Origin of the sequence: Oligosphaera ethanolica (assembly GCF_030814695.1) — a bacterium.
GTDB lineage: Bacteria > Verrucomicrobiota > Lentisphaeria > Oligosphaerales > Oligosphaeraceae > Oligosphaera > Oligosphaera ethanolica.
On record NZ_JAUSVL010000001.1, the window covers coordinates 4,324,290 to 4,379,549 of the forward strand.

Below are 55,260 nucleotides of genomic sequence, written 5' to 3' on the forward strand. Positions count from 1 at the left end.
CCGTCCAGGTCACGCCGCCATTCATAGAGTCGCGGTAGTATATGTCGTCGGCCATCTGCGTCGTATGCCAGCCTGTGTCATTGGCGTCGGGCACGGTGTTGTAACCCCGGATTACGTTGTAGCCGTTGCGACCGTTGGCGACGATCAACTGCCAGCTATCGGAGGTAGCCGGCGGCACGGGGGGCGCGGCGTTGTTGTTGTCGACGAGCGACAAAAACCAGCCATAGGCCGTCGTCACCATATCATGCAAGTCGTAGGGCGAGTTGCCCGCCGACCACGCGCCCTGCGGTGTAACACCGAAGCCGTCGATACCGTCGGTACCCAGGTACTTGACCCATGTCGCGCCGCCGAAGTCAGCGAGCACAGGCGTCAGGTCGAGGTTGCTGCTGATGAACTCGGCGCGGTACGGCTTGTCGGCGCCGGGGGTAAGGCTGAAACCGCTGCCGTCGACGGCCGTGGCGTAGGCCACATAGAGCTTGCTCGATGCGCCAGCGGCGCCGGGTACGATGTAGCGAACAAAGACCGCGTTGGCGGTGATAAAGTCATCAATGTCGGGCTCGGAGATTAGCGTGCTTGACACGAACTCGGCGCGGTACTCCAGCTCGCCACTTGGCGTGAGGCTGAAGTCGGTGCCGTCGGCGTCGCTCGCGTAGGCGACATAGGTGTAGCTGGGCGTGCCGGGATCGCCCCGCAGGGCGGCGGCGGCGACCTCGGCGGCAATGATGGCGCGCACCCCAGGCAGCCAAGCGGGGTCGTCCGGATCGGGCGTGTCCGGCGAGTCGCCGGGAATGTATCGGCGGTTCCGCAGCCCGAGGTTGAATTGAATCACAAACACGGTTGCGTTGGAGTCATCCACGCCGCCGAGCTCGCACCCGAACGATATGCTGGCGCCCTTGTTGAGGGCCGTGTGGAGTGCTGCAATGTTGGTATTGGGCACCACGAACTCGACCTGCGTAGCGCCCGCTTCCGTCGTTGATACCGAGATGTCAGATGTGCGTATCAGCTTTGGGATGGTCCCCTGGTCATAGTCTGAGTCCATCGCAAAATAGAGCCCGGTACTGGCCAGCTGCGCGATTGGGTATGCTGGCAACACGGCATCCACGCTGGAGGAAACCGAGCGATCAAGGGGTTGGCGGATGTCCAGCACGATCTTGGTACTCACCGCGATGGTAAGCGCCGGATCGGCGGCTGAGTTACCGAACTGATCAACCCAGCTGGCGACGCCGTCCTTGAGTAGCAGGATGCCACGGATTATTTGCATGGTTTTGACCCTTCGATTAAAAACAAGAGCCGACCCCAGTCAGGGGCGACATTCTCCAGCTGCAGCAGCCTGCGCGCAACCACAAGCTCATCATGCGCCTCTCCAGCCACACGAGCCGCTGCGGACCCCAGGTGCCATACGGCTTCGCAGCGCGCACGCAAGCCAGGCTGTGTCAACGCCTGCTTGGCCAGGGCAATGTGTTCCCCGGCGCAGCGTCGGCACGGCTGCATGCGCCGCTCTTGGCACTTCTGCTGTTGTTGGCATGTGGTACATGTGGACATATTTCACCTGCTATTTATACGCTCGTGGCCTATTCGCCCCAGCCCGGGATGTTCGTATGGAGAGCGTCGGGCGTGCCTGTAGAGTCGATGATGTCGCGGCTGTTGTGATAGGCCCGGACGCGCCAGCCATAGCGGCGTGGGTGGGTGGCTTGGGCGGCGCAGATCATGTCTGCCGCATAAATCATCGTCGTGGAATTTCTTACACCTATGGCGGACGCTTCGGACATGCCACCGACCGTGCCTTTGCTGGTCGTGCCGGTCTTGTGATTCGTGCGGTGTGGCTCGTTTTTGAACTCCACATTGGCGGATGCTGCTGTGTCGCCGATAGCACCGACGATACTGGAGTCAGTTAGCCCCAGCAACGTGTCGGCCTGAGCTTCGACCTGTAACGCGTAATTGCGCACGCCGGACTCAATAAGCACGTCATCCTCGTAAACTTCGTACGTGTCGCCGCCGCCAACAGCCAGGCCGTCTACATCGACGTGACCGATGAAGGCGTCCATAATGGCCCGGCGGGCGTTCTGGATGTTTCGCCCTAGCAGCCGGATGCCGCCCGTTGCGCGTACGTTCGCCGTGATGGTCGATGCAGCCGAGGTGAAGTCGCCACGGTTGCAGCCGTAGAAGCCGACCATGAGCAACTGCACGTTGTAGCCGCCCAGCCACCAGGGGGCGTCTCCTTCATCGTCATCCCTTGGGAACTCGTATTCATCCCATTCGCCGCCTCCACCGCCTCCACCGCCCCCACTGCCGCCGCCGCCTCCACCGCCTCCACCGCCTCCACCGCCCCCACTGCCGTAGCCCCATCCGGGGCCACCCTCGCCATCTTCCATGTCGTCGGCCTGCGTGTAGTACTTCCACACCTTGGTTTCGGGGTCCACAACCACGTCCATGACGACGTTGACGTCCGCTTTCGAGCCTGGGAAGCGCGAACCTGTGACGCCATCGACGCAGACCATACGGCCGAGGATGCGGATGTCTGGCTGCACGTCGTCATCTTCGGAGTCGTCTTCGGCGTCCTCTGGCTTCTCATAGTGCGCCGAGACGCTGATAGCGAGATCAGCATCCTGCAGGATAATCCCGCGCACGTTGCCGACTATGACCAGGTCGGTGCGGGCGGTGAAGTCGTCATCAATGGTCAAGTCCACAGCGATCTTGGCTGATATTCTGCCGCCGTCATCCCACGGGCGGATGCGTAGGCGTCCCGCGTAATCGCGACCCTTGCCGTCGACGGCCAGCATGGATTCCGGCAGCTTGTCCAAGGTTTCGCCGATGGCTCCCTTGACGCGAACTACGATTTCGTCGCAGCATAGCGCGCGACAGGTGCACTCGACCTCGTCGTCATCAAAGACCGCATCGAGCGAATCGAGAGGCTTTCCTCGTGTGCCGTCGCCATTCTCTGCGGCGTCATAATCGACCCATATCACCCTGTTACGGTAGAGCTGCCTGCGGTTGCCGTGGATGGCGTTGTTAGGCGCCGCCATGATCGGCAATAGCCACTGATTGACCTTTCGCGTCAGCAGCGACATCTAATCTTTCTCCAGGCATGGGCCGAACCAGTCAATGTATGCGTTGCCGGGCTCATGGTCCTGAGCGATGGTGGCGGCCTCGCCCTCAACGCGGACGCGTCCAAGGAGATACCACACGACGGCCGGCGTCGTCGTCTGCGTGGCGGACTGCACGGATATTTCACAGGTCGCCGGCGTGTCATCGGCGCCTTCCTCGGAGGCCTCGACGGGCGCCGTAAACTTGATGTATATGTAACATGTCGCGGCGGGCAAAGTGAACTCGGATCGCGCCACGGTGAATGGCTGGTTATTGACGTGGCAGACGCCGCAGAATTCGTCATCGGGGAAATTGCCGTCAACGACCTTGAAGAGCCGTGCGGGTGGCTGCGGATTGTCGCCCTCGGCCGGCTCTGCGGGCGTGGTCATGCCTGCCTGCATGATCTGGAACATGCCGCGCCTGGCGCCCGCGGAGTCGCTCAGTAGGAGCACAGCCCACTTGTCCGCGCCGACGCCCTGTCGCCAGAGGATGCGCGCAGGGCCGGCGTTGACGCTCTCAAGACTGCCACTGACCACGTCGGCATAGTCGTCATCCGCGCTGTGGATGGTGATCTGCGCCCGCGCCAGGCCGGTGAGCGTCACCAGGCCGGACTCGCCGGATGGTATGGCCGTCATCGCCACGCCCCACACGTCGGCGGGAGGCGCCGCGACAAAAGCGACGGCGCCCTGCAGGCTGAGCTCGTCATCGAATGACCCGGCCGGGAAGAGCGCGTCGCCAAGGCCAACCGCCTGGCCAGCCGCAATGTCCGCGCCAGAGTTGACAACAGGGACGACGACGCCGCCCGAGGCGCCGGAGGAGATTACGCCGCTCTTGCCATTGACGCCCATGCCGCGCACGCGCTCGGTGGCGCTGAGGATGTCATTCCACACGTCGGCGCGCATGTGTCGCGCTACATTCTCGCCCCGTTGCACGCGTTGGTAGGTCATAGCAGGTTAACCCCCAGTGCGTTGAGGTCGACATACTCGTACACTTGCTCCACGTAGACCGCGACTATTTTCTTGCCAGTGGCAGCGCCGTCTTTCTGATCGGCGTAGCGACACCATAGGTAGTCCCAGCCTCGTTTGTTGACGCGGAAGTTGTCGCCTACCAACATGTCAAAGGCATTGACGCTGATTCCGAAGTGATAGGTAAGCGTCCAGCGATCGGACCGCTTCATCCCGTCTCCCTCGCCCTCGACGCCCTTGAAGAGCACCTCGCCGGGCATAAAGCCCGAGAATGGCTGGGAATTGACCTTGTTGGTCATCTCGGCGATGTCCTTCCAGAAGCGAGCGTTGATTTTTCGCGGCTGGATTGACTTTGTGACGGTGAGCGTGATCGAGTCGGTAGACACCTCGACGCCGTTCACGTTGCCTGCGTTGTCGACGTTAATCAACCCGTTGTAGCTCGGGGCTGTTTCAGGGTAACGATTTTTGGTCTGAATGCTCTGGTAGCGAGTAGCTGACGATTGGCCAACGCTTACGCGAACAGTCTGCTTGTCGCGGTTGTAGATCGTCATCGATCCAGACGACCCGTCGAACTTGTAGTGCGCGGTGACGCGGTAGGTTGTTTCGTTCAGCTTCTCGGCGATTTCGCAGAAAGGCCTGTCGGCGCGCGCCAGGTCGTTAACCCGTGCTGGCGCGTTGGCACTGACGTGCTCCAATGCCGTTTTTTCGGGATCGTCGCCTGTCACGTTAAGCACGATATACGGAACGTCGATCTGATTAAAGGCGCCGGTCGAGTCCAGCGACACGCCGCGCTGACTGTACGCCTCGATCATCGTGAGTTGAGTTAGAACAGCCATGATAACCCTTCATCCAAAAGACAGTAAATTGTTGCGCAGAAGCTCGTTCGTTTGCGCGAGCTTGCGGTTGGTTTCCTCGACGCCCTTGGCCGTGCGTTCGGCCGCGTTGCCGCCTGTGCCAAGGAGCGACGCCGCCGATGCGCTGAAAGCGCCGGAGGGGCCCACGGCGCGCATCTTCTCGATGTTATCCACCGTGGAGTCTCCCATGTCGATCATGTTGTCAAAAGTCTCCGGTGGCGGCTGAAACTCCGGCACCGTAACCTGCGCCACTGCTTCGGCGATAGCCTTGCCGACGTCCGGCACACCACGCGCGGCCAAGGCGGACTGAGCATCGACGACCGTCTGCGAGTTGTCCGCGCCGGTTGTTTCGCGTAGCATCTTGCGCAGGACGCGGACACGATTGGCCTCCGCTTCCAACTCAGCGGAGTTCTTTTCAAGTTCGGCGTTGCGGTCACGGTGAGCGGTGAGTGGGTTGAAACGCTTGCGGTTCATGATCACCTCGCCCTGTTCGCGCAACGAATCGCGACGGGATTCGGAGGTGTGTAGCGCAGCGATAATTGCGTTCTTCTTGTCCGCGCCTGTTTTCCAGCGCACGCTGTTGAATGCCGTGTCGCTTGCCACCAGGGCTGCGTCGGCGTCATTCTGCGCGGCCGCGTCCTGCGCGGCAGACTGTTTCGCTTGCTGTACCGACCACGCGATAGCTGCCACCGCGCCGACGATTGGCAGCAATGAAATCATTGATGCGGTCAATGCCGGGCCCAGCAAAGCCGCTAGCTTGAGGATGGCCCCGAGGGCGCTAGACAGCTTGCCGATGACAATTAACGCCCCGCCGAGCGCAGCGAACTTCAGAGCCATCTCGCCAATAGTTGTGATTAGCTCCTGGTTGCGCTGAATAAAACTTGTGACGACACCCGCGATATCGGTCAGCTTGATCTGATACTCGGTCATCTTGCCGCTTATCGCTTCCCCAAGCGCGATATTGACGCCCTCAATGGCGCTCTTCATAATGCGCCAAGCGCCGCCCTGGCCGGACTCCATGAAGTTGTAAGTCCGTTGCGCCTCGCCAGCAGCCTGTTGCAGGCGGGAAAGAAACGCGTCTATGCCGCCCGCGCCCATGGACAGCGCGCCGCCGCCAAGCGAGCCACGAATATCAAAAATCTTGATGATAGCCTGAACACGCTCTGCAGTCGGCAGCCCCTCGACCGCTCGCCCAACCTCAGTAAAAATATCCAGCATGTTGCGCAAGTTGCCGCTGCCGTCCGTGGTCATGATTCCAAACGTATCCTTGAGATACTTCTGCACGCCCGGATCGGCCATCTGCTGAAAACTGCGGGAGATGGCCGTGCCGGCCTGCTCGCCACGGATGCCCATGTTGGCCAGGAGCCCAAGCTGCGCCAACAAGTCCTGGAAGCCAACGCCGGCCGTGACCGCGCGTGGGCCAGCGGTCTTTAGCGCCTCGCCCAGGTCGTGCAACGTCTGCGCACTCCCGTTGGCCGTGGCGGTGAGCAGGTCCGCGATGCTGGTCATGTCGGATGCCTGCATCCCGAAGACCACCATATTGTTGCCTGCAATCTTGGCCGCTTCGGCAAGTTCCGTGCCGGTGGCTCTTGACAGATGCAGCATGGGCTCAATGCTATTGATGATCGAATCAGGAGAGAAACCCATGCGCGACATGGACAGCATGCCATTGGCAACCTCCTCGGCGGTGAACGATGTCGTGCGGCCGAGCTCCTTTGCCGTGTTGGTAAGCCGCTGAAAATCGTCGCCGCTGGCGCGGGACGTCGCCGCGACCATGCGCATGGCGTCATCAAAGCCCATAAACACCCGAGCAGCGTTGCCATAGGCAAGCAGGGCCGGCGTGGCGGCCTGGACCATGCCGGTGCCGGCCGCCGTCATCGTCGCCCCAAACTGCTGCAGGCGTGCCGCAGCAAGCCGCAGGCCCTTCTGCAACTCGCTGGCGTCAGTCGTCAGGTAGACGACGGCCTTGCCCGCTAATACGCTGCCGACTGTCGCCATGTTAGTTCCGCCTCCGGTATGCTGGATTGTCGTTGAAAATCGATGTCATCACCCTATCCAGCTCCTCGCCATGCAATTCAATCTCTGGCGGCTTCTGCACTCGCCTGGTGAAAGGGTTGAACTCCGCTGCCGTGAACGGCTTTTTGCGCAGCTTCGGATCGCGATTGACCTCCGCGATCACTGCGATTACCGACGCCGTGCGCACCCAGTTTTCTTCCACGCGGGCACGCCACATCGCCATTAGGTCGCCGTAGGTGTATCCATCGGGGTTGACGCCGAGGACGCCGGCAGCTTGGACAACAGATATCCACAGCTCTGCTGCACTAGCGCGTCGATGTCCAGATTGTCCAGCGCTTCGCGCAGTTGGCTGTCCACCCTCTGCATCGCCTCCAGCGTCTTCCGCGCTGCTACCCGACGCGCACCCGGAAAAAAATCAGCCAGCTCCTCCAGGAACACCGTGGTCGCGCGCTCGATGACCTCGCCCGACAGGCCGCGCCCAAAGTCCTCGTCTGATAGTTGGCGCTTGTCAGCCTGGGGCTTGCAGATCACATAGAGCGCGTCACACAGGAGGATGGGATCGGCGGCCAACTGTTGGACGGCGCCACCCTGGCTGATGTCCATCAGATCAAGGCCCACCAGGCTCCGTACGCGCTTGGCGGCGGCGATGTCAATCGTCACCTGCCAAGCGCGTCCTTCAGTATCTTTGAACTCTCGCATGAGCACCTCCCTTACTGCCACTTCGGCGGACGCGTGTCGTCGTAGAGCGTAGGCACAGCCTTGCACTCATACCACACCACGTCATCGAGGTCTTGGGTTTCGTCCATTGACTCGATGTGAAAATCAGCGTCCAACCCCTTCGCCCCGGCTTCCTTGCTCGGCTTAGCGTAAAACGCTAGCGGAGTGCCTGCCATAATCGCGCCCATAAGCGTGTCGTAGTCGTCGCTGCCACCCTTGACAGTAAAAGACAACTCGCCCTCCTTGAGCCCTGGGGAGCTAGTTTTCCAGCCTCCCGACGCGCGCGTGGTCGAGTCGATCATCGTCGTTTTGATGCCGACCTTGACGTCCTTGATGTGCTTGAGTTCGGTCGATGCCTGCGTGCCTGCCGCGCCCTGGTAGAGCACTGCGTCTTTGCCGAGGAATACGGTTACAACTGACATGCTGATTTCTCCTTTACGCTCTGATTTTGAAGTTCTTATATTGGCGGGACATGACATCAACAAAGGCTGGCGCCATGAATGGGCGCTGCGGGTAGACATTCCCTTTGGCCTCGCGGCCAACGTTGAGCATGGTGTATTCATCGAGCGCCCGTTGCGAAGCTACCATCTCCTTGCGCGTTCTAATCTTGCGCCAAATGATCGCGCCATCGCTATTGAAAACCGGCCCAGGCTTACCCACGCGCAGCTTCCTTGGCGCGGATGGCTTACGAGCCTGTGATCCTCCAAATTCATGGTAATGACCAGTTAGCCCGGTGCCGCCGTGGGCTGGACCGACAACTGCCTCTTCCTTAGTCGTGGTCAAGGAGTACACGATGGACTTTTTCAGGCTGTGACGACCGCCGAGAGTCGTTGGTGGACGGCCAGGCAACGACCGCGCGCCTGATATGGAGCGTTTCTTTATGGACGCCTTGGCGGCGCGCGCGATCGACGAAGCTGCCTGACGCATCGGGTCGCGCATGGCCTCACGTATCCTTTGCGCTACCTCGGGGTTCATCTTGGTTTTGACGCGTACTACAGCCATGGATTCTCCACGTCCTTACTTGCTTTGATCTCGATTTCAGCGTAAAAAACGCCCGAGCTTCTAAGCTTCTCCATGTCCATGCCAAGAAATTTCGGACGGATGTTGAAGTAGTCTGGCAATGTCGCCGCAACGGCCTCCATAAGTTCGTTGAGCGTCGCCATGTGACCGCTCACGTCCACATCGTTGGCCTCGCGTACATACACCAGTACGACCGTCGCTGTGTAACGCACGCTGGCCCTGTCAACAACCACGAAGCTGTACTCACCAGGCACCACTTCGACCATAGCCACGCGCCCTGCTAACTCACTGCCTGTAGCCGATGGCGCCCAGCTTACCCGAGGAGGTGTGTCGGTTGGCAAGATGCCAGCGGCGATTTCTGCCACAGCACTTGCGAGTTGCTCCGATTCGGATGACATTTTCCCGCGCGTCATGGTTTCGGCCCTAGGTATTGCGTGTAGATGGAAATTTCCTTGTAGTCACCACCGTGAAAAGACCATGGCTCGCCGTCTGGATTGCCGACGCGGAAGCGCAGGTCACCGAGGATGATTTCGTCTTTCTGCTTCGGCACCACACCGCCAAGGTCTTCACGCTTGACGATGAATCGCTGGGCGTGGACGTACACTGGGAATTCGCCGTCGTACTTTTTGAATCGCTTGACGGCGACCTTGGCTTCGATGTTTTCAGCGACAGTGACGCCCCCTGACATGTAGGTGATCTTCTCTGTGCTCACCCCGTACATGTCACGCAGCATCTGCCGCCCATCCGAGAAAAAGCCCATCGTTATGCCTCCGGTATGGCGATCTTCTCGCCAAGGATGCGCAGCTCGAACGTAGTGCCGTCCGCACTGCTCAGAGTGATCTCGTTGTTGGCCGCGTCGGTGATGTCCAAGCCTGCTGGCTCGGAGAGCATGAGCGCACCGCCGCCAGCAAGGACGATGCCGGCGGATACGCCGAAGAACGAGCCCGATGCAATGAGGTCGTTTTCGCCCTTGTTGAGCAGGAACAGCCCCTTGACTTTCGCAAAGCCCTCGAGGGCGCCGGACGCCTCGTCTTCAACCGCAGTGAGGTCGATCGTCATGGGTGAACTCGACGCGTCGGCTTTTTCAGCATACGACAGATCGTATTTGCCGGCGCCTGTGCCGGCAGCGAGTGTCAAGCCTAGCGACACCGCGCCTTGGCCGGCAATCTGCCCCGACACCAAGCCGGAAAGCTGCTCAGTAAAGCTGTTTTGGAACTCAAAAAGTAATCGTGCCATAGTGGACTCCTATTCACCTGGCGCCACTTGACATGCCATGCCACACCAGGTATGTGCTAGGTTGAAAAAGGCGCGGTGGTGGTGGAGGGAGAACACCACCACCGCGCCGGCGGAATGGCCGGAACCGGGTAAAAGGTAGGAGGGAAACCCCCGGTCCCGGCCAGCGGGGGGCTTACTCGAAGATGCCGGCGGTCTTCAACTTCGCAACGATGGCGGCAATGTCATCGTTGATCTTGTTGAGGTTGGTCGCCAGGGCGCCGATGTCAGTCTTGGCCGCGCCTGCCCAGGTAAGGATGGCGGCGACGTCCGCCCGGTTGGCGTTGATGGCGGCTTCAAGGGCGTCATCGTCATCGGCGTAGGTGCCGGTCACGGTAACGTCGGCGGCATTGGTGGCGGTTGGGGCGTTGCCCACGGTCGGGGTGACGTCAGCAGCGGAAGGAGCGGGCTCGGCCTGGGCTTCAGGCGCCGAAACGGTGCCGATATTGCTGGCGTTGAGAGCAAGCAGCACGTCTGCGTCATCGTCGCCAGCAGCGGCGGCCGCACGGCCGATGTACGCGTTGTCGATGGGCGTGGTCTGCGCCTGTTTGGTCAAGGCGTTCCAGTACAACAGCGCGCCGAAAGCGATCGCTCCGGCCGGCTTCCCAACCTTGAAAACACCGGCCACGGCCAGGCAGCCGAGGGCATTGGCTGCAATGTCCAGCTTCGCGACGCCCCAGTAGTTGTTCTGGAGAGCGATGACGTCACCGGCGCCAACGGCCGAGGTCGGCGTGTAATCCAGCGAGTTCCCCTGTTGATAGTAGATTGCGTCCATAGTTTTATCCTTCTGATGTTGGTTTTGGAGTTGGTTTTTTGACTATTGCCGGGCTGGCTGATACCAGTCCCGGCAACATGGTCTCACTTAGACTTTGCCCTTGTTGAACACAATGCCCCGGTGATCCTGCTCACGGACGCCGAAGTCGAAGTACACCCGGAAGCTCATGCCCAGGGTGTTGAAGTTGGTCTCGCCGAGCTCAACAGTCGGGGACTTCTTGCCACGGAAGTAGCCGATTTCGAAGGTGTCAACCTGGTTGGGATCGCCCCACAGGTACCAGCCGGTATCGCTGAAGCCGGTGTACGTGGCGTTGGTCAGATACGGACTCGCGATCGGAGTCAGCCCGTATTTGGCGATGACGTTGCCGGCTGGCACCACTGCGTCGCCACCAATCAGCAGCGTGCTCATGGTCAGGCGCTGAGCGACCGGGAACAGCACAGTCGGGACAAGCAGGAACTTCGGTTCGACCGAGATCGGCTGGCCATCACTGTCCACCTGGTCCATGAACTTGGTGATAGCCTTTTCCAGCGACTCAACGCCGAGGGCGCTTGTCAACCCGCCAGTGTAGTTCTTGTGGTCGGTAGAGAACAGCGCTTTACCGTCAGCCTGCACCGGATTGCTGAGCAGGCGACTGAAAAACACCTGGTCAATCTTGCGCTTGCCACGGCTGCCGAACCCGGTTGGAATCTTCAGAAACTCGCCAAGATCATCGTCGTAGATCATCTTCCGCGTCAGGGTGAACACCTTGCCGTAGGTGCTGAGTTTGTTGGTTGCCCGGTCTTCCGAGACCGTACTGTCCTTCAGCTCGCCATCAGCGCCGACCAGCTCAAGGTCACCGACATCAACAAGGCGAACCCGTTCAGCCTCTTTGAAGTCATTCAGGTCGCCAACCGAGCACAGCTTCGAGGCGATGCTGTCGATGGCGTTGTACGCCTGCAAGGCCTTCTTGTTGGCGACGTTGCTCAGGATGCCTGGCAAACTGACAGTGGAGAACGCCGCCTTGATGGTGTCGTTGTTGAACGCCACGCCAACGTTTTTGCCCTCCAGGCGGCACGCTTCGACCATGACGTCTTTCAGGCCCATGCCCCGGAGATGCTTGTCCGCAATGTCCATGGCTTTCTCGCCACATGTCGCCTTGATGATGTCCTCTTTGATGCCGCACTGGAAACTGAGGGACGCCTCAAGCGCCGACGCGTCAACACTCGGCCCGTTGCGAACGATGATGTTGCCGGTAGCGCCGGGAAGTTTCGACGCGTACGCCTTGAGCACTTCGACCGCCTGTTCGGTCTGGATCTTGCTCCACCCGGCAGAAATGGCTTTCTCCCGAATGTCGGGGTATTCAGCTGTGATTTTGTTGATGTCGGTGATGCGAGTGGTTTCTTGGGTTCGAGCGGCCTCCAGGGCCTTTTCGACCGTCTTGCCGACGACATTTTCAAGGTTGAGTGCCCCTGCGGTGAGCGTGGGCGTGTCAACCGTGGGCGTGGCAGTGTTGTGCAAAGTCTCGCCAGCACTGCTGCCATGAGCGGCCGCCTTCAGCATGTCGGCCTTTTCAGCCTCCACGTTACTGCCGACCGTGGTCAGGTGCGCCTTGATGGCGGTTTCGTCCCAGTCGGGACCGAGGGAATACTTGGCACGGATGAAGTCTTGCAGAATTTTGTCCATTTGATGCTGTTCCTTCTGGGTTTGGGGGTGGGGCTGGTTGGATGCAAGAGTGATCATGTTGAAACTGGCGGCAATTTTTAAATGAGTCGAAATGTCAGCGCCGACCGCGACTATCGAAACCTCACGCAACAGCGCTTTGGTCACATGGACGATTGGCCCTTGAAATTTTTGCCCGTTGATCGTCCTCTCTTCACCTTCTGGGATGCGTTCGCTCGCCATGACGTCGGCGCCAATCGACAGCTGCCAGTCAATTTTTTTGCCCGCTTCGGCGATGTACTTTCCCTTCTCATTCGATGTGTCAATGCCACCGGAAACAAGAAGCTGATTGCTTGCCTTCTTTGCCGTCACAACACCAAGGCGAGCGCCGGGGTCGTTCCAGTGAGCAAGGAGCAGCGGGATTTGTGGGGCCATTTCCATGCTGGCAATATCCACAACAACCCGATCTCGCCAGCCCAAATTCATCATGCCGCCGGAATAGGCAACGCCAGAAACCTTCGTCAAGTCGCGATATGTTTGGCCGGTCGCCTCGACGTACTGAATGGAATCAGCGCATTCGCCGCCAGTGGCCATGATAAAAGGTTTACTCATCGTCTTCGTCCTCGTTTCGAGTTGTGGCTGATTCGCTTCCGGGTTGTTCTGGTGTTGGTATCCCTAGTTTTATACGCATGCGATTTTCTCGGGCGACCTGTCTCAAGACTCGACTCCAGTCCTTGCCATCCTTGGCACATTCGTCGGCCAGTGTTGTGGTCCCTGACGCCAAGCGTATCTTCTGGGCGTTGGCCTCCTTGACGGGGTCAACGTGATCAAATCCGTCCCACATCCACTCATGCTCAGTTTCGATGGAATCATCATAATCTTCCGGGAAGAACACCCTGTCGATGGCCTCGAAGTCATGAAGGAGGTCATCCAGGATAACCTCGCCAATGTCTGCGCGTTCGTTTCTGATGGCCCTGAAGTACGTTTGATGATCCAGCCGGCCTGATGCGTAGTTGTATCCGGAGGAATCCCCCATGGCGACGTTCATGGCCATAGAGAGGGGCCTGGCTGCCTCACGGATTTTGGTTTTCACAAAGTCCGAGTGTGTCGACGTGGGCTGTTCGGCCTTCATTTGGCTCGCTGTCCAGCCGGCCGGAAGTGCTATCCCTGCGTTGCGACACAGGTCGATCACCGTTCCAGGAGTTAGGGGAACGGGATTTTTCACGTCTTCGTCGTCAACCGGGGCGTTGCTCGACAAAATGAAGCTGATCTCTGCTGCCACCTCGGCGGCAGCAAGAACGGCAGTCGTGAACCGGCGTAGATCGTTGAACCCGGGCAGCGTACTCGCGATTTCGGAGATGCCACGGTGCTGCCCTGGCCGCCATATGTTGGCATAATGGATGACGTTCTCAGCCTTCACCATATAAGAGTCGGCCGTCGTCACGCTTCCAACGCTGGAAGAACCGGGGTGAATGCGCCAGAAACGGTATGCAATCGGGTTTCCGTGCTGGTCGTATTCAATTCCGTCAAATTCCTTCGGAACTCCGGTGCTGTGGAAGTCGGTCAGTGTTGAATGAAAAGCGGAACCGACCTGTTCGGCCTCGAAAGTGTCAATGCCGATTTTTACATGACTTCGAATCCTTGGGTTGTTGTTTTTCATCAAAAACACCTCGCCGTCAAGGGCTTTCGACCGCCGAGCCATTTTCAGGGTTTTCGCAAGGTGTACTGCCTTCGCCCACTTCCGCCAGCGTGCTTCGCGCCGGTTGAGTCGGGTTTCCCATTCGAGCACAATGTCGTCTTCCTCGTTTTCGCACAGCGACAACTGGAGTCGCGGGCCCGTGCCGATGACGTCGTCTGCCAGGGTCTTGAGAATTCCCTCACAGTAGCCATTGTTCGCGGCTTCATACCTGGCCCTGGAAATGATGATATGCCTGATAGAAGGCGCCATCGCGGCATCTGCCGACAAGAAGTCTGCTCCCTGCCAGTGCCGGCTTGATTCGGCTTCTCTGCTGGCAGCGTCGAATTTGCCACGCACCGGAAAAATGAAGTCACCGCGTCCTGGCGTAACCGGGCCGGTCGACTTCACAACGGCCTTCGATTTTGGCTTGCTCTTCACTGTCATCGTTCTGGGCCTTGGGTGGATATCCTGGCAATTTTCATTCCTGCCCATGGATTTCTGGATGCGCGCTTCTTGGATAGATGTTCATCCAGCTTGATCATGTCCGGGATTGGGCGGCTGCGGACCTTTTCGCCGTCGATTTCGTATTCTTCAGGCTGGACAGCCTTCTCAAGAATTTTCTTTTCAAGGTCTGATGCGTCTGTGCTCATTTTTCCTCCAAAGGTTTACTGATTATACGCTGAGGAAAAAAAATCAGCGCAGCGGCGTTATCCTGGTACTTGATGGGGAAATGCGCCCAGACGGTGAAATGCGTCCAGTCACGGCCGACACTATGTCGTGGGCGTGAAGTTGTGGCCGCCCCGCGTTGGGCTTGCCCTCGTTACCACCGCCGAGCTTGCAGCCTACGATGCTTGCCGCCACCATGCACCCCACCACGCAGTCCAGCCAGTGGTTTTCGCGACCCGGCAACGTTTCCCATATTTCCACCCGGCGTCCACGTCCGGCGGTCGCTACGCTGTACTCGCTGGACAAATGCTGAGAAAAAAGAAAATGGGACTCCGGGCTGCTTCCCCATATCGATAGGCTGCCGATGTCGCCCATAGTCGTCAGCAGGCGCTCGCGGAAGAATGTTTTCCAGAAGTTCGCATCGTACAGGACGTACCGTCCAGTCCTTTTCCGAGGCGCGCGCACGATGTACCAGTTCAGCCCGTGCTTCTCGCCCGGACGCCGTTGATATTCAGTCATCGGCTTCATGGACGCGGTGATACCGACGCCCTTACTCGGAAGCAATCGAGCCGAGTGGATTGATTCCTTGCACACTTTGTAGACGGTATCGGTCGACAACCCCCAGCCAGAATCGACCATACACCTGTCGAGGTGCATATCGGCGCCATCTTCACGCTGCCAGGTCCTGGACAGCAACGAATCTGTTATTTCCTTGGTTGCCGAGTAAATAGCGCCTTCAAGCCCGGCACCCGCATATAGGTCAGGGTAGGTTTTGATGACGTCGTCCAAGCTGAAGGTTTTTCTTCCCTGTTCTGGAAATGTTCCATAATCAACAACCCAGCCAGTGAAGTCGCTTGAGAAAGCGCAGACCGTGTAAAAGAGGACCTTCTTCTGCACGTCAACAAAAGCGACAAGGTTTTCTGCCGCCACGGGGATGGTGTACCTGGGACGGTTGTTGAGCCGGTCGAACACGTGTTGCTCTGTGATGCGCTCGGCGTCGCCGTAGTCTGGGGGCAGGGGCTCGTTCTGGCACTCCGCGTAGAAGGAGTCCTTGTCTTCCAGAAACTTGGTCATAGCATGCTGAATTGCCGACGCTTCGTCGTCCTCGTAGTTGCCTTCCCACGACACGACGGCTCCTTCGTCCATGGCTTCCCGATTGGCCAGATAGAATTCGGTCGCGTCGCGGCGTTCTCGGCCAGCGCGCTGGGATTCCCTGAGTGTGTCCGAAAACTTGAGCCACAGGTCCATGTTTTTGGGGAACTGGAGCACCATCTTCATTCGCTCGCCATTCCAGCGAGGATGCTTGTCTCGATCAAGAATTTGGTCTGCCATATCTCCTGGTTTTATGACTGTGCAGGGCATTACTCCTGATAGCTTCACGCCTGGGCCGGGCAAGCCGAGGATTGCCTTGCTGAGAATCTCCAGTCTCTTGTTATTCTGGTCCATGCTTGCGGCTGACTCGTCTGTCTGCGGGTCGTCGATGAGGACATATTGCGGACGGACGCTGGTACCATCGCCAAGCGATGCCTTGCGGCCGCGAATCCGGCCGGTGATGCCAACCACCTGAATGGCGATGCCAGACGCTGGTGAATCCTGAATGCAGGGCAGGGATATCTCCGCGTCTTTCCACTTGATCCTGGTTCGTTCGCCTCGGCAGGTCTGGCCGGATGACCGATTGACAATGCCGTCCAAGCGTCGAACCGGGTAACACACTTCCGGGAAGTCCTCGTGCAGGAGGTCGTTGCTTTCGATCTCGAACTTGATTTCGGACAGCGATTTGGTCGCAGCGTCTTCCGTCGCTCCGATCAGCAGGATGTATTTGCGGTGCCCATACAGGGCTGCCCAAATGGCCGACATCTCGCAGATCGTTGTTTTCCCCGACGCCCGTGGCATCGCCAAGGCGAACAGGCCACCATGAAGAAGTGATCTCTCTATTTTTTCAATCACCCGCAGGTGGTCCGGGCCCCAGCCGCGATTGAATTTGGCCGGGAAGTAAGTCTCAAAAAACAGTTTGAGGTTGAGTCTGCAATTCTCTTTTCGTTGCGAGTCAACAACTTGCGGTATTGGCCCAATGTCACGCCCTGACTGCGACGCGACCGCGCTGCGCTCTCGGGCCGCTTCTTTGATTTCATCGTAGGTCCGGGGCGATGTGTTTTTTCGTTGTTCTTCTTTTGCCGCTCGTTCATCCGCCAGCCAGGCGACGTACCTCAGCATGCTTACGGTTTTCCCGGCCGGGTCGCCTGCGATGCGGTACCCTGCGCGCTGCAGGTGGCGACTCACCTGACGCTCGCCCATCACTTGACCAAGAGGGGTTGAATTCAGAATCCTGGTCGCTGCGGCTGGCGTCATCTTGTTCAGGTTAATCACTCATCGTTCTCCCGTATTAGCCATGCAGCATAGTGAATCAGGTTGATGGTGCCATCATCGTTCACAGGAGCCCCTTTGGAAATGTCAGACTCCAGCGTGTCCCTCGATATTGTCGATGAGCCCACCTTAACCAGCAGTTCTACCAACTGTTCCTTTGTTAGTGCTACAAGATTTATACGCTTCAACGCCATTCCTCCTTGTCGAAAGAGACGATCCCGTTGTAAAACTCGAAGTAAAAGTCGGCCAGACGCCTATCTATCGTGACGACCGTTTGTTCCGTCCGTGGGTTCGTGTTGATGTTCGCGCTCGACTCAATCGCAAATGCGAATTTCTCCCCGTAGCCAGCCATGACCTTGCTGTGATTGCGAAACACGGCGACGCGGCCGCCAGTGTCCTTGCACACCTCGCAGATTTCAGCGTATTCGTCAGGGTACGATCCAGGGAAAATTTCGCCAACGTAAAAGCTCAGCTCGCCAATTCGGCCGAGCATGATCTGCCGGTGAAACTCTTGGACATCTAGCTTTGCCATGCACCAGGTCGAACACAGCAGCTTCTTGACGCGTTGCATGCGGAGAATCCACATCAGGAAGCTGAAGCTGTCGACGTCGCCGCCGCTGATGAAGTGGTAGCTCGCCCCCAGTTCAATCTCCCTGGGCATGATTTCCTCGAGCATCCGTTCGCTGGTCAGCCGGTGGAACAGATGTCGGTTGTGAATCTTGATTACCTGGGATTCGATCTTCTGGTCTGAGTCCTCGATCTGGTTAATCAATTCTGGGAGGGTGAACTCCGCCTGGAATTCGTCAGTCATGCTTGCTGTCCTCCGCCGGCGTGAGCTTCTCCCAGGCGCAGCCTACGCCGTGAATAAACTCCGCGTATCGTTTCCAGATTACATCAGCGTAGCGTTCGTCTAGCTCCATCAGGAAAGCCTTCCGGCCGGTCTGCTCGGCCGCTATCAAGGTCGAGCCGCTTCCGCCGAAGGTGTCCATTATGATGTCGCCGCGCTGGCACGAGTGCTTGAGCAGCCGAATCAGCAGCTCGACCGGCTTCATGGTTGGGTGGACGTCATTTCGAATTGGGCGAGGGTGCTCGATGACCGTTGTGGGCTCTTCCTCGCACACCGCGTCGGCCGGAATGCTGTAAATGTGATTCCTGACCTTCAGTTGCCAGCGACCGTCGTCGCGCTTCACGAAGGGCTGATCTGGGACGTCTACGACCGTTGACTGCTTGCGGTCGCTGAACCAGCTATGCGACGCACCGTCCTTCCACCCATAGATGATCGGCTCATGCGCGTAGTGATAGTCTTGGCGGCTCATCACAAAGCCGTTTTTCACCCAGACAAGAATCTGCCGCATGGCCATCCCGGTTGCAGCCAGCGAGGTGAGAAATGAAACCGAGGTGCTCGTCGAATGAAAAATGTAAAAACTCGCTCCCGGCTTGAGAATGAGTGCCACCAGGCCGAATGCGCGCCGGAGGAAGTCGTCAAACTCGGACGTCTTCATGTTATCGTTTTTGATCTTCAGACCGTGCTCGCCCTCGTAGGCCACGTTGTAGGGCGGGTCGGTCAACCACAGATCCGCTTCTTGCCCGTTCATAAGCTTGATGAGGTCGTCCTTCTCCGTTGCGTCCCCACACATGAGTCGGTGGCGTCCGAGGATGTACACCTCGCCTCGCTTGCTGACCGGCTCCTGCGGCGTCTCGGGGATGTCATCAGGATTAGTCTTCCCTTGTTTGACAGGGTCCTTCTCGCCGAAGATTTGATTAAGCTCTAGCTCGCTGAAGCCGAACTCCTCAATTGAAAAATTCAGCTGTTCGAGGTCCTCAACTTCCAAGCCCAGGAGCTCAAGGTCCCAACGCGACAGCTCGCTGGTCCTGTTGTCGGCCAGGCGAAGGGCTTTGACCTGCTCCGGGGAGAGGTCCGCCGCCACATGGACCGGGACCATTGCCAGTCCGAGTTTCTGGGCCGCCTTCAGCCGCGTGTGACCGCAGATGATTACGTTGTCCTTGTCCACTACGATTGGCGACCGAAAGCCAAACTCTGAAATGCTTTTGGCCACCGGGCCAATCGCGTCGTCATTGACTCGCGGGTTTTTGTCATAGGGGCGAAGGTTGCCGATTGGCATCTGGATTATTTTCAGTCCCTGGGCCCTGTCGTCATCGCTTGTTGTTAATATTTCGATTGTCGAATTTTTCATGATATGAACCTTCTAAAATAAAAACCGTCCGCAAAAAGAAAGTGTGTGGACCCTCAGCGCTCCTCCGCGTGCCCAAGGCGCGCCCCGGCCCCGCCGGGAGGACCCAAACCCCCCCCCTAGACGACCCCCTTGGGCCACGTCCAAGAGGCTATCCGAGCCCCCAAACGGCCCCGCATTCGCGTTTTATGGCGATTAGCCGGGCAGCTTGCAGCTTTCGATAGAAGATGGCTACAATCGCTTGTTTTCGGCCGCTGTGAACGCCCCGCGCTGAGCTGCAGGCGACCGGCCGCCGACGAGCTGAGAAGGCCCAGGGGCAGGCGGGCCTCTCTCTATTTATACTCCGACGCTTTTTTAGCCTGGGGCAGGCACGATCGCTGCTCTGAACGTGGCGTTGACGGCGTGCCGGCCTGGAGTGAAAGAGAAGGAAAGAATCGTTTGGCGCTGGCGTTTTTGCCCATTTTTTTGACCAAATAAAAAAGTGGTCACGCAACTTGTTTATATTTGGTCAGTTATGGCTCGGATTCGTTTTTGCCCAGAAGATTTTCCCTTTAAAGGGTAGACGCATATTTAGAAAATTAGAGGGCTAGGCATGAGATAGTAATAATTACTAATAAAAATGGGCATGTACTTTCTAGGACTATATACTATGCTTAATGTATTTGGGCAGTATAGTTAAGTTGTTTATATTGAGGTTTTTATGTGCCCGATTTTTTGCCCATTTTTTAATCTTACTTTGTTAAGTGCTACCAGTTTCTATTTTCATAAGCTACTTGTAATTATGGCTATATCGCATGCTTTTTCCGCCCAACTTAGTTTAGATTAATTCTGGTTGCGTTTCTGGGCGTGTAACTAGCTGACAAATGGTTGTTTGTAGACCAGCCGTATGAAAATGAAGAAGAAAGCAAGTTTCAGGCGCGAAAAGCCGCTAAGAGCTTCCGTTTTCGTTTAATGTGATTGCATTCAATGCAACTCTTGCATAGCGTCCGTCCAATTTTTCTACTCATTTTTCTATAACTTTTTTCTTTTTTTATCGTTAATAAATACTTGTAAACGACACTAAAAGCTGTAATGTATAGGTGTTGGCGGAAAAGCCCAGGCCGCCAGCCCCGGGGACCGATCGGTCGAGGGTTTCAGCAGGGCAAGGCTCCGCGAGTAAATAGGGGACGTTCCCATGTCAGTTCTGGAAAGCATTCAGTCCATCACCTTCGGCACCGAGCTTGAATACACCGGTATCACGCGGCGTGCGGCCGCCATAGCCATCTTCAACGTCCTTGGCGGCAATGTGCGCCACGTTGGCGGCGCCTACGATACTTGGACGGTGTTCGCTCCGGACGGCCGCGAATGGAATGTGGTCAGCGATGCCAGCCTGGGCGATCGTGGCAACAGCGCCGAAGTCGTCACGCCGATTCTCCGGTATGCTGACATGGCGACCCTGCAGAACGTCGTGCGCGCGCTCCGCAAGGCTGGCGCGCAGACCCCGGCGTGCACCAGCCAGCACGTGCACATCGGCGTCGTCGACTGGGCACCCCGGCAGATAGCCAATCTCGCGCGCATTTATTACAAGCAGGAGGCGCTCATCCTTCGGGCGGTCGGCACCCTGCAGGAGCGCTTGGAACGCTACACGAGGCCGGTCGACCGCGAGTTTATCGCCCGTCTCGAGGCCATGAAACCCACCACGCGTGAGGAGCTTAACGTCGCCTGGTTCGGCTACGCGAATCCGTCGCCGACGCACTACGACAGCCATCGCTACCGTGGGCTCAATCTGAACAACGTGTGGCGGACCGGCACCGTAGAATTCCGCGTGTTCAATGGCACGAGCCACGCGGGCGTCGTCAGAACGAACATTCTGTTCTGCTTGACTCTGGCCGCCATGGCTCTTTCGGCCAAGTGCGCCAGCTCGAAGGCACCGCGCGAATACTCGGCCGCCAGCGCGCGCTACGACATGCGCGTGTTCCTGCTCCGCCTCGGGTGGATCGGTGCGGAATTTAAAAACCCCAGAATGCACCTTCTGGGGAATCTTCCGGGTAGCGCGGCCTGGAAAAACGGCCGGCGGGACGCGGTACCTGGCCAGGTGGGCTAAATTATCGCACGAGAGGCGGGAGTCGAACCCGCCTCTTATAGTGGGGGCGGGATTTGAACCCGCCTCGAGCACCATGTGGGTTGCGTGTTCTTTTGCTGCAAAAACTGAATTTTACATGGTTGTTTACGGCGTGCAATAGCATTTATCTGAAAGGCGGTGCTAGATGGTTATTCGTGTGCATGAAGCTGATTCAAATGGTCCTATAGCTGGTTCCGGCGAGGTGTTTCGCGGTGGTGCTCTGGACGTCGTTCAGGGCATGAAGCTTAACCCCTTCAATGCCAGCCTGGGACCGGTCGAGTATATGCGGAAAACGCTCAAGGCGATCGGGCAGGACGCCGTGGTGCTGCCGGAGGATGCCAATGCGGCATCGGCCGTGTTTATCGGCGTGCTGATCAAATCTGGCTATGCAACGCTGGTTGACTGAGACTGTCGGGGGTCTGGTGATGCTGGCGAGGCAATGTATGGCGCCGTGATGCGCAGGAGGTTATGCTATGAGCGATGAGGCGATAGACATCAGTAAACTTGCGGCGGCTCTTGGACGCCGTGGCGGGAAGGCGAAAACCGAGAAGAAGGTCGCGTCGTCCCGGGAAAACGTCAAGAAGGCCAGGGAGGCTAAAACGCCCGGAAAGCAGTCCAAGGTGGCGGCTGCGGTCAACGCGAAACGCTGGGCAATTGTGATCACCGAGGACCGCGAGCGCGGGCGGCTGCTGTGGGGGGAGGCGGCTTTGCCTGGTGACGCGGTTATCGTTGGCACGGTTGAGCGTGACCGTAAATGCGGCGCGCTTCTGAAGCTACCTGGCGATCAGTGGGCAATGGGAACGGCCGGCGTGATTAAGCGACTGCCGGCTGAGAAGGTCGCTGCGGTTTTCCGTAGAAGCATATAATGTTAGGAAGGGGCTTGTCCTGGACGTGATCGTAACAGCGGCGTCCCTGCAACAACCCTCCATCGGCCGCCAAGCGCACAGAATTTCTCTTGGCCAATATCCGCATAAAACCCTCGAAAACGCACGTGTTCAGGGCGTTGCCTCGCTAATCACAAGTGTTGTTTGAATTTGGCGAATGATGACCGTACGCCCATTTCCACCCATGCCATGATTCAACCTGGTTCATCACGCCAGGTCGAAGTTTGCCAAGGGCGAACGACGCCAGAGGGCCTGGGTTATGCCGGCCGGAAAGCTGCAGTTCTTCTGCGGTGAAAAGTCCAGGGTGTTGCCTGATAAAATGCCGCAAGTTTCTGAATTGGTATAAGGTTCCGTCTGGGGCGAGCAGGGACCAGTCTCGGGCGTTAACATGCCGTTCGTCTGGCTGAAGCAAGGGTGACGCCGCGATGCCGCGCATCATGGCTTCATAATCTGGATTTGCTGACTTCCTGTGAGCCCACGTGGTGCATTCTTTGCGTCGGCAGGTCACTCTTTTGTTGCTGGGCGAGTCTGCAAACTCGCGGCCACAGCACACGCACCTTTTGGTATTCTTTGGGCGCAGCGCCAGCGCTTGCAGGCGGAACTTCTCTGAATGGCATTCTGGAGAGCAGGTTACCGTATTGTCACTGGGTGGGCATTGGAACTCGCGGCCACAGATATCGCAGGTCTTCATGTTCCGCCGGTTTACCCAGCGCGCGGTCATGACCTGGCTTTTCCTGATCATTTTGCAGGCTTCTGCCCCGCAGGTCACGCAGTGATTCCTGGGGGTGAACTCCTTGCCACAGATGATGCACGTGCTTGTTGGCATGTCAGTCTATGCTCATGTGTGCACTACTCTTCGCCGAGTTGCAGTCGCAGGAACTTCTCCACCTCTTCTTGGGTGGTCTGCTCCCCCTCGTATATTTCCCGCGACAGTACGAAGTCGAAAACGTGCTCGGCGGCCTCGTTGAAGTGCCGTTCGGCACTCTCCATGCTTTCCCGCTTGTCTGCGAAAATACCTTCTGACCATCGATAATACCACAGGTTCTTGACGATGGTCGGCTTGGCCTTGGCGATCATTTCTCTGACTTGGTCGTCATCCATTACCCTCTTCCTAGTTGACCCTCTTTCCATCAATGTAGATCAGCGTCTGTTTCGACACCTTGTTGTTGGTGACCTTGCGTATAGTTATTGGGAGTCAGGATGCGGAAGCCAACGAAAAACGGAGAAAAGTCATGGTGCCGAACGCGAAATATGAAAAATTGGTCAGTGTCCTCAGGGAAGAGCTCTATTGTAGAGGGCACTGGTGGCAAAAGGATATGTATCAGGCAATGAAAGCGGGACGGTCGCTTGGTGATTCATATATCGTTGCAGCTGAGTCTTGTAGGCTGTATGATATTATCAAATCTGCAGGCTGCGATGACCTTAATAAATTTAAGCCGCCAGTCTGGGATCACTTTAAGGAATGTTTAGAAAAGCTACTTGCTGATTCAGAAAATCGTTTTTGGAGCATTGAAAAAGAATATCAGCGGCGTTACCCGGAAGACGGCATTGCACCAATTGCCTTCGCTTCAATCTATAAAGGGTGCCGCCTCTAAAACTTGCTCCAGAAGCGTTCCCTGGCTTCCTCCCATTCTCTCGATTTCGGGTAGCCTTGGCAACCATAGAGTGTGCGTAGGATTGGAATGAATTCGGTGGTAAGCGGAGTGTTAGTTGCTTCTGTGAATGCCGCGACGGCATATTTGATCTTCTTGTGTTTGGAGACAGCCTTTAGTGCCTCGCTCCATTGAGTGTAGCTTCTCTTAAACCCCCAATACCGTTCCAGCGGTTCGCGCTCACTGTCGGGAAAGCGGCGAGACTTGTTCTTTTTCATGATAGCCTGTGCGTTTTCAAACGCACCGATGGCTTGATTATCCATTTCGGAAAGCAACTTGCTGGCCTTGTCGATAATGTCGACGAGGCCGTTTCTGTTTATCCCGTCTAAGGCATCTTGAATCTGGAATTGGTCCATTGCGTCCTCCCTTTCCTCACGTCTTCTCGTCCAGGTAGCGTTCCCAGAAGTGGTGCTTGCCGTTGGCGTGCATGGTTTCGCGGAGTTTAATCTCGTCGCGGATGCTGGTGACAACCAGATAGATGCCGCGCACGGCGAAGTGGTCCGATTTTTTGAATTCGAGCTTGCAGCCGTTGTCTTCGTTGATGGAGAGCAGGAGGAAGGTGTCCTTGCGCTCGACGTAGGTCTTGAAGACGACTGATCCGTCGGCCAGGATGGCAATGACGCCGTCACCATTGCGCAGGCGTGCGCCGGGCCGGACAAGGACAATGGTCCCGGCAGGGTACCATGGTTCCATCGAATCGCCGACGACGCGAATGGCAACGTCTCCGGGGCGGCCATTATGGACTGACACGCGCTCCTCGGAGTTGGCGTCGGCGTAATCGGCCATGGGTATGATAGCGGTGTTGCACTCGGCTGCGGCAGCCAAGCTGATGACGGGGTAGGTGGGCAGGGGCTCGGTGACGAACTCCGCGTTGGATTCGCACCGGGTAGGATGTGTCGGTGGATTGTGGGTCATGTAAGGACGCAGTACAGGCTCAAGGCTTTCCCAGTTCGAAGGCCTAATGAACGTTGCAATGCCTGACTTCCACCCTCTGACGGCTGTGTGACTCATTTTCACTGCGCGAGCGAGCTCGCTCATTGAATGCTTCTCAAGGTACTTGTTGATGGCGGCTCTGATTTCAGGTGTAATGTCCATGTCCCACCTCCTTTCTAGATTTTTATTTTATGCGTAGCTACAAGAAGTTACACGAAAAAAAGGCAGTTTCAATTTTTTTTCGTGTTTTTTGATTTGCATGTTAAACATTCAAGGTTTAACTTTCATCTCAGCTTCTCAAAAAGCAGAAAGGAGGAAGCTAGGTGATGCAAAAACAGAAGGAAAGTAGAAAGACGGTCAGTGTCACAATCCCTGCTGAAGTTCACCGTAAACTGGTAGAGGAAAAAAAGAGGACTGGTAAAGCTATTTGGTTCTTAATCAAGGAGGCGGTCGACAAGGTGTTTATCTAATTTTTTTTGCTTTTGATTGAATGTTACGGAATGTTAAACAGCGAGGAGTGGCGTATGTCTAGTGAAATCGAGAAAATTGAGTTTTGCGGGCGCGGGTTGGTTGCGGTGAAAGAAAATGAAACAGTTCTTGTTGCTTTGAAACCGATCTGCGATGCTTTGGAATTGCATTGGTCAACGCAACGGGAAACCATCAAAAACGACCCCGTTCTTGATTCAGTTGTGCGCGAAATCCGCACAACTGGCGCCGACGGGAAGCAGTACGTGATGCTCTGCCTCCCCCTTGACTACCTCAACGGGTGGTTGTTCAAGATCAGCGCGAAGCGCTACACCGGCGCGCGCCGGGACGCCATCGTCCGCTACCAGAAGGAATGTTACCGCGTCCTCGCGGAGCACTTCTCGTCACAATCGCTCAGCAGCGACAAGCCCTCCAAGGCGACGATCCGCCTGCAGACGCCCGAAGAGGTTGCCCGCGAGGTGACCCAAACCGCTAACAGCATCCAACAAGAACTTCAGCGCCGCGCGTGGGAAGAGACCGGCGAGCTTCGCTGTCAGCTGTACTTCTTCGCGATCCAGCGGGGAATTGAAGACGCCGATGAACTCGCCGATCTGGCCCGCACGGCCATGTCGCATCCGGATCGGATGGATTTGTTCAAGGGCGTCACCATGCCGCCGGATTTTCGCCTTTGGCGGTACAGCCACTACCACCCTGCGACGTTCGCCCGGGTGCTGAAGCGGTTCTGCAACAGCCGCGTCCATGGTTCTGGGGCTGAGTCCCTCGGGTGAGGTTAGGCCTGTTGGAGAAGGAGTAGGTCATGTCGCTGTCGCTAGAAGATAACATGTGCTCCCGTTGCGGTTGGCCGGTCGGTCCAGGCGCCTATGTCATCGAGCATGGCGATGATGACGACGGCAGCCGCGCCTGTGAGTTTGTGTGCCGTAAGTGCGCGCTGAAGGATGACAAGCTGAAGGAGATCGCTATGAAGGACCAGAAAAAACTTGATGCGGACAAAAAGAACGCTCTCGACAATCTGATCTATCTGTTCGCAGGCTTGAGCCTGGTGGGCATCGTCGCCTTGATTGTCAAGGGCCTCCGCGCTCTTGGCGACATCGCCATGGTGGCCGTCCTGGCGGCCGTTGGCATCGGCGGCGCGTGCGCGTGGCTCGCGGCGGGTGCCGCATGCCTCAAGTGGGCGATTTTGGGCTGAGGGAAACAACAAAAGGAGAAGAAGACAATGATAAGAATCACCCCGCAACCATTACCGACCGGAACAAACGACGTATTCGTCGTAACAGAGGAGGTCACGCGGAAACGCGCCGAGATGATGCTGGCGTCGTCGCCTGGAAATCGCAAATGCACCCGCGTGGACGTGTATGTAAAACAGATGAGGGAAGGCAAGTGGAAGCTCGTTCCCGATTGTATTGGCATCGACGAAGAAGGTCGATTGCTCAATGGCCATAACCGCCTTGAGGCCGTTATCAAGGCCGATGCCACCGTGAAGATGCTTGTTGCTTACAACATCAAACGCGCAGACATGGCGATGATCGACATAGGGAAAATGCGCACCCCGGGCGACATCCTCGCATTCGCCTTCGACAATATCGACAACTACAACAACATCGCGGCTACTGTTCGGCTTCTCGTTCCGTACTATCGCAACAACTGCGAAGGGTTGTCAGCTCGCGATACGCGCCTGGTGACGGGCGCTGACATCGCCGATTTTGTCGCCGCAAATCAAGACGAAATCGTTGCCCTGAGATTTCCGCATCGGATTCCTTTCTCGCCTTCCGCAATCATGGCCGCGTGCTTTGTTTTTAACCGCATTGACGTCTTTGATTCAGGACAGTTTATGGAATGCCTGAAAAACAGCTACAACCCTTACGATGGTTTCCCGATAAAGACGCTGGAAAAAGCACTTGTTAACCTTGGCGCGCGTAATGACAACAACCGCATCGCCGCGTTCGCCAAGGCCATCAAGGCTTGGAACTTCTGGCGGCAGAACAAGGCATGCAAACAGCTTAAATGGCTGGATTCGGAGCCATTTCCCAAGCCAATTTGATTTTCGGGAGGTGCGTAATGCGGGAATGTCCTGATTACATCGTCGAGGGTATCTCGGTCCTTGTCGGGCCGCACATCGGCCGCCGTCCCGAGGAAAGCGAAGTCCGGCGCCTGTTGGACCAGCTCCGCAGCGGCAAGCCGGCAACGCTCAGCACATGGGCGAACCGGTACGGAATCAAGACCGGTACTCTGCGCGCCCGGCTGCGTAAGGCCAGCATCGAGCCCTGCGGCATGGAGGCCAATCGTGAGCTCTACTCGGCGGCTCAAATTGCCGAGGTGTGTCCGTCGGTGTCTTGAATCAAAGAGTAGGAGGCTTGTTCAATGAATTTTTTCGATGAGGACTTGATTGCCCCGTTGGCGGCTGGGATTGAAAAGCGCGTTGGCGGCGCCGTCGCCAAAAATGTGCCGTGGATTTTGCGTGACCTTGAGAAAAACATCGAGGATACCAAGGCCGAGGAAATGGATCTGCCTGTCACTGTGAAACTGCGCGTGGTCGGTGTCAGCGCCAATCGCGTGAAGGTCATCATCGACCAGATTCAATGGGTGCGGAAAATTCAGCGTGTTGAGAAGGGCTTCCAGTCGCTGGACGTCGATCTTGACCAGCCATTGCTTCCTGGCCTTGACGACGAAAGCCAGAGCGCACCGACGGTTGTCTACGATGAAGATCACGATGACATGAAGTCCATCCTTCGCTTCGCCGAGAAGTACAGCAAAAAATTGATGCGCCTGGCCGATCCCACCGACGTCAATTGTCGGGTTCTGCAGGTCTGGAAGGGTGACAGCGGCTGGGAGAACTACCCCGTCGAGACCGTCGAAGAAGTTTACTCAATCATGAATGAACTCGTTGCGGCCGAGGGCGGTTTGGCCTTCGCGAGCGAGGGCGTGTTGCTTCTCGCGGCCTGGGACGTCATTGAGGACGCCGGGCACGTCTTGTATGGGAGGAGCGAAAAGGGCGCGATTTACAATCCCCGTTCAGCTGGGCCGGTTACTCTCGACCAGGATTGCGTCTGCGTGAAGATGCCGTATCACTGCGAGAAGGTTACGCAGCCCGTGGTTGATGCCGAGATTGACCCTCTGGACGAGTTGGAGGTTGGGCCAGATGCTGCCGACATTGCCGAGGTTGATGCCGCCGCTTCTGCCAACGCCGACGCCGCCGATGCGCCCGCTGACCCCGTCGTTGATGCCACCGGGAATTCTGAATCCGTCAACACCGTCGAAAAGCCGAAAGACGAAAAATGGGAAGCGTTGCTGGCTGAAGCGCAAAACGTGATACAGGACTTCCCAACGGTGTCGGAAGACCTGTTGCAGCGATGCATGAACCAAAGTTTCGCGACAGCTGGTAATCTTTTGGATGACCTTCAGGCTCGCGGCGTCGTTGGGGCGCCACTGCCGCCGTTCGGTCATCGCAATGTTCTCAAACCTGCCGGCGACGCCCAAGTCGCTGCCAATGAAGCCGCCGAAGCGCCTGATGAATCCGATGTGCTCGACGTCCCTGAAACCCTCAGTGACTCTGATGATGAGTGGTGGCGGGCGCGCACAGCCAATGCCAAGAAGCTGCTCGCGGCCGGAATTCCGTCTTGCTGCGTTCTGCCTTCTGGTACAGCCGCTGCAATGTCAGCGACGCTTCTCGATGACTTCATGTGGGAGATACGTAAGTTCCCCACCAAGACCGCCGCAAAGGCCCATGTCGTGAACTTGCGCGTGACTGCTGGCTATGTGGACCCGTCGATTACGTCCAACGATTACGACACCATTAAAGCGGCTGCCTTCGCCATCATCCGCAAGGGGCTTGTGTATTCCGACAAGACGCCTTTCTACACCATCCGCGCCCAGGAGGGCAAGGGGTGGAGTGTCCAGGCGAAGTACCCAACCGAGGCTGAGCGCGACACGGCCTTCGAGAAGTTGCTGAAGGATCAGAATGTGCTCGAAGGATGACATGCGCACACGCAAGGCGTCATCTCTCGATGCTCTCGCCAGCCTGGTGAAAATCGGACTGGCGTCTTCCGAAAGCCAGACCCGTCTGGCGAGTGAGACCATGCGGTGCGCTCGGATCGCGGCGATCATGGCTGTGAAGAGTGGTTTGGTAACGTGGGACGATGTCGACGACATCACCCAGTCAATAACCCTAAAATCCTGGCGGTACCTGCAACGCTGGGAGTCATCAAAAGGAGGATGGTCGACCTATGTGGGAAAGATCGCGCAGTCCGTGATTGGCGATTATGGCCGGCGCAATGGGCGCAGGCAGGATGCGGAGAACGCCTATCGTGACATGAACAGTAGTGAATTAGGAGCTGATGATGAGTGACGAAAACAAAACAACGAGTCTCGAGCGTGTCGTCCCGGCCCAGTCGCCGTGTCGCCAACTGCCCGTGAACTCAATGCAGGACATCGCGGTGGCCGGCGAGCTGATCGCCCGCAGTGGCATGCTCGGTGCGAAGAATCCGGCCGAGGGCTTTTTGATTGCCGCTACCTGCCTGCAGGAGGGGATGAGCTTTCTGAAATTCGGCGAAAAGTATAACGTGATCGCTGGCCGAATAGCGATCAAGGCCGAGGCAATGCTCGCAAAGCTGCTGGAGTTGGGCGGTGACTACAAGGTTCTCGACCGGTCGGCCGACAAGGCCAGCCTGAAGCTGCGGTTCCGTGAGGCTGAGTTTGTCTCCACCATGACTTGGGAAGAGGCGCAGATCGAAAGTTACACACGCGCGAAGGACGGGAAAAGTCTCAAGGACAACTGGAGCACACCCCGGCGCCGCGCTCAGATGCTTTGGGCTCGGGCGGTCAGCGACGGCGTGCGCGTTGTCTGTCCGCTGGCGACCCAGGGCACTTACACGCCTGAAGAGGTCATGGATTTTGACGATCCGCGCCCCGTCAGCCAAGTAGGTGAGGTGATTGATCTGCCTGCGGTCGCTCCGACTCCAGTAGCGGCCTCTGCCGCAGCTCCCGCGCCGCAGCCTGAGTCTGCGCCCGCAACGATGGCGGCGACGCCACGCCAATCGCAGCCATCGGCGGCAACCAAGGCCGCATCCATGCAGATGCCGTCCGTCACCGCTGGCACGCCCTTTGACATTCCGCCGGCGCAGCCTGACGTGGATTACAGCATCTGTCGGGCGCCTGGCATCTTCCAGGGCAAACCCTGGCGGGACGTCCCGACCGATCAGCTCAAGCTGGCGCTGAACGTCACAACGCCGAACCTCACGCAGGGCGACCACGCAGTAATCAAACAAATCATCGAGGAAAGGGGCTGATCATGGGCCAGGAGATCATCATCAAAAACATCAACCTCGCGGCGCAGGACTGGATCGAGCTCCGTAACGAGCTGCTGAACCGCTCTGAGGCGATTCGTGTCGTCGTCGATGACCACGATTTTCAAGAGGCGACTGGCTTGGTTTCTCGCCTGAGCAAACAGCGCCGCGAGCTCGAAGAACAGCGCAAGTCCGTAACCTCGCGCATCGATGCCATCAAAAAAGACATCATGGCGCAAGAGAAGGAGCTTGGCGGCGGCATTGAGCAGGAATATTCCCGCCTGCGTGAACTCTGCAGCGCCTACGCCACGCGCCTGGCCGAAGAGCGCGAGGCGGCTGAGCGTGCGCGTCGCGAAGCCGAGGCCGAGCAGGAAATGGCGCAGGAGGCTGCGCAGGCCGCGTTCGGTGCGGATGCCGTGGCTGTCGCGTCGCCCTTCATTCCTCCAGCACCGGATCGTCTCAAGGCGGCCGGTGGCGTGCGGCAGGTCACGCAGTATGTGTTTGAGGTTACCGACCCGACGCTGCTTGATCGGAAGTTCCTGTCTCCCGACGAGAAGAAAATCCGTGCCTTTGTGCAGTATGTGAAAACTCAGGGCATCGCGCCCGAGGCCGTCAATGAACCCGGCTTGAAGATTACGAAAAAAGTCGGGATTAACTGAGTCCAGAATCCGTAAATCGAACGAAGGAAAGGTGTACCATCATGCAGATCAATGAAATCCGTACCGACAAAAACTGGGTTGATTTTGCCATCGCAAACGGCCAGAAGACCATGCAGTTGCTCTCCCAGGCAGAGGGCGCCGAGCAGCGTATGAAAAACGGCGTCAGCCATCTTCCCCGTTTTTCTGCGGAAGGGAATGAAACCGCTCGCGTCATCTATGTCGGCGCCGAGCCGAGCCGCTTCAACGAGGGCGAGGTCGTTTTGTGCATGTATCTCTGGAATGAGGCGTTGAGCCAGGGCGACTGGTGGCGCGGGAGCTTGTCCAGCGACTACATGACCGGCAACAACGCAGGCAAGACGTACATGCAGGGCACGATTGAGTCCCTGGGCAAGGTCGGCTATGATGCCTATGCCGCCGGCGGCTTTGGTGGCCTGCCGCAGCTCATCGGGCAGGAAATCCCGATCTGGGTCAAGCGCACGGAAAAAAATGGCAAGGTTTACTTCAACATTGGCGCCATCGGCAGCAACTTCGAGGTTGCCCCGAGCTTGTCGCTGAACAACATCGGCCTTGGCGCTCCGGGGGCGGCAGCAGCTCCGGCGTTCGGCCAGCCAGCCGCGCCAGCTGCGTCGCAGTCCCAGCCGCAGTTTGCGCAGCCGGCACCCCAGCAGCCCCAGCAGCAGTACCGTCCGGCGCAGCAACCCCAGCAACAGCCTGGTTACGCGCAGCCAGCCGCGCCGCAGCCGGCTTTCGGTCAGCAGCCCGGCCAGCACCAAGCCGCGCAGTCTGCCTTCGGCCCGTCGCCTTACGGACAGTGGGGTGGTGGTAACGGGAGCGGGCTCTGATGCAGTCCATGTTGCGTGAGATGCTGATTATTCAGGATACCCGGGAGCAGCGCCCATGGGTGTTCCCGGAGTACGTCCGCACTAAGGTCGGCACACTCCGCACTGGCGACTATGCGCTCGCTGGCGACGATCGGTTCGCCATCGAGCGCAAATCCCTAGACGACTTCGTCGGCACCATCTTCTCAGGCTGGGGGCGCTTCCTGCGCGAGATCGGCCGGATGGAGGGTGCCGGCTTCGTCGCCCGGGTGATCATCGTCGAGGCAGATTACGAGATGCTGATGATGCGTCAGGGGCCCTCGGGCGAGGTGATTCCGCCGTCGCATCACCACCCGATGATTACGCCGCAGGCTGTTGCCGGGAGGATCGCTGAGTTGACGCTGATGGGTGTGAGCTGCCTGTTTTGTCGCGACGCCGGGCACGCCGCATTGCAGGCCTATTATCTACTGTGCCGGCGGTGGGCACAGATCGCTGTGGGTTGAATGGCGATAGGAGGTGTTGGAGTGAAAAGGAAGAAGATTTTCCTGCGATACCGGAGGGCTACGGAAGGCGAGGGGCGATGTACGGATTGTCGGCACTCGCTAGAGTGCGGTACTATCTGGTGGCCGCAGCTCCGCTGTCAGACGGGATCGGTTGTGATGCCTGTTGTTGACCGTAGCGGTACGTGCGACGGTTGGGAGAAAAAAACGGATACTACGGAGCACTATTACTTATGCCGTTGATGTACTTAGCAAACACGCAAGTACATGCAGCGTGTGGGCGGCAATAAGCGAGGTAAAAGAGGAGACACACATGACCGTGAGCGAGTTGTTAACACACCATTTCGCCGTAATGAGCGACCGGCAGATCGCCAGAAAACTCCTGTCGCTGGCCGCCTTTGTCGGCAAAAACGAAACGGGCCTTGCAAAAGAAAAGAGCATTGCGCTCCTGGTCGTCGCGGCTGCTCGGGTAGAGTCGAAAAAAGAGCGTCTGCGGAAGGACATTGACGATGTGAAACAGCTTGCCAGGAAAATAGCGGCAAATGCAGCTGAAGTCGCGCGCGAAAACCAGCGGCTGCGGCTGCTTAACACGGAAATGATGAATGTGCTTTGCGACAGGTGCGCAGAAGAGTCAGGCGGCGGATCGGATCGGTGCCCGGAATATCGCGCTGATGGTGAATTAGGTAGATGTGTTTATTCCACCCAAGGCTATTGCACTACCAGGGACTTGATAAATAAAGCAATGGCAGAAGGAGTGATAACAAAATGACACTGAAAGAAGCATACAGAATCTTGCGGCGCTACGAAGACTTCCGCATAGGTTTTGACCATCGTTGCGTTTGCGACGCGTTCCCATCCGGGGAGCACCGCGAAGCCGTGCAGCTGATCCTCGCGTCGCGGGGGCTGGGCAAGCCCATTATCAACTGTGCGCAATGCGTGCATCAGGGCGTTGGCATGGTGGCGTGCTGGAAGAAAGTGAAGGGCGAGTGCTCGAAGTTCGAGGAGGTGCATGGATGATCAAACGCCCTCACAACTACTCCGGCGAGTGCGTGAGCTGCACCAACAAGGGCAAGTGCCTGTGGGCGCTGGAGTGTCCGCTGATCGACAGCGACAGTCGCCTGAAATCGCACCGCAAGAAGGGACTCGCTGTGCGGTACCTGTATGGATGCGTCCATTACCGCACGTTCGCATCGGGTAGCATTATAGCGTCGCCAGAGGCAAAGGAGTAACCATGACCAAACCAATTTTGACGATCGTCCGGGGCCTTCCCGGCTCCGGCAAAACGACCTATGCTCGCAAGCTCGCCGCCGAGACCGGCGCGATGCTGATTGAGCCGGACGCGTTGCTAGTGCGCGGCGGGGTGTACTGGTACACGCCGGAACGATACGCAGAAGCAAAAAAATGGAGTTTCGAGCTAGTTATAGACACCACAAACTGTGGCGGGGCGGATGTTGTTTATGCTGATGTGCTACCAAAAAAAGAAGACGTGCAAGGCATTATATCACAATACAAATATGGGAGTTACAACGTACAAGTCACCGTCATTGACATGCCGCTGCTGACCGTCGATGAGTCCATGGCACGCAATAAGCACGCCGTCCGCCGCGAGGACATCGAGCGCATGGCGCGGGAGTGGCAGCCGTGGGAGGGGGGGACTACAAATGCCAGTTATTGACCGTCCATCACACGAAGATAATCAAGTACCGCCTACCATGGCCGAGCTACTGCGTGAGCGCGAGGTCAACGCCGGTCTTGCCAGGTGGATTGACAAAGAGATTTTCAATGTTGCCAACAATCTCAAGTATGGGCCCGGCGAAATAAAGGAATTGGTTGTTGAGCTGCACACGCTGGCTACCGTGAAACAAGCAATGCGTTGCCTATGGGACGGTACAAAAACGAAAGAAGAGGTGGGGAAATGACAAAGCTAAAACACACATCGGGCGAGTTGGCGTTGAAGATTGGTGACGACAACCGGCGGGCTACCATCATCACCGAAGATGGCCGCGAGGTGATGAATATCGAAGTGTCTCATAAAATAATGTCGACAGAGACGTTCGCTAACGCGCTCGCTATGACGGCGGCTGGCAAGATGCTGGAGACGCTGGTTGAGATGTGCCCCGCTGTAAATGGACACGATTACGCCCTTAGCTGCTACTATTTCGGCCCGAAGCTGAGCAACGGCATGTGCGGTTCGGCGCAAAAAGGAACGTGCAAAATCTGGAACGCCATTTGTGCCGCCACTGGGCATTGCAAATCACTGCCGTTCGATGAGCCGCTGGAGGTGAAGCCATGAGTGATAAAAAGTGTGTCAAGTGGACCGGCCATAATTTGCGAGAGGTCATTGACGCCATTGGTTTGCATCCGTCTGCAAGCAAGTTGACATGGGAAGAGTACGAGGCTGTCGTTAAGAATGAAGGCCTTAAGGTGTGCTTCGATGGCACGTGGATCAAGATAGAAATCGGCTATGGCTTGCGCAAAGATGGGGATAATATCCAGGCAATCCGCAAGGGTGGCAGACACTGTGGTTTCTACACCATCGAATGGCTTAGTAATGGAAAATGGAGCAAGATTTTGCACTCTCAACGCAAACGCCACCGGGATGAAGTATTTGAGGCGCTCTGCGATGGCCATAAGCCGCTGGAGGTGGGGAAATGATCTCTAACAGCAAAGCCAGTATCTGCTGCGAATGTGTACACGCCAAACGGCGATTTTTCATGTGGTTCTGCACATGCCCGGAACTTATTGAAGATTACCGGGATGTCATTACGGGTAAAGTTTGCAAGCACATGACCACTTGCCACTCTATCCGCGTCTGGAGGGTCTGCCCGCAGTTTGAAAAGCGCCATTTTGCTCAGCCGATACCAGAAGAACGCCGCAACCCGATACCGCCTTTGCCGCCGCGTTCTTTCGTTCCGCCGAAGGAAACGCCGATGCATCCAGCGCCACCCAGTAAGCGATAATCATGGAAAGAAAAAACGAATGGAAACCATCGAAATCAAGGTGAACGCGGTCCGCTACCCAAAGGAGGACGTCGACCGCAAAAACCGCGCCGAGGGCCAGACCAAGGCATGGTATATCCTCGAGGCTGAATTTGCCGGCGGTCGCGGTTCTCTCACCGCCAAGGGCGACATGATTTTTCGCCCGGCTGTCGGCGAGTACCTGAAGCTGAACGGCGCATGGGCGGTCTACAACGGCCAGCGTGAGTTCAAATTTTCCTCGGCCGAGGTCAATATGCCCGTTGCCGAGCGTGATATGCTCCGCTACGCATGTGAGCTCACTCCGGGGTTCGGTCCGGCCACTGAGGAAGCTGTCTGGGAGCTCAAGGGCGATGACTGGCGTGATATCAAGGCAGGGGACATCAAAGGTTTGACGGAGCAGAAGGTCAGCGCCTTGCGCGAAACCATCGAGACGCTGCGGCTCAAGGAAGCACAGCACCGGAGTATCGCGTGGCTGATGAGCAAGGGTGCCACGCCGGGCATGGCCGTCTCGGCCTGGGGCGCGTGGGGTGCTGACATGGTCGGCATCGTCACTGCCAACTGCTACCGCCTGGCTGAGTTGCCCAATTTCGGCTTTACGTCAGTGGATCGTGAGGTTCGCCAGGCCTTTGGGATCGGCGATAACGACTCGCGCCGCATTGAGGCCGCTATCCACTATTGCATGGGTCTTTTGACCGAGCGTGGCAACACGGCCGTGTCGTGGTTCGAGCTCGATGCCGAGCTCGCGCAGCGTTTGCCTGGGGTGGGCAAGTCGCTAATAATCGACATCATTCACGCCATGTTCGCGGATCAGCGGCTCTATGGGATGCCGGCACGTCAGGCGCTGATCAGCGGCGTCCACTTCCGCGCCGAGAAGGACATTTACGATTTTTGCAAAGGGGCTTCCGCATGACCATTCAACTCGACGACAATCAGCTGGCGGCTGTTGCACACGCCTGTTCTCGCCGCCGACTGGCAGTGATAACCGGCGGCGCCGGTACGGGGAAAACGACCATCATCAAAAATATCACCGAGGCACTCGAGGCGGACCGCGAAACGGTGCACCTGGCCGCCTTCGCGGGCAAGGCCGCAGCCCGGATGCGCGAGGCGACCGGTCACGAGGCGTCAACCATCCACCGGCTGCTTGGATGGAATGGCGACAGATTCACCGCCGGCAGCCTGGACCGCGATAACGTCATCATCGACGAGGCGAGCATGGTCAATTCCGCGCTGATGGCTGAGCTGATCCGCCGCAGCCCGCGTCGGCTGATCCTGGTCGGCGACGAGGCGCAGCTTCCGCCGGTCGGCCCCGGGCAGCCATTCCACGACGTCATCGCGCTCATGCCTGAGTTGGTCCATAATCTGACCACCTGCTACAGGGCGACCGAGGCTGTCTATCGTGCGGCGTTGCTCGTTCGCCAGGGCCAGACGCCCTGTCAGAAGGACCACACGGCGCAGGAGCGATGGGAAATGCGCAACACCGGCGGACCGCGCGAAACTCACGCCTATATCCTACAGATGGCCAAGGCGGGGGAATTCGATTTTCAGCAGGACATCATCTTGTCGCCTCGGAATGACGACGAAACGAGCGGCGCAGCGGCAATTGCGCCATTGAATGCGGACATTGTCGAGATCGTCAATCCACACACCGACGGGGAACGCTTCCGGCCGGGTGACCGCGTGATCAACACGAAAAACAACCCGGACCTCGATATCTGGAACGGTACCACGGCGACTGTTCACTCTGTGGACGGTTCCGGCCGGATGCATATCAGAACGGACTTTCCATGTCGGCCGAATGGGGAAATTGAAGAGACACACGATGTCGAGGTGCCACGGGACTGGGTAAAAAATTTCAAGCTGGCGTATGCATTGACAGTGCATAAATCGCAAGGGTCCCAGTATCGGAAGGTTGTTTTTGTTGTCCTCTCGCGGGACGCCTTCGCGTTACTCGACCGCGCTATGACCTACACCGCTATAACTCGCGCCAGGCAGGAATGCCTCATTCTGGGCGAGCTGTCTGCATTTTCAAACGCCATCCGCCGCGTGACCAACCGGAATACGGTCATGAAGCTCTTGGCAGAAATCATGGGATAGGCAAACCGATGATGAAATACGATCTGGACGAGCTACGCCAACGGGTGTCAGCGCGCGAGGTAGCCGAGCGCGAGCTGGGGGTGACGATATCTGGGACTCGTTGCGTCGCCGTGTGGCGCGGGGGAAAAAACCCAAATGTCGAATTCTACGAGGACGGCTGTTTCCGCGACCACAAGACCGAGGATCACGGCGGGCCCGCGACGTTGCTGTCCATCGCCCGGGGGATATCGCTCGAGGATGCCGCTAACGAGCTGGGCGACCGCTATTGTCCCGATCTGGATCGCACGCAGAAGGCCAATGCGCGCTCACTGACGCCGAAAAAACGCGCGACGCGTGCAATGACGACTGCTGCTGTTGCCGCGCCGGCAAACGCGGAGAAACAAGCCAATCCGGCGGCGTTTCTGCCGGTTGGCCTGGCGGTCTTGCCGTCAGCGCCAGCAAATCGCTATGATGAGTTGATCTCGCAGGGCTTCCTGCGCGTTGCCGATTATCACTACCGTGACGCCGATGGTAACATCATTTATACCGTCGTTCGCTTGGAAAAGGTCGCCAACGGTAGCTGCACGAAGGAATTCCTGCAGAAGACCGAGGCAGGCTGGGGAATCAAGGGCATCAAGCCCATCATGTACAATTTGCCTAATGTGCTGGCGGCCGGCAGGGTGTACGTGGTCGAGGGGGAAAAAGACGCCGACACGCTGAACAGTCGTGGTTTTGTGGCCACCACCTGCAGCGGTGGTGCGGGCAAGTGGCGCGAGGAATTTTCCGAGCTGCTGGCCGGCAAAGATGTTGTCATCCTGGGCGACAACGACGAGAAGGGTTATATCCACATCGAGCGTGTTGCCCAGTCGTTGTGTAAGCGTGCTCGGGCGCTCAAGGTCATCCTTCCGAGCAGGGCAGCCAAGGGGGACGTCACCGACTACTTCCTGAAAAACCACACCAACGCCGATTTCCTGACGATGGTCAACTCTGCGCCGCTCTACCGTCCGTTGCGGCCTGGGATGGTTACGCCGGCGATGCTCCATGACGCCAAGGAACTCAACAAGACGCCATTCAAAAACTTTCGGGTGGTCAAGGTCGGCGACCAGATCAATCATGAGCCCGTCGGCATCCAGGAGATGCTTGTGGACTCGTCGCGCCGCCTGCTGGGTTATCCGTATCGCCTTGGCTCAACGACCCTTTTTGATCACGACAAGGACAGTCGGGAAATTTACGAGATCACCTCGCCGGACAAATTCTTCGAGTGGCTCCAGCGCAAAACGAAGCAAAACTATCAATGGAAAAACGGGACCGGCCTGGTCGTTAAGCGCGAGTTCTACGAGTCTGTCTTCGCCACAGCGCGGCGTTTTGAGGCCATCAGCGACGTGCCTGGCTATCCTGAGAATCCTGACGTCTACTACACTTTCAGCGATTTGCCTGAGCCGTCGCCGAATCACGAGGTGTTCGAGAAGTTCCTCGACTTCTTTTGCCCAGCCTTTCCCTGGCAGCGGCCGATGCTGCGGTGCTTCTTCGCGGCGCCGATCTGGTACCGACGGAACTGCTCGCGTCCCAGTTGGGTGATTGACTCCGTGGCTGGCACCAAGGTCGGTAAAACAACCCTGGTGGAAACCCTGGCCGATCTCTACAGGTGCTCTCCCATCCGCATGAGCCGGCGGGATATCGATAACCATCCCGAGGAAATCATCAAGCGCCTGATTTCGTCCAGCGGCCGCAAGTCAAAAATTGCCCTGATTGACAACGTCCAGGGTGAGTTTCACAATGAGGTCCTGGCGGACTGGATTACTGCCCGGATGCTCAGCGGTCGTGCCCCATATTCCGCTGGCGAGGAGCAGCGCCCCAATGACATCACGTGGGTTATCACCTCAAATGGCGCACGCCTGGACACCGACCTGTCCGGCCGGAGCTTCTTCGTGTCCCTGCAGCGGCCGGAGCACAACCTGGGCCGGTGGAACGACATGGTGAATTCTTACATCACGGACAACCGCATGCAAATCTTCGCCGATATCCTGGACATCCTGGAAAAACATCAGCCATTTGAAATCCCGCCTGCTACCCGCCACGCTGAGTTCGAGCGTGAGGTGCTGCAGGCTATGTGCTTCGACGAAACCACATATACGACCATCGTTGAGCACATGCGCGACTCGCGCGAAACGGCAAACGTGGAGCTGGACGAGTGCTACCAGATTATCGACTCCGTCCGGGCGGCCCTTGCGGAAATACCCGGCATCAATCCTGCGGAGGATTGCGTGTGGATTTATTCCGACCTGTTCAAGAATTGGACCAAGGACATCCTCGAACGCCGGGTGACCTGCCAGGACTGCAGGAACTTCGCCCGGGAGGGCATGACCCCCCACTTCGACAAGATTCTGGATCGGTTCCCCAGGTCCACCATGAACAGCCTGCGGCGCTCGGGCATTATGTGGGTAGGGGAGCAGGCGGATCGCCAAAAGGCAAAAATCGTAGGCTTCCTCAATCGCGGGAAACCAGTCATAAAGGGAGAGGCAAGGTATGAAGAAGGCAAAGCACCCACAGCTTGATACGGACGTTGAACTGTTATTCAACGAGGAAACACACGAGTATCGCATGTCAGCGGGCTATGACTGGCAATTCTCGGACCCGTTGCCGTCGGTCACGCAGTTTGTCGGGCACTATCTGCCCAAGTTCGACGCGGAGGCGATGGCCGGCAAGACGGCCGCAAAGCACGGCGTGTCGAAGGAGGCTGTACTCGCCGAGTGGGAAGCAAAGCGTGACGCATCGTGCATCCTCGGGACTCGGGTCCACGAGAATCAGGAGGCCCTGATGAACGCATCGGGACCGCCACATCGGCCGGTGGATGAACGTGAGCACGCCATCATGCAGTCCGGCTGGCTGGCGTTCCAGGACATCCTCGCCCATGGCTGGGAGCCCTACGCTGCCGAGAAGATGGTTTTTAGCGGCTTCTTGCGTCTTGCTGGCACGGTTGACGCCATGTTCATTCGCGGCCGTGAGGTCATGGTCTGCGACTGGAAGACGAACGAGAAAATTCAGCAACGCAACGCCTACGGGACAAAGTGTCTCGATCCCATCGCCCACCTTGATGATTGTGAATTTGTGAAGTATGCCTTGCAGCTCAACCTTTACGAGCGCATATTGAAACGAGACGCCTATATTCCGGGACATATGTCCACGCGGATGAACATTATCCATCTGCGCCCGGACGGCCACCAGGTAATTCCCGTGCCGCGTCTGCTTGAGGCCGAGGTGCTCTTGGCAGATTATCTGGCGGCTGACTGGACGCGTGAGCCGCCGCCGTTCTAGGCTGTTTTTGCCGCATGCCCCGCGTGTTGAACGGCTGTAAATGGTATTGGCGAAATTATCACAGTCACGACACAACAAGGCCGTTTTTTGAGTCTAAAGAATGCTGACTCTTAATCAGTTGGTCGACGGTTCGAATCCGCCCGAGGGCACCATCTTCCTAAGCTCCTGAACCAGCACCGGTTCAGGAGCTTTATTCTTATCCTCCCGATATTCCCTCCTCGCTGCGGCCCGCTGCGGCCCGTTATATTTTTGTTTCGATGTAGCGAAATGGCTTGACAAATTTGCATGCAGCGTTACTGTAGGTGTTGTCATGCCTGCTGGGCATGGTTTTTTTTGCCCCGCTGTGTTCTAATCGACTAGAACAAAAAGATCAGCGGCGGCGTTGGGCGTAGAAAGCAATGTATATGAGGCAATCATCCTGGCGCGGAAGCGCTGGAGAAGGGTCGGGACAATGGGTACGCAGGCGGAGACAGTGGCGGCGGACGCGGCGGTGATGGGCAAGCGGGAGGTCGTGGTGAAAGCGCGGCATGGCCTGAGCATATCGGATATGCTATTGATTGGCGTGTTGTTGGCGGCGGGCGCGGTGTTGAAGTTCTTTGTTGGCTCGGTGATTAACTTTGGCATGAAGCCGAATTTCATCATTGCGATGTATTGCCTGGCGCTGTTGTTGATTCGGCCGCGTTTACATGAAGCGCTGATCATCGGACTTTTGGCTGGCGCGGTGTGTCAGTTTTTTCCAGGTCAGCCCTACATCAATTTTGCGAGCGAGGCGGTTGGGGCGGTAGCGATGGTCTTGTTGCTGAAGATCCCGATGCGCGTTGGCAAGGTGTCGGCGGCGCCGGTGGTCTGTACCTTTTTAAGTACACTTTGCAGTGGTTTCACCTTTGTCGGCGTGATGTATCTGATGTATTTTAGTGGGGCTGACATCAAGCCGACGCCGCTGGCGGCCTTTTTGGCCATTATTTGGGGGACGGCGCTGATCAACGCGATTATCGTGCAGATGTTGTATGTGCCGATGAAACTGGCACTGAAGGGTCGGCAGGGGGCATAAAGGCATTCAGATGATTTCAATCAGGGGACTGCGTTTTCAGTACAAGGGCGCCAAACGGGCGGCGCTAGACAATATCAATCTGGACATCGCCGACGGCGATTTCGTCGGCATCATCGGCACCAGCGGTGCCGGCAAATCGACGCTGACCTACGCGTTGAACGGTATTGTCCCGCATCATTTCACGGGCGATTTCTACGGGCAGGTGCTCGTCGACGGCATGGACACGGTCGATAGCAGTCCCGAACAGCTGTCGGCGAAAATCGGTAGCGTTTTTCAGGACATCGACGCGCAGATGGTCGCTTCGCTGGTGGAAGACGAGATGGCCTTCGGCCTGGAGAATTTTGGCGTGCCGCGCGCGGAGATTGGCGGGCGGATTGACGAAGCACTGGCGATGGTCGGCATCGGGCCCTTGCGTTATCGGATGATTCGTTCGCTGAGCGGCGGCGAAAAACAGAAGGTGGCCATCGCGGCGATCGTGGCTTTGCGGCCGTCCATCGTGCTGTTGGACGAACCGACCGGCGAGCTCGATCCGCAGAGCAGCCGGCATATCTTCAGCATGTTGCGCGAGCTCAATGAGCGCTTTGGCCTGACCATCGTCGTCGTCGAGCAGAAGATCATGCTGCTCTGCGAATTCGTGCGCAAGCTGGTGGTGATGGAGCAGGGGCGTATTGCCCACGCCGGCGCGGTGCGCGAAGTCCTGGCGCACAGCGACGAGATGGAGGCCATCGGCGTCAATGTGCCGCGCGTGGTCACTCTGGCCAACCGCCTACGCGCAGCGGGCCTCTACGATGGGCCGTTGCCATTGAATATCGACGAGGCCGAAGTCATGCTCAAGACCATTCTATCCACAGATTACGCAGATTAACACAGATTTTTTTCTATCCACAGATTACGCAGATTTTTTTCTATCCACAGATTACGCAGATTTTTTTCTATCCACAGATTACGCAGATTAACACAGATTTTTTTTGATAGATAAAATAGACAGCTCAGGCTCCTCATACGTCCCATACGTCCCATACGTCCCATACGTCCCATCTCTCATCCCCCCCAAAAAGCCCACCCTAAAAAAATAATCTGCGTTAATCTGCGTAATCTGTGGATAAATAATACCCATGATTGAATTCCCCCCCAAAAAGCCCACCCTAAAAAAATAATCTGCGTTAATCTGCGTAATCTGTGGATAAAAAAGTATTATGATTGAATTCGACCACGTCAGTTTTGAATATGCCGAGGCGACCACCATCAACGACGTCTCTTTTCGCCTGGTCGCCGGCGACTTCGTGGCCCTCATTGGCGCCAATGGCGCGGGCAAGAGCACCATCAGCAAACTCTGCAATGGCCTCCTCAAGCCCAGTCGTGGCCACGTGTTGCTCGATGGCGATGATACCCGCGGCCTGCGCACCAGCGCCCTGGCGCGAAAGGTCGGTTTCCTCTTCCAGAACCCCGACCGGCAAATCTGCCAGAACAGCATCCGCGCCGAAATCATGTTCGGGCTCGAAAATGTCCTCGCCGATGCCGCCGAGTGCCAGTGCCGTTGTGACGACGTGCTCGCCGCCTTCGGGTTTGATGGCGCGGCGGACCCCTTCAGCATGAGTCGCGGCGAACGGCAGCGCATCGCCCTGGCGTCGCTTATCGCCTGCCGCCCGCCCATGCTCATTCTCGACGAGCCCACCACCGGCCTGGACTACCGCGAATGCATGCAAATCATGGAGCAGATTCAGGCCCTCAATGACGCCGGCACCACCGTGCTGATGGTCAGCCACGACATGGAAATCGTCCAGGACTTCGCCCGGCGCGTCCTCGTGCTCAATCAGGGCCGGCTCCTCGGTGACGGCCCCAAAGATCAGATCATGGCCGACCCGGCGCTGCTCGCTCAGGCCAAGCTCCTCCCCTCGCAGATCACCGCCCTGGCCCTGCGCATGGGCTTCAACAATGTCCACACCGTCGACGACATGGTCGCCGCCGTGAGCGCGACTGCATCATAAGGAAAAAGGGACCTCACTATGGGTGGTTATTTGGATTACATCGCTGGCGAGTCGATCTTGCATCGACTCAATCCGCTGACCAAGTTGTGTTTGTCATTTGTGCTCTGCGTGTGTTGTTTTGTGAGCGACTCGCACTGGGTGGTCGCGGGCGTCATGGCGTTGAATGTGCTGTTGGCGGCGGTGGCCGGCCGGCAGGTGCTGCGGCGCAGCTGCCACATGTTGCGCGCGCTGGTGAAATTTTCGCTGTTTTTGTTTGTGCTGCAGGTCCTCTTTGTCCGCGATGGCGCCGTGTTGTTGCGGCTGCCCTTCGGGCTGCTGGTGACCGACCTCGGCGTGTCCTTCTCGCTGCTGTTCGTGATGCGGCTCATGGGCGCGACCATGCCCCTCGCGCTGGTCCTGTCGGTCACCCCGATGAATGACATCGCGGCCGTCCTGGTCGAAAAACTCCACGTGCCCTACAAATACAGCTTCACCCTCATGACCGCCGTGCGCTTCATTCCCATCTTTGCTCACGAAATGGCCGAAATCATGGAAGCCCAGACCGCCCGCGGCGTCGAATTCGACACCCGCAACTTTTTCCGCAAAATCCGCCTGATCCTGCCCTTGTGCGTGCCGCTGCTCATATCGTCCGTGCGCAAGATCGAAAGCGGCGCCATCGCCGTCGAACTGCGCGGCTTCAACTGCCGTAAACGCGGCTGCGCCTACAAACGCTACGATATCCTCCCGCGTGATCTCCTCGCCATGGCCAGCGGCATCGCATTGCTCGCCGCTATCGCCGCGCTGTAAGGACGGGGACGGGGGGCGTGGGGGAGGGTTTTGCGAGAGGGAGGAAAGGGGCTCGCCCCTTTCCTCCCTCTCGCGCTCTCCCACCTATCCCATCTCCCCGCGTTCTGGCGGCTGGCGCGTCGCGCCAGCCGCCAGAACGCGGGGCTCCCGGTCGTGGAGCGGGCGTCTCGCGCCACGGCATGCCGTGGCGCTACCGAGTTGCGCGTGCGTTTCCCGGCCGTGGAGTGGGCGTCTCGCCCACTCCGGCGAGACGGCTCATTGACCCGCCTCAGTCATCCACGCCGACCGTACCTGGCCGCTATCCCGGCCGTCCTGCCTCGCTTGCCCCTCTCCCGGCCGTGGAGAGTGGGCGTCCCGCGCCACGGCATGCCGTGGCGCTACCGAGCCGCGCGTGCGTTTCGCGGTTGTGGTGCGGGCGTCCCGCGCCACGGCATGCCGTGGCGCTACCGAGTCGCGCGCGCGTTTCGCGGTTGTGGTGCGGGCGTCCCGCCCGCACCGTCGCATGGGTCCAGGTCCTCACTGACATCCGATCAGCCTTGCGTAAGCGTTCCCGGGATTACTACCCTCGCGGCAAGCCGCGAGGCACCGGACAAATCCCGGCCGTCCTCGTCCCGCGTGCGTCTTGCGGTTGTGGTGCGGGCGTCCCGCCCGTCCCTGCCTCGCGCGTGCGTTTCGCGGTTGTGGTGCGGGCGTCTCGCCCGCACCGTCGCATGGGGCCAGGTCCTCACATGACACCCGATCGGCCTTGCGTAAGCGTTCCCGGGTTTACTACCCTCGCGGCAAGCCGCGAGGCACCGGACAGATACCGCCCGTCCTCGTCCCGCGTGTGTCTTGCGGTTGTGGTGCGGGCGTCTCGGCCGTCCTCGTCGCGCGTGCGTCTAGCGGTTGTGGTGCGGGCGTCTCGCCCGCACCGTCGCATGGGTCCAGGTCCTCACTGACATCCGATCAGCCTTGCGTAAGCGTTCCCGGGATTACTACCCTCGCGGCAAGCCGCGAGGCACCGGACAAATCCCGGCCGTCCTCGTCCCGCGTGCGTCTTGCGGTTGTGGTGCGGGCGTCTCGGCCGTCCTCGTCGCGCGTGCGTCTAGCGGTTGTGGTGCGGGCGTCTCGCCCGCACCGTCGCATGGGTCCAGGTCCTCACTGACATCCGATCAGCCTTGCGTAAGCGTTCCCGGGATTACTACCCTCGCGGCAAGCCGCGAGGCACCGGACAAATCCCGGCCGTCCTCGTCCCGCGTGCGTCTTGCGGTTGTGGTGCGGGCGTCCCGCGCCACGGCATGCCGTGGTGCTACCGATTCGCGCGTGTGTTTCCCGGCCGTGGTGCGGGCGTCTCGCCCGCACCGTCGCATGGGGCCAGCTCCTCGCACGACACCCGATCGGCCTTGCGTAAGCGTTCCCGGGTTTACTACCCTCGCGGCAAGCCGCGAGGCACCGGACAAAACCCGCGCCCGTCCTGCGTCCCGCGCCCCTCTTGCGGTTGTGGTGCTCCCCGCCGGCCCGGGCCTAGCGATTTGGTCGCTCCTGCAAATAACTCAGCCGGTGAACTTGCCATATTGATATAAAATTGCTATACTGATAGCAGCTAAGTTCAGCACAGGCGACAACCAGTACGAAAGGCCCCATTCCATGCGGGAATACCACGCCATCACAGCAGCGGCCGCGAGCCGTCCGCAGGCATTGCGCCGACATTTCACCATGGTCGAATTGATGGTGGTCATCGTGATTGTCAGCATTATCTTGGCCTTTTCGGTGCCGGCTTTCCAGAAGCTGGCCGTAGGCAGCGGCGTGGACGCCGCCGCCCGCATGCTGTCCTCACAACTCAGCCTCGCTCGCGCCGAAGCAATCTCAAGACGCCAATGCATCGCCGTCATCATGCCGGGGCAGCATTTCAACAAAGACACCGCCGACGAGAATCTCTACAGGTACCAGAGCTTCCGCGCGGCAAAAGTCAATTTCAACGGCACTACCTACACTTTCGAAGATTGGGTCGAAGGCACCGAATGGTCTTTCCTCCCCACCGGCACGGTCATCGCCGAGGCGGATGATGACCGTAGTGAGTTAACGACCGCTGATCCCCCCGCTCCTGCCGGCACCAGCTGGTCAATCGGCGATGGAACCTTCACAAGGGTGGTCGACGGTAGTGGCACAGCAAAAATGGACTTGGATGCAGACAATCCAACTTCCCCTCCAGATCCTCCACAATTCACTGGCGTCCGCGCAGTCATCTTCAAACCCAACGGGCGTTGCGTGCAAAGAACCTACGTGACCATCCTGGAGGGCGCGGCGCCCGAGGGCACCATCCTCCGCGAAAACAAATTCAACATCCGCGTCATGGAAATCAACGCCTTCACCGGCCAGATCCGCTACCTCTTCTAATTATCCACCCGCGCACGAGGACACCCGGATGAAAAGAAAACATCCCTTCAATATGATCGAGATCATGCTGGCCCTCGGCGTCTGCGCCATCGGCATCACCAGCATCATGGTCCTCTTCCCCGTCGGGTCCGCCGCCACCCGCGATGCCGCCATGGAAACCTACGCCGCACACGCCGCCGACCAAATGCTGCATATGCTGAAATACAAAATGATCACGTCTTGGGATACTGGGATCGTACCCGCTACCAATCCCCAGGATGACTCCATAACAACCGGTGCTGGTTGGGGGGGGGCCGAGCCTGAAATGGACACGATCTTCAAGCACAGTACAGCAAGTGGTGTGTACCAAGTGATAAGTGACCGGGGAACAACGCCGTCGCTAACTTCCGAAAACATAGATTTTCGTTCGATTATGTTCGTGTGGCTGACCGATATAAGTATCGTGGGAAACCAAAACATAGGAATTACCTTAAATATCGAAGTAACGTGGCCGGCTGAGCTCCCCTATGCCAGTCGTCAGAAAGGCTACTACTCTCTTGAGGTGTTTAACCCCAATTACGTGGCGCCATAACGCGGCATTTGAACTAATAATTACACAAGGATGCGCACCCTATGAACAGGCCGGTCGCACATAAAACAAGACGCTATACCCTCGTGGAAATCCTGGTCGCCATGGCGATCTTGGTCATCATGATGAGCTTCCTCTTCCAATTCGTCATCGGCGCCCAGCGCATTTGGTCGGCGTCAGAGAGCACAGCAGATATATTCGACCAAGCTCAACTTGTAATGGAGTTAGTTGAGAATGATTTGCAGGCTATTAACTTCATTTGTGATGAAGATTATCCCGGTCACTCCATACCCATGGGAGTCCAGTTGGACTTAAATGGATTTCTTACCAACAAGTTGTTTTTTGTTACAACTGATTTGGCTGGTTCTGGTAGTGTTGGCACATATATGACTCTATATGCCCTGTCTAACAACGAGTTGTCCCGTTATGTCTTTGATTCACCTATAGGATCATATAGTCCGCATTCGTTTTATGGGTTTGATCCAATTGCTTACTCGGGGCAAGCCGCGAATTATGTTGCCATTCTTACTTCTGTTGAGGCCGATACGACTTTGAAAAACGTAATTGCCAAAGGAATTGAAAGTATTCAGTTGAATTTTTTACCGTCCAATACTGCTTCTCCTATACCAAACACATATTTCTTTAAATCTGTACCAAATGTTGTCAAAGTTACTATTGTCGCATATGATGCGCAGGCTGTTGAACGATTGATAAGTACTGGATTAGCAGTTGACAGTGATCCAGTAAATAACAAAAAAACAGAAACCGCGCGGACATTTACAAAACTGATTTTCATTCGTTAATTCTTAAGCAACTTATCACGGAATTAAAGCAACAAATAGTGAATAGTAATTTTGGCGATATAATTAATCTCACTCAATGGCAATAAAACGAAGTTTGTAGTGGCATGAGGAAGCTGAAATGCGCAGCATAAGAATAAACAAACAACGCGGGTCAGCATTGCTTCTGACCTTGGGCATTCTATCATTAGTGCTCATAATGGCCATGAGTTTTGCTTTCAGTGCGCGAACAAGACGCCAAGTTGCCAAGGTCAATGCCGACCAGATCAAGGCGCGGCTCTTGGCCGAATCTGCGTTAGAACGCGTGAAGGCGGCTATGAAGCTCAACTTTACCAACGCGTACCCGCCAATTGAGAGGCAGGCAGCGAATTATCCTGATGATGGCAATGGATTCGTTTTCACATACCATCAGGATACGATTGTAACTCCTTCATGGCGACAAGACTATCTCGTGAGCAAACAAGGAAGCGGGACTATATCAGCTCAAGATTTGGCAAATCTGGACAAATTTCTTGGCTTGGGGCATTTCAATAAAGCACTACCAATCACTGAGCACATTGATTCCGACTTGCCCACACAGCGTGGTTATCAAGATATTTCATCTGGTGGGGAAATCATTGGCCGGATAGCTTTCCTAGTTATTGAGGATGCTAATAAACTTGATGTGAATCAAATAGTATCATTAAATTCAAGAGTGCCTTTTATTATTACCGGTCAAGAGGTACTTGCGCCATTTTATTCAACTGATACTGCATATGAACATTTTTTCTATGATATATGCGGAGATGGAACCTATGCGACAATGAATTTTAGTGGTGGGAGCTTTGAGCAAGAGACAGTCCGGCTTGGTTTGCAAATGCAAGAAATTCGTGCGGACTATCGCTACTACTCAGCCTTACCGAGTGGCTTTTCATCTACAAAAGCCCAATGGTTTTCGTATCTACATTTATGGAATTGCCTTGGCCATGCAGACACAAGCAAGGGCGCATATGATCCCTCTGCTATTTTTGCTACTGATGTTTTTAAATACACATTCTTCAGTGGCGATGACATAGAAGCGTATTGGGACGGCTCAACAGAACTCCAGAGGTTCGACATAACCGGCTTTGAATGGAGAAGTAGTAGCGCATTAGATTTTTATATTCCAGACCCCACAGATACTTCTACACCGCCCACTAGATACATTGTCAACCCACTTCAGAGCGGCTGGCATCACGGAGGGACGTTGACTGGGGCACAAGGTTTGGTCGATACGCTGGTTTCATCAGGTTCATCTCCAGATATTTCTGATTTGTCTCTGCATGCAACTATGATTCCCTACTTGAATAGTATTGTGGATACTTCGGGAGCTTCTCTTGCACATCAAGTCGCCGCCAACATGGTTGATTTTTGTGATAGCGATTCGTTTGCGACGACGGATGCGACGTGGGCAGGGGCGGTTCCTACGTATTGTGGCAATGAGAGAGTTGCGTATGGGAACGAAGTGAAACTTTCATTCAAGATTATTAAGGTTCCATCTGTTGATGGCACAAAGTTTCATTTTAAGATCGATGTAGATTCTGACTGTGAAATGATTAATATTTACCCATCAGCACCAACTGATGCTAGTGGTGTCTACAAGCTTATTCTTCGCGGAAATATTCAAATTGGCTCTTCTCCTCTAGTTCCTATACCTGAGACAGCCTGGCAAAAAGTTGTTTCTTCTGGAGATTTTTCCGCCGGATCGACTTATTTTTCTATTCCAGTTAGTTCAAGTAGCGTTACTATTTATGAAGATGATACAGTTGAGTATGCTAGCGATCCCAATGTAGACATTAGTTTCACTGATATTTCTTTTGTCTTACTGTATGGCCAAAGTATTACTGTTGACAATGAACAAATTTTTGATGTTGCTTATGCTGAAAAAGACACCTTGATTTTGTGTACATCGTCAAGTGTTGGGTTTCCATCGATGGGATATAGTAGTTACATATATGCTGAAGTGAGTGATCCTAGATGTAACAATAACCCAAACTCTGTCAATTGGACATGGTTAGTAAGTACAACTAATAAATCATTGGGTCAAAAGAATTCTCTTAACACAACACCGTCTGGTTCTGATTATGATTATGAAGATTACGCAAATATAGATTTTAGTACGGCTGACAAGACTTTTTCCACTGCTTTTATAGCCAACCGTCCATTCAGGTCGTTGTGGGAATTAGGTGCGATTCATCGTGGCGAGCCGTTTCAGACGCTTAATCTGACAGCTTTTAGTGCTTCTGGCGGCACGTATGCGGCGGGTGATGCTGCCATCTTGGACCAAGTCAAGATTGGGCCACTCAAGAAAACGAAGGGTAAATTTAATGCAAACAGCACCAATCCCTCAGCTTTTGTTGAACTGCTAAAAGGGATAAGCATATCGGATCCTTACGATGGCAGCTGCAGTTATTCAACGTCGGGCTACTTAGTACCTGTGACTCTTGATAATACAGTATCAGAAAATCGCGGAGTCTTTGCTTCGCGTATTCCCTCAAGTGGGTTGTATACTACGGAACCTGCCAATGATCGCGAACGCGAGGCCTTGATTGGTCGCACGGCGAACTTGCTGACGACGCGGGTGGACAAGTACTCGGTGTTGGTGGTGGGGCAGGCGTTGAAAGAGCTAGAGGGTGTTACTGATGCCACTTGGGCGCAAGTGCAGCAAACAGCTATCAACCCCATTGAATATCCCTCTGGTTCAAAAAACTATTATTCGAGATTAGGTACGCAGCGGATATTGGCGCACATTGTTCGCGACGCCTGGCGGAATGAGTACAAGGTCGTACAGATGCAGCTCTTGGAGGACTAAAATATGCGTGCAGTAGGCTTGCTTTCTCTTTTTTTTCTTTTGATGTCCTTTTGCTGCTATTCGCAGGAAAATGACAAGCTGACCAAGTTGCAACGACAGCATCTGATGGTTCACAAAAATGCCCAAGCGGCAGTCAGGCAGAAAAATCCCGACCACCGTAAGATTTTCAAGGCGATATACACCTTTGTGTCCGAGTCTAACAAGCAGATGTTCGTATGGAATCAACGTGAGGCTCAGGGGCACCTGGAAAAGGCCAACAGGGCTCTTGCCGATAATAAACCAGCCATGGCCCAGAAGCTGAAGACAATAGCAATAGCGTACGACAATATGAGCAAGATCAACAAGCAAATAGTGGAGGCCTTTGAAAAGGAGGACTCGAACTCGCTGCAGGTGCTCACTGCTACCTATATTGAGCAGGAAATGGTTATGAAGAACAACGGTTTGAAGACTTTTCCTCGTGAGTGGTTTGGTGAAGCAGAGGCCGTTGTTGTGCTCCGGCAGATGGCACAAAAGTGATTCCTTTTCACGTTTATCCTAAGGACAGCTATATGAAACAGCGACGTCATGCCTTTACGTTGATTGAGTTATTGGTGGTGATTGGGATTATCATGGTGTTGGCGGGGATCACCATGGCGGGGCTGGGCTTTGCGGGACGTCGGGCGGACGAGACCAAGACGCAGGCGATCATGGAGGAATTCGCGATGGCGCTGGAGACTTTCCGGCAGGACTACGGGTATTATCCGATACAGACCAGCACGGATGATGAGGGCAAGGACATCAAAGTCGATTTTCACGGCGACACGTGGGATTTGTTCATGAATAGGTATGCCCCGCCGCCAGCCCCCATCAATGTCCCCAACAAGAAGAACCGACCGTATATGGAGGGCATTACGGGCAATGCAGGCGACGAGTTGCTGGATGCCTATGGCAATGCGCTGTATTATCTGAGTCCGGGCGAGAAGAATCCCCAGAAGTACGATTTGTGGTCCAAGGGACCCGATGGCAAGCACGGCGACAAAAAAGATAATACGGATGACAAGCTGTGGGACGGCACCACCTTCATACCCGGTACGGCCAACAGCGACGATATATGCAATTGGAAGCAGAAGCGCTGAGTATAGCACAGTGATTTTTTGTCTGCCTGGTGCGGATAAAACGGCTCTTTGTCATCAACAAATACACTACGGTGCTTGCCGAAGCAGTGACCGATGGACCTTGCGGATGCGGACGGCTGCGGAGTCATCGCCGGCCCAGAGTAGCAGCGGCTGCCAGCCGCTGCGCGCACGGCAAGGCTAGGCTGGTTGCATGAAGTGCGCAAGACGACCGCAGCACGGTCGGGATACCGGCGTTACGAGGCTGCGGGATACGGGCGAGCTTGGTTGCGCGCATAGTTGACAACCGCCGGCGCCAGCAGCCTGCTGTTTTCAGCGCCAAAGGCGCGCCCTAAGATAGCCCAGGGCAAGCGCCCGCAGGGCGCGTCGCCCTGGGTAAGGCCCCGACCAGAAATGAGCCCTGAAGGGGCGACCTAAAAGACAGCGCGGAACGCGCAAGGAACAAGACAGGGAAGGCGTTCTACCAGGTCCCATTGCCCCTTTGGCGCCAGTCAGCTTCGCCGACTGGCACCAAAGAGGCCGAGGAACACGGGCCTTGGTGGGGGCGCTACCCAGGGCGGCGCGCGCTTTCAGCGCTGCTTGCCCTGGGCTGGTATGTTTCGCGCTTTCAGCGCTGCTGCCGCTTTGCGGCGCCGCTCCCAGAGGGACATAATGCTGGGTGCTGTCCATAGCGTCCATACTGTCCATACTGTCCATACTGTCCATACTGTCCATACTGTCCATGATGTAATCGGGCACGTTTGCGTGTGGCTGCTTGGAGGTCGTGGGAGGTTCCTTATCCCATGCGACGGTGCGGGCGGGACGCCCGCACCACGGCCGCAAGACGAGCCCCGCGATGGCCGGGATATGAGCGCTGCGAGGGTGCCGGGATACGAGCCAGGTACGGTCGGCGTGGATGATCGGGGCGGGGTAATGAGCCGTCTCGCCGGAGTGGGCGGGACGCCCGCACCACGGCCGCAAGACGAGCGCCGGGACGCGCCGGGATATGAGCGTCGCGACGGTGCCGGGATATGAGCCCGCGACGGGCCGGGAGGGTACGATATCCGCAGGGCATACAGGCAAGAGGTGGTGTATAGTGTAGAGTTGCCCCAATTGGGGTGCAGATAAGACGGACTTGTTGGCTGACCATGGGCTAAATTCGATCAGTCCGATCAGTCTGATTGATTGTCTTCTTCGCGGACGGATCCGACGGATCAGACGGATCGGACCGATCCGACGACCTGATCAGTCCGATCAGTCCGATCAGTCCGATCAGTCCGATTGATTGTCTTTTTCGCGGACGGATCAGACGGATCAGACGGATCAGACGGATCCGACGACCTGATCAGTCCGATCAGTCCGATCAGTCCGATCAGTCCGATCAGTCCGATCAGTCCGATCAGTCCGATCAGTCCGATCAGTCCGATCAGTCCGATCAGTCCGATCAGTCTGATCAGTCCGATCAGTCCGATCAGAGATATTTGAGACAGCAGTCACAATAGCAAAAGCATAGAAGGGACGGGCATTATGAACAAAAAGCATTTCACCCTGATTGAGTTGCTGGTGGTCATCGGCATCATCGCCATTTTGTCGGCGATATTGCTGCCGGTGCTCAGCGGCGCCGCAAAGAAGGCCGATATGAGCAAGGCGCGGTCCGAAATTGCGACGCTGGTCAACGCCATCAAGCAATACGAGAGCGTCTATGGCGTGCTGCCAGTGCCTGCCTCTACTAGTGGAGAGGAACTTGATAGTGCAGCAACGCCCGATCAGTTTAAGGAGTTGATTTATATCTTACAGGCTGATACCACGAATATTCATGCGGGTAACCAAAATAAGAATTCCCGCCGGCAGAAATTTCTTGACATCGTGGGGAATGAAGCCGGTTTCTATAAAGACCCATGGGATAATGATTACATTGTACTTCTAGACCACAACTACGACGGGAAGATTACCACAATTCCGGAAGGTATTAATCTTACGTCTCCTGTCGTTGATTTGAGTTTTTCCGTAGTGGTGTGGAGTATGGGACCGGACGGGAAGAGTAATAGCACGACAGCGCACAAAGAGAATCGCGACAACATTTATTCCTTCCCGACGCTGTGGACGAAAGCGGACGGCCACAACATCAGCCGCTAAGGGCCTTGGTGTTGGCGGGTGTTGTCAAGCGGCGGGAATTTGCGTACACTATGAATGACACGGCCGCTGCGCGTCGGCCCGTCGAGCGTGGCCGTGGACAAGTGCCTTGCCGTTGAAGAATATCGAGGAACGAGACCCTAAGACGGGGATAGTACTAAAGAAAGAGAGTGCTTTATGAAGAACAAACGGTTTACCTTGGTGGAATTGCTGGTGGTGATTGCGATCATCGCCATTTTGGCAGCGATGCTCCTGCCGGCGACGCAGAAGGCCCTGGCCCGTGCCGATCAGGCTGCCTGTGCTAACAACCTACGCCAGCTCGGTGTGGCTGAGGCGAGTTTTGCCGCCGATAATGAGTCGAGGATTTGCCCGGATAATGATATAACTGCTGATTCGTGGATACCTCATTTGTATCATTATGTTCAGGAAAAGGAAGTATTTCTTTGTTCTTTGGGTGAAATCCAGGCTGACGCAACATTTGACCCTGATGACAAAGGCAATATTACTTTTCCTGTTAGTTATGTGGCAAATCGTGGTGTACATATAGTCACTACGACTATGAAAGATGCACTAAAAAAATATATCTGCAACAGGCCGTCTCAAACTGCATCTTTTGGCCCTATTGGGCAAGGAAAAGCCTGGGGCGTTTCATCTGTGTTAAATGATCTGGCTGTACTGGGAAATTATATCGAATTTGAGCGCCATGGAGTTAATGAGG

Annotated in this window: 60 protein-coding genes and 1 tRNA gene (2 of these 61 running past the window's edge); 39 read left to right on the forward strand and 22 right to left on the reverse strand. The window is 56.6% G+C overall.

Annotated elements, in window-relative coordinates; all coding sequences use genetic code 11:
* The 19 genes from J3R75_RS15130 to J3R75_RS15220 all read right to left on the reverse strand — a co-directional run.
* Window positions 1–1,261, reverse strand: the 5' portion of a protein-coding gene (locus J3R75_RS15130) for a hypothetical protein (protein ID WP_307263178.1). The gene continues 1,184 nt to the left of window position 1, outside the view; only the first 1,261 of its 2,445 coding nucleotides appear in the window; its start codon is at window positions 1,259–1,261; its stop codon lies beyond the left edge, outside the window.
* 310 nt (window positions 1,262–1,571) lie between these two features.
* Window positions 1,572–3,068, reverse strand: coding sequence for a hypothetical protein (locus J3R75_RS15135; RefSeq protein ID WP_307263181.1), 1,497 nt, complete (start codon window positions 3,066–3,068; stop codon window positions 1,572–1,574).
* Window positions 3,069–4,031: a hypothetical protein gene (locus J3R75_RS15140; RefSeq protein ID WP_307263185.1), complete on the reverse strand. Its 963-nt coding sequence runs from the start codon at window positions 4,029–4,031 to the stop codon at window positions 3,069–3,071.
* Window positions 4,028–4,885 (reverse strand): hypothetical protein, encoded by an 858-nt coding sequence (locus J3R75_RS15145; RefSeq protein ID WP_307263187.1) that lies wholly within the window; start codon window positions 4,883–4,885, stop codon window positions 4,028–4,030. Before J3R75_RS15145 ends, J3R75_RS15140 begins: the two co-directional genes overlap by 4 nt.
* Before the next feature lie 9 nt (window positions 4,886–4,894).
* Window positions 4,895–6,901 carry a phage tail tape measure protein gene (locus J3R75_RS15150; RefSeq protein ID WP_307263190.1) on the reverse strand — a complete coding sequence of 669 codons (2,007 nt, stop codon included), beginning with the start codon at window positions 6,899–6,901 and terminating at the stop codon, window positions 4,895–4,897.
* Window position 6,902: 1 nt separating this feature from the next.
* Window positions 6,903–7,142 (reverse strand): hypothetical protein, encoded by a 240-nt coding sequence (locus J3R75_RS15155; protein ID WP_307263192.1) that lies wholly within the window; start codon window positions 7,140–7,142, stop codon window positions 6,903–6,905.
* Complete coding sequence (locus J3R75_RS15160) at window positions 7,142–7,618, reverse strand: hypothetical protein (protein ID WP_307263194.1); 477 nt, start codon at window positions 7,616–7,618, stop codon at window positions 7,142–7,144. The genes J3R75_RS15155 and J3R75_RS15160 overlap by 1 nt, the downstream gene beginning before the upstream one ends.
* 11 nt (window positions 7,619–7,629) lie before the next feature.
* Entirely contained in the window at window positions 7,630–8,058 is a 429-nt protein-coding gene (locus J3R75_RS15165; protein WP_307263197.1) for a hypothetical protein, read from the reverse strand.
* A 13-nt stretch (window positions 8,059–8,071) separates the two neighbouring features.
* Window positions 8,072–8,638: a hypothetical protein gene (locus J3R75_RS15170; RefSeq protein WP_307263200.1), complete on the reverse strand. Its 567-nt coding sequence runs from the start codon at window positions 8,636–8,638 to the stop codon at window positions 8,072–8,074.
* On the reverse strand, window positions 8,629–9,069 hold the full coding sequence (locus J3R75_RS15175; protein ID WP_307263204.1) for a hypothetical protein: 441 nt from the start codon (window positions 9,067–9,069) through the stop codon (window positions 8,629–8,631). Before J3R75_RS15175 ends, J3R75_RS15170 begins: the two co-directional genes overlap by 10 nt.
* Complete coding sequence (locus J3R75_RS15180) at window positions 9,066–9,416, reverse strand: hypothetical protein (RefSeq protein WP_307263207.1); 351 nt, start codon at window positions 9,414–9,416, stop codon at window positions 9,066–9,068. The genes J3R75_RS15175 and J3R75_RS15180 overlap by 4 nt, the downstream gene beginning before the upstream one ends.
* Window positions 9,417–9,418: 2 nt before the next feature.
* Complete coding sequence (locus tag J3R75_RS15185) at window positions 9,419–9,892, reverse strand: hypothetical protein (RefSeq protein WP_307263209.1); 474 nt, start codon at window positions 9,890–9,892, stop codon at window positions 9,419–9,421.
* A gap of 172 nt (window positions 9,893–10,064) precedes the next feature.
* On the reverse strand, window positions 10,065–10,703 hold the full coding sequence (locus J3R75_RS15190; RefSeq protein WP_307263212.1) for a DUF2190 family protein: 639 nt from the start codon (window positions 10,701–10,703) through the stop codon (window positions 10,065–10,067).
* An 87-nt stretch (window positions 10,704–10,790) separates the two neighbouring features.
* Window positions 10,791–12,953, reverse strand: a complete 2,163-nt coding sequence (locus tag J3R75_RS15195) for a phage major capsid protein (RefSeq protein WP_307263214.1) — start codon at window positions 12,951–12,953, stop codon at window positions 10,791–10,793.
* Entirely contained in the window at window positions 12,946–14,463 is a 1,518-nt protein-coding gene (locus J3R75_RS15200) for a phage portal protein (RefSeq protein ID WP_307263217.1), read from the reverse strand. Before J3R75_RS15200 ends, J3R75_RS15195 begins: the two co-directional genes overlap by 8 nt.
* Window positions 14,460–14,669 carry a hypothetical protein gene (locus J3R75_RS15205; protein ID WP_307263219.1) on the reverse strand — a complete coding sequence of 70 codons (210 nt, stop codon included), beginning with the start codon at window positions 14,667–14,669 and terminating at the stop codon, window positions 14,460–14,462. The genes J3R75_RS15200 and J3R75_RS15205 overlap by 4 nt, the downstream gene beginning before the upstream one ends.
* 43 nt (window positions 14,670–14,712) lie before the next feature.
* Complete coding sequence (locus J3R75_RS15210; protein WP_307263222.1) at window positions 14,713–17,052, reverse strand: terminase gpA endonuclease subunit; 2,340 nt, start codon at window positions 17,050–17,052, stop codon at window positions 14,713–14,715.
* Between the two features lie 181 nt (window positions 17,053–17,233).
* A complete protein-coding gene (locus J3R75_RS15215) occupies window positions 17,234–17,860 on the reverse strand; it encodes a hypothetical protein (RefSeq protein ID WP_307263224.1) in 627 nt (208 codons plus the stop codon).
* Window positions 17,853–19,244, reverse strand: coding sequence for a DNA modification methylase (locus J3R75_RS15220; RefSeq protein WP_307263226.1), 1,392 nt, complete (start codon window positions 19,242–19,244; stop codon window positions 17,853–17,855). The genes J3R75_RS15215 and J3R75_RS15220 overlap by 8 nt, the downstream gene beginning before the upstream one ends.
* Window positions 19,245–20,415: 1,171 nt before the next feature.
* Between J3R75_RS15220 and J3R75_RS15225 the strand changes: the two genes are divergently transcribed.
* The 3 genes from J3R75_RS15225 (at window position 20,416) to J3R75_RS15235 (ending at window position 22,208) form a co-directional block, all read left to right on the forward strand.
* Window positions 20,416–21,324, forward strand: a complete 909-nt coding sequence (locus tag J3R75_RS15225; RefSeq protein WP_307263228.1) for an amidoligase family protein — start codon at window positions 20,416–20,418, stop codon at window positions 21,322–21,324.
* Between the two features lie 163 nt (window positions 21,325–21,487).
* A complete protein-coding gene (locus tag J3R75_RS15230) occupies window positions 21,488–21,748 on the forward strand; it encodes a hypothetical protein (RefSeq protein ID WP_307263231.1) in 261 nt (86 codons plus the stop codon).
* 67 nt (window positions 21,749–21,815) lie between these two features.
* Complete coding sequence (locus tag J3R75_RS15235) at window positions 21,816–22,208, forward strand: hypothetical protein (RefSeq protein ID WP_307263234.1); 393 nt, start codon at window positions 21,816–21,818, stop codon at window positions 22,206–22,208.
* A gap of 867 nt (window positions 22,209–23,075) precedes the next feature.
* Here the strand turns inward: J3R75_RS15235 and J3R75_RS15240 are convergent.
* Entirely contained in the window at window positions 23,076–23,327 is a 252-nt protein-coding gene (locus J3R75_RS15240) for a hypothetical protein (protein ID WP_307263237.1), read from the reverse strand.
* Window positions 23,328–23,458: 131 nt separating this feature from the next.
* Between J3R75_RS15240 and J3R75_RS15245 the strand changes: the two genes are divergently transcribed.
* Window positions 23,459–23,821: a hypothetical protein gene (locus J3R75_RS15245; protein ID WP_307263239.1), complete on the forward strand. Its 363-nt coding sequence runs from the start codon at window positions 23,459–23,461 to the stop codon at window positions 23,819–23,821.
* On the opposite strand, the gene J3R75_RS15250 is transcribed toward J3R75_RS15245, so the two are convergent.
* Window positions 23,818–24,234, reverse strand: a complete 417-nt coding sequence (locus J3R75_RS15250; protein ID WP_307263242.1) for a hypothetical protein — start codon at window positions 24,232–24,234, stop codon at window positions 23,818–23,820. The genes J3R75_RS15245 and J3R75_RS15250 overlap by 4 nt on opposite strands.
* Before the next feature lie 16 nt (window positions 24,235–24,250).
* Entirely contained in the window at window positions 24,251–24,793 is a 543-nt protein-coding gene (locus tag J3R75_RS15255; RefSeq protein ID WP_307263245.1) for a S24 family peptidase, read from the reverse strand.
* A gap of 344 nt (window positions 24,794–25,137) precedes the next feature.
* Between J3R75_RS15255 and J3R75_RS15260 the strand changes: the two genes are divergently transcribed.
* The 35 genes from J3R75_RS15260 to J3R75_RS15430 all read left to right on the forward strand — a co-directional run.
* Window positions 25,138–25,281: a hypothetical protein gene (locus J3R75_RS15260; protein ID WP_307263247.1), complete on the forward strand. Its 144-nt coding sequence runs from the start codon at window positions 25,138–25,140 to the stop codon at window positions 25,279–25,281.
* A 30-nt stretch (window positions 25,282–25,311) separates the two neighbouring features.
* Entirely contained in the window at window positions 25,312–26,064 is a 753-nt protein-coding gene (locus tag J3R75_RS15265) for a phage antirepressor N-terminal domain-containing protein (RefSeq protein WP_307263249.1), read from the forward strand.
* Window positions 26,065–26,093: 29 nt separating this feature from the next.
* The gene (locus tag J3R75_RS15270) at window positions 26,094–26,483 is read left to right on the forward strand and encodes a hypothetical protein (protein WP_307263251.1); all 390 of its coding nucleotides are present in this window, start codon (window positions 26,094–26,096) and stop codon (window positions 26,481–26,483) included.
* A gap of 27 nt (window positions 26,484–26,510) precedes the next feature.
* Window positions 26,511–27,335, forward strand: a complete 825-nt coding sequence (locus J3R75_RS15275; protein WP_307263253.1) for a hypothetical protein — start codon at window positions 26,511–26,513, stop codon at window positions 27,333–27,335.
* A 17-nt stretch (window positions 27,336–27,352) separates the two neighbouring features.
* Window positions 27,353–27,631 (forward strand): hypothetical protein, encoded by a 279-nt coding sequence (locus tag J3R75_RS15280; protein ID WP_307263255.1) that lies wholly within the window; start codon window positions 27,353–27,355, stop codon window positions 27,629–27,631.
* 24 nt (window positions 27,632–27,655) lie between these two features.
* Complete coding sequence (locus J3R75_RS15285) at window positions 27,656–29,269, forward strand: hypothetical protein (protein WP_307263258.1); 1,614 nt, start codon at window positions 27,656–27,658, stop codon at window positions 29,267–29,269.
* Between the two features lies 1 nt (window position 29,270).
* Window positions 29,271–29,639, forward strand: coding sequence for a hypothetical protein (locus tag J3R75_RS15290; protein ID WP_307263261.1), 369 nt, complete (start codon window positions 29,271–29,273; stop codon window positions 29,637–29,639).
* Window positions 29,629–30,579 carry a hypothetical protein gene (locus J3R75_RS15295; protein WP_307263263.1) on the forward strand — a complete coding sequence of 317 codons (951 nt, stop codon included), beginning with the start codon at window positions 29,629–29,631 and terminating at the stop codon, window positions 30,577–30,579. Before J3R75_RS15290 ends, J3R75_RS15295 begins: the two co-directional genes overlap by 11 nt.
* A gap of 2 nt (window positions 30,580–30,581) precedes the next feature.
* On the forward strand, window positions 30,582–31,235 hold the full coding sequence (locus J3R75_RS15300; protein WP_307263266.1) for a hypothetical protein: 654 nt from the start codon (window positions 30,582–30,584) through the stop codon (window positions 31,233–31,235).
* 41 nt (window positions 31,236–31,276) lie between these two features.
* Window positions 31,277–32,077, forward strand: coding sequence for a hypothetical protein (locus J3R75_RS15305; RefSeq protein WP_307263269.1), 801 nt, complete (start codon window positions 31,277–31,279; stop codon window positions 32,075–32,077).
* Window positions 32,077–32,556 (forward strand): ERCC4 domain-containing protein, encoded by a 480-nt coding sequence (locus tag J3R75_RS15310; RefSeq protein ID WP_307263272.1) that lies wholly within the window; start codon window positions 32,077–32,079, stop codon window positions 32,554–32,556. Before J3R75_RS15305 ends, J3R75_RS15310 begins: the two co-directional genes overlap by 1 nt.
* 310 nt (window positions 32,557–32,866) lie before the next feature.
* Window positions 32,867–33,322, forward strand: coding sequence for a hypothetical protein (locus J3R75_RS15315; protein WP_307263274.1), 456 nt, complete (start codon window positions 32,867–32,869; stop codon window positions 33,320–33,322).
* Entirely contained in the window at window positions 33,319–33,570 is a 252-nt protein-coding gene (locus tag J3R75_RS15320; RefSeq protein WP_307263275.1) for a hypothetical protein, read from the forward strand. Before J3R75_RS15315 ends, J3R75_RS15320 begins: the two co-directional genes overlap by 4 nt.
* Window positions 33,567–33,782, forward strand: coding sequence for a hypothetical protein (locus J3R75_RS15325; protein ID WP_307263277.1), 216 nt, complete (start codon window positions 33,567–33,569; stop codon window positions 33,780–33,782). Before J3R75_RS15320 ends, J3R75_RS15325 begins: the two co-directional genes overlap by 4 nt.
* Before the next feature lie 2 nt (window positions 33,783–33,784).
* Window positions 33,785–34,228 carry an AAA family ATPase gene (locus J3R75_RS15330; RefSeq protein WP_307263278.1) on the forward strand — a complete coding sequence of 148 codons (444 nt, stop codon included), beginning with the start codon at window positions 33,785–33,787 and terminating at the stop codon, window positions 34,226–34,228.
* A gap of 37 nt (window positions 34,229–34,265) precedes the next feature.
* Window positions 34,266–34,472 (forward strand): hypothetical protein, encoded by a 207-nt coding sequence (locus J3R75_RS15335; protein ID WP_307263281.1) that lies wholly within the window; start codon window positions 34,266–34,268, stop codon window positions 34,470–34,472.
* Complete coding sequence (locus J3R75_RS15340; RefSeq protein WP_307263283.1) at window positions 34,469–34,846, forward strand: hypothetical protein; 378 nt, start codon at window positions 34,469–34,471, stop codon at window positions 34,844–34,846. Before J3R75_RS15335 ends, J3R75_RS15340 begins: the two co-directional genes overlap by 4 nt.
* Window positions 34,843–35,208: a hypothetical protein gene (locus J3R75_RS15345; RefSeq protein ID WP_307263285.1), complete on the forward strand. Its 366-nt coding sequence runs from the start codon at window positions 34,843–34,845 to the stop codon at window positions 35,206–35,208. The genes J3R75_RS15340 and J3R75_RS15345 overlap by 4 nt, the downstream gene beginning before the upstream one ends.
* Before the next feature lie 177 nt (window positions 35,209–35,385).
* A complete protein-coding gene (locus J3R75_RS15350; protein WP_307263288.1) occupies window positions 35,386–36,441 on the forward strand; it encodes a helix-hairpin-helix domain-containing protein in 1,056 nt (351 codons plus the stop codon).
* A complete protein-coding gene (locus tag J3R75_RS15355) occupies window positions 36,438–37,625 on the forward strand; it encodes an ATP-dependent DNA helicase (protein WP_307263291.1) in 1,188 nt (395 codons plus the stop codon). Before J3R75_RS15350 ends, J3R75_RS15355 begins: the two co-directional genes overlap by 4 nt.
* A gap of 8 nt (window positions 37,626–37,633) precedes the next feature.
* Window positions 37,634–40,159 carry a hypothetical protein gene (locus J3R75_RS15360; RefSeq protein ID WP_307263294.1) on the forward strand — a complete coding sequence of 842 codons (2,526 nt, stop codon included), beginning with the start codon at window positions 37,634–37,636 and terminating at the stop codon, window positions 40,157–40,159.
* Window positions 40,131–40,919: a hypothetical protein gene (locus J3R75_RS15365; RefSeq protein ID WP_307263297.1), complete on the forward strand. Its 789-nt coding sequence runs from the start codon at window positions 40,131–40,133 to the stop codon at window positions 40,917–40,919. Before J3R75_RS15360 ends, J3R75_RS15365 begins: the two co-directional genes overlap by 29 nt.
* 79 nt (window positions 40,920–40,998) lie before the next feature.
* A tRNA-Lys gene (locus J3R75_RS15370) sits at window positions 40,999–41,071 on the forward strand.
* A gap of 299 nt (window positions 41,072–41,370) precedes the next feature.
* Window positions 41,371–41,970 carry a tryptophan transporter gene (locus J3R75_RS15375; protein WP_307263300.1) on the forward strand — a complete coding sequence of 200 codons (600 nt, stop codon included), beginning with the start codon at window positions 41,371–41,373 and terminating at the stop codon, window positions 41,968–41,970.
* A 10-nt stretch (window positions 41,971–41,980) separates the two neighbouring features.
* The gene (locus J3R75_RS15380) at window positions 41,981–42,835 is read left to right on the forward strand and encodes an energy-coupling factor ABC transporter ATP-binding protein (protein ID WP_307263303.1); all 855 of its coding nucleotides are present in this window, start codon (window positions 41,981–41,983) and stop codon (window positions 42,833–42,835) included.
* 331 nt (window positions 42,836–43,166) lie between these two features.
* Window positions 43,167–43,958 (forward strand): energy-coupling factor ABC transporter ATP-binding protein, encoded by a 792-nt coding sequence (locus J3R75_RS15385; RefSeq protein WP_307263305.1) that lies wholly within the window; start codon window positions 43,167–43,169, stop codon window positions 43,956–43,958.
* A gap of 18 nt (window positions 43,959–43,976) precedes the next feature.
* Window positions 43,977–44,744 (forward strand): energy-coupling factor transporter transmembrane component T family protein, encoded by a 768-nt coding sequence (locus J3R75_RS15390; RefSeq protein ID WP_307263307.1) that lies wholly within the window; start codon window positions 43,977–43,979, stop codon window positions 44,742–44,744.
* Between the two features lie 1,626 nt (window positions 44,745–46,370).
* A complete protein-coding gene (locus J3R75_RS15395) occupies window positions 46,371–47,120 on the forward strand; it encodes a prepilin-type N-terminal cleavage/methylation domain-containing protein (protein ID WP_307263309.1) in 750 nt (249 codons plus the stop codon).
* A gap of 28 nt (window positions 47,121–47,148) precedes the next feature.
* Window positions 47,149–47,691: a type IV pilus modification PilV family protein gene (locus J3R75_RS15400; RefSeq protein ID WP_307263312.1), complete on the forward strand. Its 543-nt coding sequence runs from the start codon at window positions 47,149–47,151 to the stop codon at window positions 47,689–47,691.
* A 41-nt stretch (window positions 47,692–47,732) separates the two neighbouring features.
* Window positions 47,733–48,491, forward strand: a complete 759-nt coding sequence (locus tag J3R75_RS15405) for a PulJ/GspJ family protein (protein ID WP_307263315.1) — start codon at window positions 47,733–47,735, stop codon at window positions 48,489–48,491.
* Window positions 48,492–48,609: 118 nt separating this feature from the next.
* Window positions 48,610–51,318, forward strand: a complete 2,709-nt coding sequence (locus tag J3R75_RS15410; protein ID WP_307263318.1) for a hypothetical protein — start codon at window positions 48,610–48,612, stop codon at window positions 51,316–51,318.
* A gap of 3 nt (window positions 51,319–51,321) precedes the next feature.
* Entirely contained in the window at window positions 51,322–51,834 is a 513-nt protein-coding gene (locus tag J3R75_RS15415; protein ID WP_307263321.1) for a hypothetical protein, read from the forward strand.
* A gap of 32 nt (window positions 51,835–51,866) precedes the next feature.
* Window positions 51,867–52,433: a type II secretion system protein GspG gene (locus J3R75_RS15420; RefSeq protein ID WP_307263324.1), complete on the forward strand. Its 567-nt coding sequence runs from the start codon at window positions 51,867–51,869 to the stop codon at window positions 52,431–52,433.
* A gap of 1,503 nt (window positions 52,434–53,936) precedes the next feature.
* Window positions 53,937–54,545, forward strand: coding sequence for a prepilin-type N-terminal cleavage/methylation domain-containing protein (locus tag J3R75_RS19915; RefSeq protein ID WP_370882372.1), 609 nt, complete (start codon window positions 53,937–53,939; stop codon window positions 54,543–54,545).
* A 174-nt stretch (window positions 54,546–54,719) separates the two neighbouring features.
* Window positions 54,720–55,260: the 5' portion of a prepilin-type N-terminal cleavage/methylation domain-containing protein gene (locus tag J3R75_RS15430; RefSeq protein ID WP_307263326.1), read on the forward strand. Its footprint extends 119 nt past the window's final position; 541 of the gene's 660 nt are visible here — the first part of the coding sequence; it begins with the start codon at window positions 54,720–54,722; its stop codon lies off the right edge, out of view.

What these genes read in the sequence shown, in the direction of transcription:
- J3R75_RS15135 (WP_307263181.1), bottom strand. Translation starts at nt 3,068, where the DNA reads ATGTCGCTGCTGACGCGAAAGGTCAATCAGTGGCTATTGCCGATCATG.
- J3R75_RS15140 (WP_307263185.1), bottom strand. Translation starts at nt 4,031, where the DNA reads ATGACCTACCAACGCGTGCAACGGGGCGAGAATGTAGCGCGACACATG.
- J3R75_RS15145 (WP_307263187.1), bottom strand. Translation starts at nt 4,885, where the DNA reads ATGGCTGTTCTAACTCAACTCACGATGATCGAGGCGTACAGTCAGCGC.
- J3R75_RS15150 (WP_307263190.1), bottom strand. Translation starts at nt 6,901, where the DNA reads ATGGCGACAGTCGGCAGCGTATTAGCGGGCAAGGCCGTCGTCTACCTG.
- J3R75_RS15155 (WP_307263192.1), bottom strand. Translation starts at nt 7,142, where the DNA reads ATGGCGATGTGGCGTGCCCGCGTGGAAGAAAACTGGGTGCGCACGGCG.
- J3R75_RS15160 (WP_307263194.1), bottom strand. Translation starts at nt 7,618, where the DNA reads ATGCGAGAGTTCAAAGATACTGAAGGACGCGCTTGGCAGGTGACGATT.
- J3R75_RS15165 (WP_307263197.1), bottom strand. Translation starts at nt 8,058, where the DNA reads ATGTCAGTTGTAACCGTATTCCTCGGCAAAGACGCAGTGCTCTACCAG.
- J3R75_RS15170 (WP_307263200.1), bottom strand. Translation starts at nt 8,638, where the DNA reads ATGGCTGTAGTACGCGTCAAAACCAAGATGAACCCCGAGGTAGCGCAA.
- J3R75_RS15175 (WP_307263204.1), bottom strand. Translation starts at nt 9,069, where the DNA reads ATGACGCGCGGGAAAATGTCATCCGAATCGGAGCAACTCGCAAGTGCT.
- J3R75_RS15180 (WP_307263207.1), bottom strand. Translation starts at nt 9,416, where the DNA reads ATGGGCTTTTTCTCGGATGGGCGGCAGATGCTGCGTGACATGTACGGG.
- J3R75_RS15185 (WP_307263209.1), bottom strand. Translation starts at nt 9,892, where the DNA reads ATGGCACGATTACTTTTTGAGTTCCAAAACAGCTTTACTGAGCAGCTT.
- J3R75_RS15190 (WP_307263212.1), bottom strand. Translation starts at nt 10,703, where the DNA reads ATGGACGCAATCTACTATCAACAGGGGAACTCGCTGGATTACACGCCG.
- J3R75_RS15195 (WP_307263214.1), bottom strand. Translation starts at nt 12,953, where the DNA reads ATGAGTAAACCTTTTATCATGGCCACTGGCGGCGAATGCGCTGATTCC.
- J3R75_RS15200 (WP_307263217.1), bottom strand. Translation starts at nt 14,463, where the DNA reads ATGACAGTGAAGAGCAAGCCAAAATCGAAGGCCGTTGTGAAGTCGACC.
- J3R75_RS15205 (WP_307263219.1), bottom strand. Translation starts at nt 14,669, where the DNA reads ATGAGCACAGACGCATCAGACCTTGAAAAGAAAATTCTTGAGAAGGCT.
- J3R75_RS15215 (WP_307263224.1), bottom strand. Translation starts at nt 17,860, where the DNA reads ATGACTGACGAATTCCAGGCGGAGTTCACCCTCCCAGAATTGATTAAC.
- J3R75_RS15220 (WP_307263226.1), bottom strand. Translation starts at nt 19,244, where the DNA reads ATGAAAAATTCGACAATCGAAATATTAACAACAAGCGATGACGACAGG.
- J3R75_RS15225 (WP_307263228.1), top strand. Translation starts at nt 20,416, where the DNA reads ATGTCAGTTCTGGAAAGCATTCAGTCCATCACCTTCGGCACCGAGCTT.
- J3R75_RS15230 (WP_307263231.1), top strand. Translation starts at nt 21,488, where the DNA reads ATGGTTATTCGTGTGCATGAAGCTGATTCAAATGGTCCTATAGCTGGT.
- J3R75_RS15235 (WP_307263234.1), top strand. Translation starts at nt 21,816, where the DNA reads ATGAGCGATGAGGCGATAGACATCAGTAAACTTGCGGCGGCTCTTGGA.
- J3R75_RS15240 (WP_307263237.1), bottom strand. Translation starts at nt 23,327, where the DNA reads ATGGATGACGACCAAGTCAGAGAAATGATCGCCAAGGCCAAGCCGACC.
- J3R75_RS15245 (WP_307263239.1), top strand. Translation starts at nt 23,459, where the DNA reads ATGGTGCCGAACGCGAAATATGAAAAATTGGTCAGTGTCCTCAGGGAA.
- J3R75_RS15250 (WP_307263242.1), bottom strand. Translation starts at nt 24,234, where the DNA reads ATGGACCAATTCCAGATTCAAGATGCCTTAGACGGGATAAACAGAAAC.
- J3R75_RS15255 (WP_307263245.1), bottom strand. Translation starts at nt 24,793, where the DNA reads ATGACCCACAATCCACCGACACATCCTACCCGGTGCGAATCCAACGCG.
- J3R75_RS15260 (WP_307263247.1), top strand. Translation starts at nt 25,138, where the DNA reads ATGCAAAAACAGAAGGAAAGTAGAAAGACGGTCAGTGTCACAATCCCT.
- J3R75_RS15265 (WP_307263249.1), top strand. Translation starts at nt 25,312, where the DNA reads ATGTTAAACAGCGAGGAGTGGCGTATGTCTAGTGAAATCGAGAAAATT.
- J3R75_RS15270 (WP_307263251.1), top strand. Translation starts at nt 26,094, where the DNA reads ATGTCGCTGTCGCTAGAAGATAACATGTGCTCCCGTTGCGGTTGGCCG.
- J3R75_RS15275 (WP_307263253.1), top strand. Translation starts at nt 26,511, where the DNA reads ATGATAAGAATCACCCCGCAACCATTACCGACCGGAACAAACGACGTA.
- J3R75_RS15280 (WP_307263255.1), top strand. Translation starts at nt 27,353, where the DNA reads ATGCGGGAATGTCCTGATTACATCGTCGAGGGTATCTCGGTCCTTGTC.
- J3R75_RS15285 (WP_307263258.1), top strand. Translation starts at nt 27,656, where the DNA reads ATGAATTTTTTCGATGAGGACTTGATTGCCCCGTTGGCGGCTGGGATT.
- J3R75_RS15290 (WP_307263261.1), top strand. Translation starts at nt 29,271, where the DNA reads ATGCGCACACGCAAGGCGTCATCTCTCGATGCTCTCGCCAGCCTGGTG.
- J3R75_RS15295 (WP_307263263.1), top strand. Translation starts at nt 29,629, where the DNA reads ATGATGAGTGACGAAAACAAAACAACGAGTCTCGAGCGTGTCGTCCCG.
- J3R75_RS15300 (WP_307263266.1), top strand. Translation starts at nt 30,582, where the DNA reads ATGGGCCAGGAGATCATCATCAAAAACATCAACCTCGCGGCGCAGGAC.
- J3R75_RS15305 (WP_307263269.1), top strand. Translation starts at nt 31,277, where the DNA reads ATGCAGATCAATGAAATCCGTACCGACAAAAACTGGGTTGATTTTGCC.
- J3R75_RS15310 (WP_307263272.1), top strand. Translation starts at nt 32,077, where the DNA reads ATGCAGTCCATGTTGCGTGAGATGCTGATTATTCAGGATACCCGGGAG.
- J3R75_RS15315 (WP_307263274.1), top strand. Translation starts at nt 32,867, where the DNA reads ATGACCGTGAGCGAGTTGTTAACACACCATTTCGCCGTAATGAGCGAC.
- J3R75_RS15320 (WP_307263275.1), top strand. Translation starts at nt 33,319, where the DNA reads ATGACACTGAAAGAAGCATACAGAATCTTGCGGCGCTACGAAGACTTC.
- J3R75_RS15325 (WP_307263277.1), top strand. Translation starts at nt 33,567, where the DNA reads ATGATCAAACGCCCTCACAACTACTCCGGCGAGTGCGTGAGCTGCACC.
- J3R75_RS15330 (WP_307263278.1), top strand. Translation starts at nt 33,785, where the DNA reads ATGACCAAACCAATTTTGACGATCGTCCGGGGCCTTCCCGGCTCCGGC.
- J3R75_RS15335 (WP_307263281.1), top strand. Translation starts at nt 34,266, where the DNA reads ATGGCCGAGCTACTGCGTGAGCGCGAGGTCAACGCCGGTCTTGCCAGG.
- J3R75_RS15340 (WP_307263283.1), top strand. Translation starts at nt 34,469, where the DNA reads ATGACAAAGCTAAAACACACATCGGGCGAGTTGGCGTTGAAGATTGGT.
- J3R75_RS15345 (WP_307263285.1), top strand. Translation starts at nt 34,843, where the DNA reads ATGAGTGATAAAAAGTGTGTCAAGTGGACCGGCCATAATTTGCGAGAG.
- J3R75_RS15355 (WP_307263291.1), top strand. Translation starts at nt 36,438, where the DNA reads ATGACCATTCAACTCGACGACAATCAGCTGGCGGCTGTTGCACACGCC.
- J3R75_RS15360 (WP_307263294.1), top strand. Translation starts at nt 37,634, where the DNA reads ATGATGAAATACGATCTGGACGAGCTACGCCAACGGGTGTCAGCGCGC.
- J3R75_RS15365 (WP_307263297.1), top strand. Translation starts at nt 40,131, where the DNA reads ATGAAGAAGGCAAAGCACCCACAGCTTGATACGGACGTTGAACTGTTA.
- J3R75_RS15375 (WP_307263300.1), top strand. Translation starts at nt 41,371, where the DNA reads ATGGGTACGCAGGCGGAGACAGTGGCGGCGGACGCGGCGGTGATGGGC.
- J3R75_RS15380 (WP_307263303.1), top strand. Translation starts at nt 41,981, where the DNA reads ATGATTTCAATCAGGGGACTGCGTTTTCAGTACAAGGGCGCCAAACGG.
- J3R75_RS15385 (WP_307263305.1), top strand. Translation starts at nt 43,167, where the DNA reads ATGATTGAATTCGACCACGTCAGTTTTGAATATGCCGAGGCGACCACC.
- J3R75_RS15390 (WP_307263307.1), top strand. Translation starts at nt 43,977, where the DNA reads ATGGGTGGTTATTTGGATTACATCGCTGGCGAGTCGATCTTGCATCGA.
- J3R75_RS15395 (WP_307263309.1), top strand. Translation starts at nt 46,371, where the DNA reads ATGCGGGAATACCACGCCATCACAGCAGCGGCCGCGAGCCGTCCGCAG.
- J3R75_RS15400 (WP_307263312.1), top strand. Translation starts at nt 47,149, where the DNA reads ATGAAAAGAAAACATCCCTTCAATATGATCGAGATCATGCTGGCCCTC.
- J3R75_RS15405 (WP_307263315.1), top strand. Translation starts at nt 47,733, where the DNA reads ATGAACAGGCCGGTCGCACATAAAACAAGACGCTATACCCTCGTGGAA.
- J3R75_RS15410 (WP_307263318.1), top strand. Translation starts at nt 48,610, where the DNA reads ATGCGCAGCATAAGAATAAACAAACAACGCGGGTCAGCATTGCTTCTG.
- J3R75_RS15415 (WP_307263321.1), top strand. Translation starts at nt 51,322, where the DNA reads ATGCGTGCAGTAGGCTTGCTTTCTCTTTTTTTTCTTTTGATGTCCTTT.
- J3R75_RS15420 (WP_307263324.1), top strand. Translation starts at nt 51,867, where the DNA reads ATGAAACAGCGACGTCATGCCTTTACGTTGATTGAGTTATTGGTGGTG.
- J3R75_RS19915 (WP_370882372.1), top strand. Translation starts at nt 53,937, where the DNA reads ATGAACAAAAAGCATTTCACCCTGATTGAGTTGCTGGTGGTCATCGGC.